Origin of the sequence: Streptomyces albospinus (assembly GCF_014648695.1) — a bacterium.
GTDB classification, from domain to species: Bacteria; Actinomycetota; Actinomycetes; order Streptomycetales; family Streptomycetaceae; genus Streptomyces; species Streptomyces albospinus.
Genome location: NZ_BMRP01000032.1, coordinates 5,991 through 63,661 on the forward strand (window position 1 = coordinate 5,991; position 57,671 = coordinate 63,661).

Here is a 57,671-nt window from a genome sequence, read left to right on the forward strand (position 1 = left end):
CACCCCCGCCCGCCCCGCAATCCCTGGGCGGCGCAGGGTCCGTGGGTCATTGACCGGCCCGTGCTTTCCGGCTATCCGTTTCTCCTTGGAAGTTTCCTTCACGTGTTCGAGGAAGCCCCCCGGAAGGAGCGCAGATGCACTCCAGACGTACCGTCCTGACCACCGCCGCCGCGGCAGCCGCCGCAGCCGCCCTCGGCGACGGGCCCGCGCACGCCGTCGGACCCCGGCCCGCTGCCCCGTCCCCCTCCCCCGCCCGTCCGCCGTCTCCCGCCACCCTGGACCGGCTGCGCCGGATCGTCGCCCGTATGACGCCCGAGGAGAAGGTGGGGCAGCTCTTCGTGATGCGGGTGTACGGGCACTCCGCGACCGCCCCGGATCCGGCCGATGCGGCGGCCAACCGGAAGGAGATCGGGGTCGCCGACGCCGCCGAGCTGATCGCCAGGTACCGGGTCGGCGGCATCATCTACTTCAACTGGGCGCACAACACCCGTGATCCGCACCAGATCGCCGACCTCTCCAACGGAATCCAGGAGGCCGCCGCCGCGCTGCGCGTCCCCGTACCGGTGCTGATCTCCACGGACCAGGAGCACGGCATAGTGGCCCGCATCGGCGCGCCCGCGACGCTGTTCCCCGGGGCGATGGCGCTCGGCGCGTCGGGATCCCGGGAGGACGCCCGTACGGCGGGGCGGATCGCCGGGCAGGAGCTGTTCGCGATGGGCATCCGGCAGGACTACGCGCCGGACGCGGACGTCAATGTCAACCCGGCCAACCCGGTGATCGGCGTACGGTCCTTCGGCGCCGATCCGCAGGCGGTGTCCCGGATGGTCGCCGCGCAGGTGGAGGGCTATCAGGGCGCGGGGGTCGCGGCCTGCGCCAAGCACTTCCCCGGGCACGGCGACACGGACACCGACAGCCATGTCGGGCTGCCGTACATCCACCACTCCGCGCAGGAGTGGGAGCGGCTGGACGCGCCGCCGTTCCGGGCCGCGATCGCCGCCGGGATCGACGCGATCATGACGGCGCACATCGTCGTGCCCGCCTTCGACCCCAGCGGTGACCCGGCCACCCTCTCCCGTCCGATCCTCACCGGCATCCTGCGCGAACGCCTCGGCTTCGACGGGGTGGTGGTGACGGATTCGCTGGGCATGGAGGGCGTACGGGAGAAGTACGGGGACGCCCGGGTGCCGGTGCTGGCGCTGCTGGCCGGCGCCGACCAACTGCTGAACCCGCCGGATCTGCCCGTCGCCTACCGCGCCGTCCTCCAGTCCCTGGCGGACGGCGAGCTGAGCGAACGGGACATCGACGCCAAGCTGCTGCGGATCCTGCTGCTCAAGGAGCGCCGCGGGCTGTTCGCCGACCCGTACACCACCCACCGGGCGGTCGACCGGGTGGTGGGGACCCGCGGCCATCTGGCCGTCGCGGACCGGATCGCGGACCGCACCACCACGCTGCTGCGCAACGACGGCGGGGTGCTGCCGCTGTCCCGGCGGCGGGAGGGCCGGGTGCTGGTGGTGGGCGCGGACGCGGCGGCACCGTCCGGCAGCGGGGGCCCGCCCACGAAGGTCCTGGCACAGGCGCTGAACGGGCTCGGGTTCACGGCCACCGCGCTGCCCACCGGGATGGCGCCGACCCGGGCGCAGATCGACCGGGCGACGGCGGCGCTGGCGGAGCGGGACGCGGTGGTGGTGGCCACGTACAACGTCACCGCGTCGTCGCCGCAGCGGGATCTGGTCGGCGCGCTGCTGGCCACCGGGAAGCCGGTGGTGCAGCTGGCGGTCCGCAATCCGTACGACATCGCGCAGTTGGACGGTGTCGGGGTGGCGCTGGCGAGCTATTCGTGGACGGATGTGGAGCTGCGGGCGGCGGCCCGGGTGATCGCCGGCCGGCGGGATCCGGCGGGCCGGCTGCCGGTGGCGATAATGCGCGCGGACGCGCCGGAGACCGCGCTGTACCAGATCGGCCACGGGCTGAAGTACTGAGCCCGGCAGGGCTGTTGGGGGTCGGCTCTCCGCGACGCCGCAATCCGGGTCGCGGGGAGCCCGTCACCGCGCGGGCGGTGCGGTCACGGCCGCAGGGTCGTCATCCGGTGCAGCTCCGGCCGGTCCAGGTTCTTGTCGTACGGGGCCCGGGCGGTGGCCCGGCCGTTCGCGGGGACCGGGAGGCCCGCCCAGGACAGGAGTTCGGCGGTGGCCTTGGTGCGGTCGGCGTCCTTCAGCTTGGCGATGTCGGCACCGTGGTTGCCCCCGGGGACGGTGAAGACGTACGAGTCCCGGGCGCCCTTGCCGAGTTCGAAGTGCTTGGCGCTCCAGGGGTCGTACTGCCCGTTGACGAACATCATGTGCCGGGCGTGGTGGCGCACCCAGCGGTCGACGTCCGGCATGGCGCGCTTGTCGAACGCCATGGGGATCTCGCGCGGCACGAACGAGCGGGAGTTGTTGATGCCGGGGTAGCGCAGCAGGTCCTGGATGTTGGGGTAGTGGTACGTGGGCTCACCGAGCTGGGTGCCCGCCTGGTAGTAGTACGGCAGGAACTTCTCCATGCCCTGGTCGGTGTAGGAGTCAAAGCCGCCGACCTTGTCGATCCACTGGTACAGCGCGTCGGTCGAGGCACCGGGCGCGGGGATCGCGGCGCAGGCGGTCTCGGCGGGCTGGTACTGCCAGAAGCCGAACACCAGGTCCGTGACGAGGACTTCGTAGGCCCGGTCGGCGTTGCCGATCAGGGTGAAGGTGCGCTTGTTCTCGCCGGCCCACTTCGCGTAGCGGTTGACGATCTCGTCGCGGCGCAGCAGCGCCTCCCGCTCGGCCTTGGCGACGTCGGCGCGGCACCGGGCGCTGCCGACGGTGGCGAAGAAGCGGTCGTAGGGCGCGGCGTCGGCACGGTCGGTGTTGTTCGGGGCGACGTAGGCGACGGTGCCGTTCATGTCGTGCGGGAAGAAGCGGCGGTAGTACGTGGCCGTCATGCCGCCCTTGCTGCCGCCGGTGGCGATCCAGTTCTTGGGGTAGAGGGCGTGCAGCGCCTGGAAGATGCGGTGCTGGTCGGTGGCCGCCTGCCGGATGTCCAGCTTCTTCCAGTCGGTGGGCGTGGGCCGCGACGGGGTGAAGTAGCGGTATTCCAGGGAGACCTGGTTACCGTCGATGATCTTGGTGGGTTCGCTGCGGGACGGTGTGGTGCTGACGTTGTAGCCGGAGGTGAAGAACACCGTCGGGCGGTCCACCGACTTGTGCAGCACGGTCAGCCGCTGCTGGAAGGTGCCCCGCTCCGGGTGCCGGTGGTCGACCGGCTGGGTGTAGTCGAGGACGAAGTAGCGGTAGCCGTCTACCGGCTTCTCCTCGATCAGGCTCATACCGGGGATCGCGAGGATCCGGTCCTTGATGTCCTGGCCGTCGCCGCCTTGTGTGGTGGCACTGCCGGCGTTCCTGACGTCCGAGCGGTTCGGCTCGGCGGCGGTGGCCGCTCCTGCCGGTGTGCTGACGGTTCCTGCCGTGCCTATGAGCACCGCGAGCGACAGCAGCCATCGTCTGGCCTTGCGCATGCACCCTCCCCTTGGGATAGCAAAGGTCGGGCCGAACATATCCGCGAGGAAGGGGCGCCACCAGCCTCCATTGCGGCGAGGGTGACGCCCCGGTGGCCTGATTTCGCCGGGTGCTGCGGGTGCGGGCCGGAGCCTGCCCGGCCCGCACCCATCAGACCGGCCCTATACGGCCAGCGGCTCCTCCTCGCCGGTGAACGTGCGCCACAGCTCCGCATAGCGGCCGTCGCGGGCGAGCAGCTGGGCGTGGGTGCCGTCCTCGATGATCCGGCCGTGGTCCAGCACCACCACCCGGTCGGCCCGGGCGGCGGTGGTCAGCCGGTGGGCGACGATCAGGGTGGTGCGCGCGCCAGAGCTCGATGAGGGGATTGGGGTCTCCCCTGCGCATGGGGGTCCCCCCGCTCGAACGGAGTTGAGAGTGGGGGAGGAGTTGAGGGCTTGGGGAAGGTCGGGCGACGGGTGGGCGGTGCGGCGGCCGGCGAGGCGGTCGGTGGCCTGGTTGACGACGGCTTCGGTGGCCAGGTCCAGGGCGGCGGTCGCCTCGTCGAGCAACAGCACGTCGGGGTCGACGAGTTCGGCGCGGGCCAGGGCGAGCAGCTGGCGCTGGCCGGCGGAGAGGTTCCGGCCGCGCTCGGCGATCTCGTGGAGGTAGCCGCCGTCGAGAGTGGCGACCATGGCGTGGGCGCCGACGGCCCGCGCGGCGGCCTCCACCTCGGCGTCGGTGGCGTCCGGACGGCCGTAGGCGATGGCGTCGCGGACCGTGCCGGCGAAGAGGTAGGACTCCTGGGGGACGATGCCGAGCCGGCGGCGGTAGCCGGTCAGGTCCAGGTCGCGCAGGTCGGTGCCGTCCACCCGGACGGCGCCCGAGGTCGGGTCGTAGAAGCGGGCGACCAGCTTGACGAGGGTGGACTTGCCGGCGCCGGTCTCCCCGACGAAGGCCACCGTCTGGCCCGCGGGGATGGTGAGGTCGATACCGGCCAGCGCCTGTTCGTCGTGTCGGCCGTAGTGGAACTGCACGGCGTCGAAGGCGATCTCGCCGCGCAGCGAGGGAACCGGGCGGGGCTGCTCGGCGGCCGGGGTGGTGGTCCGCTCGCCGAGCAGCTCGCCTATTCGGCCCAGCGAGACGGACGCCTGCTGGTAGCCGTCGAAGACCTGGGAGAGCTGCTGCACGGGCGCGAAGAACAGGTCGATGTACAGCAGATACGCGACCAGGGCGCCGGCGGTGAGGGTGTGCGCGCCCACCCGGTCGGCGCCGACGATCAGTACCAGGGCCGCCGCCACGGACGACAGCAGCTGAACGAAGGGGAAGTAGACGGATATCAGGAACTGGCCGCGCACCCGGGCCCGGCGGTAGGCGTCGCTCCGGGCCGCGTACCGCTCGGAGCCGTGGCCCTCGCGGCGGAACGCCTGGACGATGCGGAGTCCGGCGACGCTCTCCTGGAGGTCGCCGTTGACGACGCTGATCCGCTCGCGGGCGAGTTCGTACGCCTTCACGCTCTGCTTGCGGAAGAAGTACGTGCCGGCGATCAGCGGCGGGAGGGTGGCGAAGACGACCAGGGCGAGCTGGACGTCGATGGCGAGCAGTGCGATGAGGATGCCGAAGAAGGTCAGCATCGAGACCACGGCGGTGACCAGGCCGGTCTGGAGGAAGGTGGACAGCGCGTCCACGTCCGTGGTCATCCTGGTCATGATCTTGCCGGTCAGCTCGCGCTCGTAGTAGTCCAGGCCGAGGCGTTGGAGCTGGGCGAAGATCTTGACGCGGAGGGAGTACAGGACCCGCTCGCCGGTGCGGCCGGTCATGCGGTTGGAGCCGATCTGGGCGGCCCATTGGGCGAGCACGACGATGAGAGCGAGGCTCGCCGCGGTCCAGACGCCGGCCAGTACGCCGCGGCGCACTCCCTCGTCGATGCCCTGCCGGATGAGGACCGGCACCAGCAGGGAGGCGATCGCGTCCACCGCGACCAGGGCGAGGGCGGCGGCGAGCGGTGGGCCGAAGCCGCGCAGCATCCGGCGCAGGCCGTAGGAGGTCTCGGGGCGGACGGCGGCGGCCTCGTCGATGTCCGGGGTGTCGGTGGCCGGGGGCAACGCGGCGACCTGGTCGAGCAGTTCGGGGGTCGCGGGCATGCCGGCCGTCGCGGCGGCCAGGCCGGGCCCTGCGGCGCCGGCGGCCCGGGGCGCCGGGCCGGCCGCGCCCGCCTCGGCCTCCTGCTCGCGGCGGACCCACAGCTCGGGGGTGATCCCGGCGACCGCCGCGGCTTCGGCCTCGCGGTCGGCGGCGCGGTCTTCCGTGTCGCCGGGCGCGCCGTCGACCAGGCCGTCGGGCCGTACGGAGCCGCCGGCCGGCCGGCCGAGCACGCCGCTGGTCCCGGCCGCGGCGAACTCGCCGTCGAAGTTCCCCGAGCTCTCCACATCGTTCGAGGAGGGGAGACCCCATTCGGCCACCGCGCCCGCCGGGTCGTGCTCGATGCCGCCCAGCTCCTCCGGGTCGGTCAGCAGCCTGCGGTAGAGGGCGCAGCGCTCCGCCAGCTCCTCCTGGGTGCCGATGTCCACCAGCCGTCCGCCGTCGAGGACGGCGACCCGGTCGGCGAGCGCCAGGGTGGAGGCGCGGTGGGCGATCAGCAGGGTCGTGCGGCCCGCCATCACACCGCGCAGCGCCCCGTGGATCTCGTGCTCGACGCGGGCGTCGACCGCGGAGGTGGCGTCGTCCAGGACCAGCAGCCGGGGGTCGGTGAGGATGGCGCGGGCCAACGCGACCCGCTGGCGCTGGCCGCCGGACAGGGTCAGGCCCTGCTCGCCGACCTTGGTGTCGTAGCCCTCGGGGAGCTCGGATATGAAGCCGTCGGCCTGGGCGGCGCGGGCGGCGGCCCGGATCTGCTCGTCGGTGGCCTCGGGATGGCCGTAGGCGATGTTGTCGCGGATCGCGTCGGAGAACAGGAAGCTGCTCTCGGGGACGAGGCCGATGGCGGCGCGCAGCGACTCCAGGGTCAGCTCGCGGACGTCGTGGCCGCCGACCAGGACGCGGCCCGCGGAGACGTCGTAGAAGCGGGGCAGCAGCAGCGAGACGGTCGATTTGCCGCTGCCGGAGGTGCCGACGACGGCGACGGTCTCGCCGGCTTCGATGCGCAGCGAGAAGTCCTCCAGGACGGGGCGGAGGGCGGCGGCGCCGCCGTCCTCCCCGGGGGAGGCACCGGGCGGTGCGTAGCCGAACGTGACCTTGTCGAAGACCACGGTCGCCGGGGCGTCGGCGGGCAGTTCGTGGGCGTCGGGGCGCTCCTCGATGGTCGGTTCGGTGTCGATGAGCTCGTAGACCCGCTCCACGCCGGCGCGCGCCTGCTGGCCGACGGTCAGCATCACCGCCAGCATCCGGACCGGCCCGACCAGCTGGGCCAGATACGTGGAGAACGCGACGAACGTGCCGAGGGTGATGTGGCCCTGGGTGGCCATCCAGCCGCCGAGCGCCAGCATCGCGACCTGGCCCAGGGCCGGGACGGCTTGCAGGGCGGGGGTGTACCGGGCGTTGAGGCGGACCGTGCGCAGCCGGCCGGCGAACAGCCGGCGGCTGACCTCGCGCAGCTTGTCGGTCTCCTGCTCCTCCTGTCCGAACCCCTTGACGACCCGGACGCCGGAGACCGCGCCGTCGACGACGGTCGCCACCGCGGCGGCCTGGCCCTGGGCGTACCAGGTGGCCGGGAAGAGCCGGGCGCGGCTGCGCCGGGCGATGAACCAGAGGGCCGGGGCGACGGCCAGCGCGACGACGGTCAGCAGCGGCGACAGCACCGCCATCACGACCAGCGAGATCACGAACAGCAGGACGTTCCCGATCATCATCGGGAGCATGAACAGCAGGCCCTGGATCAGCTGGAGGTCACTGGTGGCGCGGCCGACGACCTGGCCGGTGCTGAGCTCGTCCTGCCGCCGGCCGTCGAGCCGGGCTATCGCGTCGTACATCCGGGTGCGCAGGTCGTGCTGGATGTCCAGGGCGAGCCGGCCGCCGTAGAAGCGGCGGACGTAGGTGAGGGCGTACACGACGACGGCGGCGGCGACCAGGAGGGTGGCCCACGGGGCGAGGGTCCGCTCATGCCGGACGATCACGTCATCGATGATCAGCTTCGGGATGAGCGGGACGAGCGCCATCACGGCCATCCCCGCGAGCGAGGCGCCCAGCGCCAGCAGGACGTCCTTGCGGTACTGCAAGCAGTCCCGCGTCAACCGCCGCGCCCAGCCCCCTCGTGCCGTGTCCGTCCCCGCCACCCGATGCCTCCCATGCGTCGTCCACCGCATGGCACCAACACCGCGGGCGGCGGATTTCATCCCGCCGCAACAAACCAACCCGGCGCTGCACAAGCCCGGGGGCCACCGCGGATCGCCGCGATGGCCCCCGGCCTGTCCGTCTACGGCGTCACTGCGCGCGCTGCACCGTCAGCTCCGTGATCCCCGGACGCGGCTTCGGCTTGCCGTCGGGCCCGGTGCCCGGCACGCCGTGCACCACGACCCGTACGTACCGGGCCTGGCTGCGGCCGGCGTTTCCGGTCCCGGTCCAGTGCTTGCCGTCCCGCGAGATCTGGACGGCGTACGACGTGGGCCTGGTGGCGGTCCAGTGCGGGGTGATCTGCCCGATGGCCGTGGTGCGGCCGAGGTCGACGGTGAGGGTGCCGTCGGCGGCGTCCGGGACCCAGGCGGTGGTGGCGTTGCCGTCCACCGCGGCGCCCGCGTACATGCCCGGCTCCTCGGAGGTCGCGGTGGCGGTGGCGCACCGGGCGGCGTTCAAGGTCGGGGCCAGATCAGGGCGGCGGGTCTTGAGGACGGCCGGGACGCCGCGGCTGACCACCTTGTCGCCCTCGGGCGTCTCGATCCGCATCGGCGCCCCGGAGGTCAGTCGGACCGTCGTCTGGTGCGCGCCGATCGCGATGTCGTACGTCCTGCCCTGCCAGTGCATCCCGCGCAGGGTGACGCCGGCGGACAGCTGCGGCGGCAGCATCGGGTCCAGGTGCACCCGGTCCTCGCGCAGCCGCAGGCCGGTCAGCCCGTTGGTGAAGGTCTGGAGGAAGCCGCCCTTGCCGGTGAGGAAGTCCTGGGCGGGCTTGCCGGCGTGCGGGTCCTCGGCGCCGGCCTTCTCGCCGCGGGCCTCGGAGAACTCCGCGAACGGCCCGCGGACGAACGGCTTGACGGCGCGCAGCAGATAGCTGTACGTGGCGCAGCCGGGCTCGCCGATGGCGGCGGCGTCGATGGCGTGCACCGAGTCCGTCATGGCCGGGCCGTCGGGGTCGGTGCGGGCGGCGTAGTAGTCGAGGGTGCCGGCCGCCTGCTGCCGGCTCATGGGCCAGGCCAGGGGGTACATCAGCAGCACCGTGTCGGCCTGCTTGATGGTCGTCCCCTTGTACCCGGCGTACTGCTCGAAGACCTTCTTGGTGCTGTCGTAGGGGATCCGCAGCTTGTCGGCGATGGTCGTCCAGGAAGCCGGGGCCCGTTCGCCCAGGAGAGTGGCGGTGCGGGCGGCGTTCCGCAGGGCGGTGGCGGCGCCGGCGTTGGTGAAGACCGCGTCGTCGACGCCGTTGCTGTACTCGTCCGGCCCGGCGACGTTCTTGATCGAGTAGCTGCCGTCGGCGTTGCGGGTGGCCCGGGAGGCCCAGAATTCCGCGATGCCCTGGAGGACCGGCCAGCCGCGGGAGCGCAGCCAGGCGGTGTCCTTGGTGGCGAGGTAGTACTGCCAGGTGGCGAGCGAGATATCGCCCATGAGGTGGTTCTGGGTCTTGCAGTGCGGCGGGTCCCAGCTGTGGCACTCGGTCCACAGGTCGCCCTTGCCGCCGCTGGTCCAGGAGTAGAACAGCCCCTGGTAGCCGAGCCGCCGCGCGTTGGCGCGGGCGGCGTCCCGGGTGCGGTAGCGGTAGTCGACGATGGACCGGGCGAGGTCGGGGTGGGCGGCGAGCAGGCCCGGGTACATCCAGGTCTCGGCGTCCCAGAAGATCTCGCCGGCGTAGTTGTCGCTGGTCAGGCCGGTGGGGCCGATGCTGTTGGCGCTGCCGGCGCGGGTGGCGGCCAGCAGTCCGTACTCGGCCGAGCGGACCCAGGACTGGAGCTCGGGCTGCCCGGCCACCTCGATGTCACTGCGCCACAGCTGCTGCCAGGCGGCGCTGTGCCGGGCGAACAGGGCGCGCCAGCCGCCGTCCGCGGCACGGCGCGACGCGGCCTCGGCGGCGGTACGCGGGGCGCGGGAGGTGAGCGCGGTGTCCACCCCGACGTACTTGGTCAGCTCGTACGAGCGGTCGCGGCGGACCGGGAAGGTCAGCTGCTGGCTGCTGCTCAGCTTCGCGGCGGATGCGTTCTGCTGCGGCTGCCCGGTGCGCGGTTGCGGCCGGGGCCGTCCGGCGGCGACGCCGGGGCCGGCCCGCAGGGTGGAGGCCACCGCGCCCTCGGTCCCGGTCCCGTCCGTGCGGAAGCCGACGGCCAGGGTGCCGTCGGGGCCGGCGCCCGGCGTGCCCGAGGGCTGCATCCGCCGTGCGCCGCGGCCGTCGAGGGTGTCGGTGACGGTCGCCCGGCCGCTCCAATGGGGCGTCATCCGCAGCCGTACGGCGCCGGTGTGCGCGTCGGCCCGGTCGGCGAGGACGTCGTAGACCAGGTCGGTGGCCCGGCCGTCGGCGGCGGTCCAGGTCAGCGACGTCCGGACGAAGCCGCAGCGCAGCGACAGCGTCTGGCGGTAGTGGGTGATGCGGCCCGGCCGGGTGGCGGAGGAGAAGGTCTCACCGTGTGCGCCCCCGGTGGTGACGTCGAGCGTCGTCCAGGTGGGGAGCGCGGCGATGGCCTGGCGACCCTGGAGGTCCTGGGGGCCCTTGGCGTAGAGCCCGGAGGCGAAGGACCCGTCGTATTCGGGGGTCTTGAGGGGCCAGCCGGTGGTTCCTCCGGGGGCGGCGTATCCGGTGCCGTTGGGCGGGACCCGCTGCCCCAGGTAGCCGTTGCCCACGTAGGCGTGGTGGCTGTCCTTGGGGTCGATGGCGGTGGCGGTGGCGGCCCAGCCGTCGCCCGTACAGGACGGCTGGTGGTCCCCGGCCGGCGCCGGGGCCGCGGAGGCGGCGGGCGCCAGGGCCGCGACCAGCGTGCCCGCGAGCAGCGCGGCGAGCGCTCCCCGGGAGCGGCCGGCGGCGGGGCGATCCGCACTGTCCGTGCGATCCGTGTTATCCGAGCGATCCGAGCGATCCGAGCGATCTGCGCAACCCGTGCGGTGAGCGCTCCCCCCGCTGCCTATGTCCCCCTCCTGGCCTGCGCGGTCCTCGTTGCCCGCGTGGCCCGTGTGGCTTGTGTGGCCTTTACGGCCGCACTGATCCCTGTGGTCCGTGTGTTCCATGGTTCTCCGTCGTTGCCGTCACACGCAGTACCGCGCGTGACGGCACAAACTCAGCGTCGACCCCCGCCAACCTCTGCGCACCCTATGGCGCCGGGCCTCCCGAGGTCACCCGTTCCGGACCGACCGTTTTCAGCCACCTTGGCGCCGAAGGCCCCCCGATTGGTCAATACGGCCACACATGCGGCACACTTTTAGACTGACCAGTCAGAACAAAGGAGGGGTTGTGGACACCACCCGCCAGGGGGCGGCCGTCAACGCCAGGGGAATCGGAGTGGAGGGCCCACGGGGATGGGCCTTCAGAGGTGTCGACATCACCGCGGAACCCGGCGCGCTGATCGCGATCCAGGGCCCGTCCGGCTCCGGACGCACCTGCCTGCTGCTCGCGCTCACCGGCCGGATGCGGATCACCGAAGGCCACGCCACGGTCGCCGGACTCCCGCTGCCCAAGCGGATGGGCACGGTCCGCGGCCGTACCGCCCTCGCACACGTACCGGGCGTCGCCGACCTCGAACCGGCCCTCACCGTCGCCGAACACCTCCATGAACAGGCCCTGTTGGGCCCCCGTCTCCAGGGCTCACCGGCCGGCGCGCTCCCCTGGGGCCGCCGCCACAAGGAAGCCACCCGGGCCCGGATCGACGCCGCACTGGCGGCTGCCCGGCTCGACCCCGACACCCTGCCCAAGGGTCTCGGGACCTGCGTACGCGACCTCGAACGGCTCGAAGCGCTGCGGCTGTCCATCGCACTCGCGGTCATGCACCGGCCGCGGCTGCTGGCCGTCGACGACGTCGACCTCAAGCTGTCTCCCGAAGAGCGCGCCCTGGCCTGGCAGTCGCTCCGGGACGTCGCGCTGGAGGGCACCACCGTGGTGGCCGCCGGCAGCGACGCCCCCGCGGACGCACTGATCGTCTCCACCGCCCCGGCCACCACCACACCCGACACCCACAAGGAGGAAGCGGCGCATGCGTTCGCCGAGACTGGCCGCGCTTGAGCTCCGGCGGTTCGGCAGGGGGAAGCTCCCCCGGCTGGGCCTGGTCGCCCTGATGCTCATCCCGCTGCTGTACGGAGCGCTCTACCTCTGCTCCTTCTGGGACCCGTACAGCCGCCTGGACAAGATCCCGGTGGCGCTGGTCAACGAGGACCAGGGCGCCACCGCCGACGGCAAGAAGCTGACCGCCGGCGCCGATCTGGCCAGGAACGTCAAGGACAGCAAGACCTTCGACTGGAAGGAGGTCAGCGCCAAGGACGCCGCCAAGGGCCTGGAGGAGGGCAAGTACTACCTCTCGCTGACCGTCCCGGAGAACTTCAGCCGGCGGATCGCCTCCAGCGCCGGTGACGACCCGCAGACCGGCGCCCTCCAGGTCCGCACCAACGACGCCAACAACTACATCGTCGGCTCGATCTCCAAGACGGTGTTCTCGGAGATCCGCGCCAAGACCTCGGCGAAGTCCTCCCGGGCCTTCCTCGACAAGATCTTCGTGTCGTTCTCGGACCTGCACGACCAGACCGCCAAGGCCGCCGACGGCGCCGGCAAGGTCGACGACGGCCTCGGCACCGCCAAGGAGAAGACCGGCGAACTGGCCGACGGGCTGGGCAAGTTGAACCAGGGCGCGGGGGATCTGAGCAAGGGGGCCGGGGACGTCAGCACGGGCGCGGCCCAGGCCGCCTCGAAAGCCCGGCAGCTCAGCCAGGGCGCCGGCCGGGTCGCGGACGGCACCCAGCAGCTCGCCGAGAAGGTGCAGGGCATCGCCCGGAAGGACCTTCCCTTCCTGCGGGAGCACGGCAAGGAGATCGGCGAGAAGGCACAGATCGTCGCCGACCTCAGCCAGAAGCTCGACGACGACCTGAGCAAGCTCCCGGGCGACTCCGCGAAGGCCGCCCAGCAGGCCCGCAAGAACGCCGACAACGCCTCGGACCTGTACCAGCAGCGCTGCGGCGGGCTCGTCTCCACCGACCTCGACTGCGCCAAGCTGAAGGGGATCGCGGACGGTACCGCCATCGCCGCCGACGCGGCGGAGAAGGTCAACGACACCATCGCGCACACGGACTTCGGCCAGTGGCACACCAAGCTGCGCGAGCTGCACCAGGGCGCCGTGATGGTCGCCCAGCAGGCCCCGGGCATCGCCGAGCGGGCGGACACCGCCATCGGCCAGATCAACGCGCTCAACGCCGGTGCCCACAAGGTCTCCCAGGGCGCCGGGCAGTTCGCCGACGGCATCGGCGCGCTCTCCGACGGCGCGGGCAAGGTCGCCGACGGCGCCGGCCAGCTCCACAACGGCCTCGGCACCGCCCACGACGGCGCCGAGAAGCTCAGCGGCGGTCTCTACAAGCTCAAGGACGGCGCCAACCAGCTGGCCACCGGCCTGCACGACGGCGTCGCCAAGATTCCCGACTACGACAAGAAGGACCGCGACACCCGCACCGGCGTGATGTCCGACCCGGTGGCACTCGCCGCCAAGTCGATGCACAAGGCGCCCAACTACGGCACCGGACTGGCCCCGTACTTCATCCCGCTCTCCCTCTGGGTCGGCGCGATGGTCGCGTACATGCTGCTCCAGCCGCTGGGCAAGCGGGCACTGGCCGCGGGCGCGCCCGGCTGGCGGATCGCCCTCGGCTCGTGGCTGCCGGCCTTCGCCATCGGCGTCATCCAGGTGCTGGCCCTGATGGCCGTACTGCACTGGGCCCTCGGCCTGGAGATGGCCCGCGCGGGCGCCACCATCGGCTTCCTGCTGCTGGCCACCGCCTGCTTCACCGCCGTCATCCAGCTGCTGAGCGCCTTCTTCGGACCGGCCGGCCGGGTGCTGACGCTGGTCATCCTGATGCTCCAGCTGACCTCGGCGGGCGGCACCTACCCGGTGCAGACCAGCCCCGGCTTCTTCTCGGCCATCCACCCGTTCCTGCCGATGAGTTACGTCGTCGACGGCCTGCGCCGGCTGATCACCGGCGGCGACCTGGCCATCGTCTGGCAGGGCAGCGCGGTGCTCGCCGCGTTCACGCTGGGCGCGCTGGCCCTCACCTCCCTCGCGGCCCGCAGCCGGCAGGTCGTACGGATGAAGGACCTGCACCCGGAGCTCAGCCTGTGAGCACCCGCTCCGGCAACGGGGGCGGCGCCGGCGACGGCGCCGCCCCCCGCCGCACCTCGACCCGGCGCCGGCTCTTCGAGGCCGCCGTCACGCTCATCGCCGAACAGGGCTTCTCCGCCACCACGGTGGACGAGATCGCCGAACGGGCCGGTGTCGCCAAGGGCACCGTCTACTACAACTTCACCAGCAAGAACGTCCTCTACGAGGAACTCCTCCGGGACGGCATCGACCTCCTCGCGGCCTCCCTGCGGACCGCAGCCGACGAGGTCACCTCCCGGGGCGGCACCCGGATCGACGCCCTGGACGCGATGATCCGCGCCGGCCTGGACTTCATCGCCGGCGCCCCCGCCCTCACCCAGCTCTACGTCGCCGAACTGTGGCGCACCAACCGCACCTGGCGCGCGACCCTGACGTCCGTACGGGGCCGCGCCCTGACCGTCGTCGAATCGGTCCTGCACGACGCCGTACGGGTCGGCGAGCTCAGCGACGAACTCGACGTCCCGCTCACCGCCTCCGCGCTGCTCGGCATGGTGCTGGTCGCGGCCCTGGACTGGCAGTCCTTCCAGCCGGAGCGCTCGGTGGAGGAGGTCCACGCGGCGCTCTCCCAGCTGGTGCAGGGGAGGGTGGGGACGGCCGCCGCCTAGGGCACATGGGAAGCACCCGGGCAGGTACCCAGGGGAAGTCCCCGCGGGTGCCCGGGCGTTCGCCGCCCCGAGCGCGCCGGACCTTCCACGCACCTGGCTGACGTACCGTCAACCAGCTGCGTGGCGGCGAACATCCGCAGCCGGGCCGGGAGGACGACGGCCGGGAGGACGACGGCCGAGGGGCCGGGAGCGACCAAGGCCGCCGCCAGGTCCGCGGTGAGGCGCTCCTGGGCCGTACGGACCGCGGGGACGCCGAACGACTCGGCCGGCGCGACGACGTCCGGGCGGGTCGGCTCGGTGGCGGCGGCCGTGGTCTCCCCGAACGCGTCGGTCATGTACGCGCGGAGGATGCCGTACCCGCCGTCGTCCACGATGAGCCAGGTCACCGGCAGGTCGTACTGGCTGTTCCTGCCCGGGAGTTGGGACCGTACGGCGACTTCCCTGGGCATCCACCGCAACACCGTCCGCCGGCGCATCACCCGTATCGGCACCCTCGTCGACACCGACCTGGACGACCCGGACGTCCGTATGGAACTCTGGTTCGCCCTCCGGTCGCTGGACCGCGACCCACCACCGGCGTGAGCGTCGCGCCCCGATACGAGCGCCCCCGGCAACAGGAGGTGCCCCCACCAGGAATCGCGCCGCACCACCACCCTCGCAACCGCGTCCACGTACGTGTCCACGCCCACGTACGTGTCCACGCCCACGTACGTGTCCGCACCCCGCCCCCTCGACGCATCAACGACAAACCGCATATCCACGGCAAGCGGGGCGCATGTCGGCAGCAAACGGCACATCCACCATAAGCAGCGCATCCGAGGCAAACAATGCGCCCTGGACTCAAGGTCCATGAAGCCCGGGTGCCGACTGCGGCAGCGAACCGCCCACGCCTCCGCAACGTCAGTTAAGTTGACCTGGATCCATAAGAACCGGACGTCAGGTTTGATCGCGGATCGGGTCGGCTCGCCGTACCCCCGGCCCCGACACGATCTTGACTCCGGTTTGACCACACGTCATGACAGCCGACAAGACCGAGCAACAGGGGAGGGACCTCCATGACGGACTCCGCATCCGGCGGCCCCGGCGGCGCCACGGGCGACACCACCGGGGCGAGCCCGCAGGCGAACACCGGAGGCCCCGGGGCGAACCCGCAGGGAACCACGGGGGGCGCCGCCACGGGCAACCCGGGGGGTGCCACCACGGGCAACACGGCGGGCAATGCGGCTGACAATCCGACGGGCAATGCGGCTGGCAATGCAGCTGGCGATCCGGCGGAGGCCGCACCCGCCCAGCCGCCGCTCCCGCCGCCCTTCCCGCCCAGCACCGCACCGGGTCAGCAGCCCGCCGGCGGCCCCGCGCCCCAGGTGATCCCGACCTCCGCCGAACACGCCCGGGACATCGGCCGCGCGTACTTCCCGCCGGTCGGCTCCCCGGACGGCCCGGTCTCGCTCCTGGTCCACGAATTCGACGAGGGCTACCTCGTCCAGGCCGGCTGGCCGGCCCCCGAGGACCCGACCGCCCTGCCCTCCAGTCCGGGCGGCGCCAACATCGTCATCGCCAAGAGCGACGGCGAAGTGACCTACGTGCCGAACTTCCCGCCGGAAACGGCCATCGCGCTCTACCGCCGAACCCGCCGCCAGGGGACGTCGTGACCGATCGGACCGATCGGACCGATCAGGTCGCGATGCGTCCGCGGACGATGATCCGGCTCGCATCGGTGACAGCCCTGTGACAGCAGGCGTCTTGATGAGTTGTCGGTACGCGCGACTAAACTTTGTTGAACGCTGTGCAGTATGCGACGAGAGCCCTGAACGGGGGAAGCAATGGCCGGAGATGGACTGCAAGCAGACGTACCGTCGCTGAAGTCCGGGGGCAGCGCCTTCACCAACGTCGGGGAGCGCTACCAGTCCGCGGTCGAGAAGCTGCAGAACGGGCTGACCGACCTGGAGGGCAATGGCACCCCGCCCTGGGGCGACGACAACATCGGCCAGAAGTTCGGTGTCGTCTACGAAGGCCTGCGTGACGGTATGTACGAGTCGATGGGGCATCTCGCCGCCAAGCTCCAGGAAATCGGCGGCGCGCTGACCACCATGGCCAACAACCACGAGAGCAACGAGGACTTCAACCACTCCTTGATGCAGCAGCACGTCGCCAACGCCGAGGCCGAGAGCGAGATGATCAGCAAGGTCAAGGCGCCCAACGTCTCAGCCTGATCACCACGCGGCAGGCGCCTGCCCGCCCGCCGCCTCAAGGGGCCGGCCTCCCGGCCCCTGAACCCGGAGTCCGCACCCGCGGGCTCCCCCACCCCTCCCCATCTCCGCCGCTTTCCCGCCTTCTCCGCCTACGTCTCCGTCTCCGTCTCCGTCTCCGTCTTCTCCATCGTCGCTTCGCTGTCCTACGGGGGATTACCGCTATGTCACTCATGCTGCCGGGCTGGCTGGAGTGGGTCCTTCAGATGCTCGGCTACGACTGGCCGACGGGCGACGAGGACAAGATGAACGAGTCCGCCAGCCACTGGCGGGAGTTCGCGAACGCCGTCGAACAGCTCCAGTCCGAGGGCGCCACCGCCGCCGGCAACGTCCTGTCGGCGAACAAGGGCGACAGCATCGACGGCTTCCAGAAGAACTGGGAGAAGTTCTCCGCCAACGGCGGCAACGGGTACATGAACGACGCCCGTGAGGCCGCCGAGCTCATCGCCTTCGCGATGGACGCGGGATCCGTGGTGATCGTCGGCATGAAAGTCGCGGTGATCGCCCAGTTGGCGATCCTCGCAGCGGAGATCATCGCGGCCCAGGCGGCGGCCCCGTTCACACTCGGGCTATCCGAGATAGGGGCGGCGGGCGCTACACAAGCAACCCGCCTCATCGTGCGCCGCATCCTCAAGGAGGCGGCCAAGTCGCTCGTCGACGCGGCCTTGAACACCGCCAAGCAGCCCGCCATGGACGCGCTGCAAAAGATGATCTCCGACGCCATCACCCAGGGCGTCAACATGGAGTTCGGGGCCCAGAGCGGCTTCGACGTCAACCGCAGCCTCAAGGCCGGCGCCAAGGCTGCCGAGGACTCGCTCAAGAACACCGGCCAGAACTTCGCCACGAACTTCCGCGACTCCCTGGGCGGCAAGGCAGGCCACCACGCCAAGGGCGGGCTGGACCGTGCGGCCGGCCATGGCGGTGAGCACGGCGGCGGCGAACACGGCAGCGAGCACGGAAGCGAGGGCGGCAGCTCCGGCGAACACGGCGGTTCCGGAAGCGGCTCCGGCGAACACGGTGGGTCGGGGAGCGGCTCCGGCGAGCACGGTGGGTCGGGGAGCGGCTCCGGCGAGCACGGCGGTTCGGGGAGCGGCTCCGGCGAACACGGCGGTTCGGGTTCCGGCTCCGGATCGGGTTCCGGCGAGCACAGTGGGTCGGGCTCCGGCTCCGGCTCGGGCAGCGGCTCCGAGGGACACTCCGGCAGCGGTTCGGGGTCAGGTTCCGGTTCGGGATCGGGTTCCGGATCGGGTTCCGGATCGGGCGGTTCCTCCCACACCCCGCGCCCCGGCGAGAACAGCGGCAGCAGCCCGTCCACCACCCCCGAGCACACCAACTCGGGCTCCGGCACGAGCCACCCCACCCCGACCGCTCAGCCCCTCCCGCCCCCGGAGCACCGCTCTCCCTTCGACGAGGGCTACCAGGGCGGCCACAACAACCCTTACGGGGACACTCACACCCCGGAGTCGGGGCCGTCGCCCGAATCGAGCCACGCCCCGAACTCCCCGCACCCGGATTCGATCAGCACTCAGCCGACCCCCGAGCACACTCCCAACTCTGTCAGCACGCACCCCACGCCGGAGTCGGCTCCGGCCGAGCCCGTCAGCACGCACCCCACCCAGGGGCACACGCCGGACCCGGTCAGCACCCAGCCCACCCCGGAGCACGCCGCTCCGCCCACCCCGGAGCACGCCGCTCCGCCCACCCCGGAGCACGCCGCTCCGCCCGCCCCGGAGCATGCCGCCCCGCCGTCCAACTCCCCCTCCTCCGAGGGCACTTCACACAGCGAGCAGGCATCCGCCCCGCAGCCGTCGCCGTCGCCGTCCCATGACTCCGGCGCCGGCAACCCGCCTTCCAACACCGACCACTCCAGTTATGGCAGCGGCGGGGGCGACGGTTCCAGCGGGGGCGCGCGTCCCGCCACGCCGCAGGTGAGCATGCCCACCCAGGGCGCCCCCGTGCAGCACTCCTCGGGCCAGCCGTTCCAGCCGCGTGACTCCTCTTCGGGCGGCCCGGTCCACCACGACGGCGACGCGAACGACACCACCGTTCGCACCCAGTCCGCCGACACCATGACCGCGCCCCAGCCCACCCAGCACACCGCGGACACCGCCCCCAACTCCCCCACCCCGCAGCAGAGTCCGCAGCAGGGCGGCCCCCAGGGCGGCACCCCGATGACGGGCATGCCCACCACCATGCCGACCCACGGCGCACCCACCACCTCGGCCCCGAGCACGCCGACCACCAGCGCGCCCTCGACCAGCGCGCCGCGCCCGACCAGTGACACCCCCTCGCAGCCCCACCGCCGCCCGGACGCCGCCTCGCCCACCCGCGACGTCCCCCAGCAGCGCGCCCAGGACCGCCAGCCGTCCACGCCGCGCCCCACCACCGCACCCACCAACCCGGGCCCCACCCGCCGGCCCGAAACCCCCGCCCCCAGCCAGTCCACGCAGCCCACCCGGCCTCAGCCGAGCCAGCAGCCCCGGTCCCCCCAACACCCGGACCAGACCCAGCCGGTCCACCCGAACACCACCCGCCCCGAGCAGACCCAGCCCGTACGGCCGGAGAACACGCGCCCCGAACAGACCCAGCCCGTACGGCCGGAGAACACGCGCCCCGAACAGACCCAGCCCGTACGGCCCGAGAACACGCGCCCCGAACAGACCCAGCCCGTACGGCCCGAGAACACGCGCCCCGAACAGACCCAGCCCGTACGGCCCGAGAACACGCGCCCCGAGCAGACCCAGCCCGTACGCCCCGAGCAGCAGGGCCCGCACAACCAGCGTCCGGAGACCAACCAGCCGCACCCGGACACCGCTCCCACTCAGCCGCGCCCCGAGAACACCCGACCGGACATTCCCCGCCCCGAGAACGCCCAGCCGCGCCCCGAGAACACCCAGCCGCGCCCGGAAACCGCCCACCCGGACGCCCAGCACCCCAACACCCCGCGTCCGGAGAACACCCGCCCGGACATGCCGCGTCCGGACACGCCGCGCCCCGAGAACGCGCACCCCGAGACCCCCCGGCCGGACACCACCCACCCCCAGAACGCCCGGCCGGACACGACGCACCCGGACAACGCGCGCCCGAACACCCCGCGCCCCGACACCACGCACCCGGACACTCCGCGTCCCCGCCCGGACGCCACGCATCCGGACGACCCGCGCAACCACCCGCAGAACGGGCGCCCCGACCCACGTCAGCCGCACCCTGACCAGGCCCAGCCCCGCCCGGACGCGCCGCGCCCCGAGAACACCCGGCCGAACGTTCCCCGCCCGGAGAACACCCGCCCGGACGCCCAGCACCCCAACACCCCGCGCCCGGAGAACACCCGCCCGGACACGCGTCGCCCCGACGCGACCCGTCCGGAGACGCCGCGCCCCCGCCCGGAAGCTCAGCAGCCGCGCCCGCAGGAGCAGCGTCCGCACGACCCCAACCAGCAACACCCGCAGCAGCAGCCGCACCCCAACCAGAACCAGCCCCAGCCCCACCACCCGGACCCGCGCCAGCAGCAGCCGCAGCCGCAGCACCAGCCGACGCCGCAGCAGCCGCACCACCCGGACCCCCGTCAGCAGCCCACGCCCCAGAGTCAGCACCAGCAGCCGACGAACCAACAGCACAACCCCCAGCACAACCCTCAGCAGCACCCCCAGAACCAGCAACACCCCCAGAACCAGCAGCAGCACCCGCAAAACCAGCAGCCCCAGCACCAGAACCCGAACCAGCAGCACGCCCAGAACCAGCAACAGCACCACAACCAGCAGCAGCCCCAGGACCACCAGCAGCCGGAGCACCAACAGCAGCACCACGAGCAGCAGCCCAACCACCCCCCGCGGCCGAACCTCCACGACATCCGGGCGAGCCTCAACCACCAGCCCAACGGCCTGTATTCGCCGTTCCCGCACGACCAGCAGGCGCTGGAGCACCACTTCCCGCGCAACCCGGACGGCACCCCGCAGGTCCACGCCGACCCGTTCCAGCCCTGGGCCCGCTACCAGAACGACGGCGGTCCGGCCGTCCCCGGCCGCTCCAACAACTGCGCCGACTGCACCCGCTCGTTCATCGAGTCCTGGTACGGCAACCCCCAGGTCTCCGCGGTCCGTACGTACGACAACGACGGGCACGGCGGCCTGGACCGCGTCAGCGGTGAGCGTGAAGGCACCAACAACATCCAGAAGTGGGCCGGCACCGAATTCCGGCACTCCGGCCAGAATTCGCACGAGGCGTACCAGAACATCGCCCACGAACTCCAGCAGTCCGGGCACGGTTCCGCGTCGGCCGTCCTCGTCACCTGGCCGAAGAACCCCGACGGCAGCGGCGGCGGTGCGCACGTCTTCAACGCGGTCAACCACAACGGCCGCGTCGTATGGGTGGACAGCCAGACCGGCGAGATCAGCCACCAGCCCATCCACACCAACGCCGAGGGCGTCTGGCACCTGACCCTCGACGGCAACCGCAACCCGTACGACCCCACGGCCCACCAGAACCAGCAGCCGAACCAGGCCCAGCACCAGGCCCAGGCCCAACACCAGCAGCAGGCCCAGGCCCAGAGCCCCCAGCAGAACCAGCACCAGAACCCTCAGCAGAACCAACCCCAGCACCAGACCCAGCAGCCCCAGCCCCAGCCCCAGCCCCAGCCCCAGCCCCAGCCCCAGCCCCAAAACCAGCAGCAGCACCAGCCGCAGCAGCAACCCCAGACCCACCAGCCTCAGCAACAGCCGCAGCACGACCCGAACCAGCAGCACCCCCAGAACAACCAGCAGCACCAGCCGCAGCAGCAGACACCGCAGCCGCAGCAGCACCAGCCGCAGAACGGTCAGCCGCAGCCTCAGCACGGGCAGCCCCAGCAGCCGCACCCCGACCAGAGCCAGCACCAGGCCCAGCCCCAGAACCACCAGCAGACACCGCAGCCGCAGCACCAGCAGCAGCACCAGGGCCAGGGTCAGACCCAGCAGCCCCAGCACGGCCAGCCGCAGCAGCAGCACAACCCCTACCAACAGCACCAGGCCCAGCCGCAACACCCCCAGAACCCGTACCAGCAACACCAGCCGCAGAACCCGTACCAGCAACACCAGCAACACCAGCCGCAGAACCCCTACCAGCAGCACCAGGGCCAGCAACCTCACAACCCGTACCAGCAGCCGCACCAGGGCCAGCCGCAGCACCCGCAGCAGCAACCCCACGTGCCGCAACAGCAACACCCCCAGCAGCCGCAGGTACAGCACCCGCAGCAGCAGGCACCCGTACCGCACCAGCAGCACACCCCCAACCAGCAGCACGGTGGCGGCACCCAGCACCCGGCGGGTACGCCCGACACGCACCACACCCCCGCCGGCAAGAACGACACCCACCACACCGAAACGCCGCACGACACCCCGAACACGCACCACGACGCACCGAGCACCCACAGCGCTCACGACGGTGACGGCGCGCACAGCACTCACGACGGCAACAGCACCCACCACAGCAACGGCACTCACGAGGGCAACGGGGCACACCACCCCAAGGACCCCGCGCAGGAGCCCGCCCCGCACCACTCCGACCCGACGCACCCGGATCACCACGCCAACCCGGACCATCACACGGACTCGGAGCACCACACCACCCCGGAGCACGCGAACGCCGAGCACCACCCGAACGCGGAGCATGCACCGGCGCACGGCAACTCCGGGCATCCGCACGAGGCTCCGGTGCCCCGCAAGCCCGGTGCGCTGCCGCCGCCCGATCCGTCCGGTCCGCAGCACGCGGGGCAGAAGCACTCGCTCTCCCCGGAGCCCATGGAGATCGACGGGGAAGGGTCGCCGCACAAGCAGCCCAAGCTGGACCACCACGGCGATCACGACGAGCACATGCCGGACGCCGAGCACGACCACGACCGGCGCCCGCTGCCGGACAAGGAAGCTGCGGACGCGAAGCAGCACGGCATCGAACCGGACGCGGAGCAGCACTCCCTGCGCGAGGAGTCGCCCGTTCACCGCATCGAGCTGGACCATGTCCACGAGCAGATGCACAAGTGGGCGGAGGACGGACGGCTCTCCGGTCTCCTGGAGGAGTCGCACCGTCGTCTGGAGGCAGAGCGCAAGGCGCTCAAGGAGGGTGAGGAAGTCCCGCCGACCGCTTTCAGTCACCAGGAGTTGGAGCACCACCTCGGCGACGAATTCCGGCGGATGAACGACGGCGAGCGGATGGCCGTCGTCGCCACGCTCGCCCGCGTCAGCAGCGACTACCACGAGAGTCAGGGCGTCGGCCACAACCCCCACCACGACTCCCAGCCGTACGCCAACGCCGGCAACCGCGCCGACGGAACCCCGGACCCGGCCAAGGCGTACGACCGGTCCGTGAGTGCCGAGGCCCGCGAGGACGCCAATTCCAACTTCCCGACCAAGTACCGCCGGGACGCCGATACCCGAAAAGACATCGCGTCCCTGCACGAGCAGCTCACCGGCAGCAAGAAGGCCCGGCCGAACGCGGACGAGGTCAATGCGATCGTCGATTCCGTCGACCGGCACAAGCCCGACTTCTCCGGGAAGAATTACGCGGTGGTCGAGGTGAAGGACCACGAGGGCAAAACCACGTACATCGTGGATTCCTCCGTCCCCGCCGGTTCCCAGGCCGTGACGCCCAGGCACTCCGAAAAGCACCTGCTGGACTGGGTGGACCGGCAGAATTCGCTACAGCCCGACGGGAAGAAGTACACGGTCGCCAGCCTGTACACGGAACGCGAGCCCTGCGGTACGGGACAGGGGCATGCGCACTGCTCCAGGCTGCTCGAAGGCCACGAAGCGATGCACGGCAAGCCGGTGTACTACAGCACGACGTACCGCACCGACCCGGCCGGTGTGGAGGCCCGTAAGCAGGAGCGCGAGAAGCTGCATCAGCAGTACGCCGCCGAGATCGACAAGGCGAAGCAGATTCCTGACGAAAAGCAACGCCGCGAGGCGCTGAAGTCGATCAGCAAGACGATCAACACCCAGGTGGGCAAGGTAAGGTCGCAGCCGGAGAAGAAGATGGAAGCCGAGATGGACAGGCATCTGTCGGCCGTGGGCGCGATCTGGGCCAAGTCGATGCTGCACATCGTTCAGCCGCAAGCGAGTGACGCGTGACCGAACCATCCCCCGACCACCCCCGCCACACCACCGAACAGGCCGTCGCCCGCATCCTCGACTGGTGGGAGCACGGCCGCGACGACGCGGGCCGGGTGCAGCTCGCCGTGGAGCGGGACGGCCCGGCGGTCGACGCCGTGGTGCGGCAGGTGCACCACGGCGTTCCGGGCAGCGTGCTGCTCGACGCCACCGGCAGGACGGCGGAGGAGCTGCTCCAGGAGCTGCTGGAGGGCATCGGTGTCCCGGAGTCCGCCCGCTCTCCGTGGGATTGGGACGAAGCCGTCGAAGACCTGGACGAGGACCACCTGGTCCTGATCGGCCACGCCCGGTCCGCCGGTCCCACCCGCCGTTCCGCCCAGCCCGAGCAGCTGGTGAGTCAGCTGGCCGCACGGCTGGGCATCACCGACGGCCTCGGTGTGGTCCTCGCCGTGTCCGCCGACCACGTGCAGCGGACCGGAAGCGTCACCCTGCGCCTCGACGACTCGGCCGAGGCGGGCTCCGGAGCGCCCGCGCCGGCGGACTTGCCGCTCCCCGTCCAGGCCCTCGCGTTCTCGGAACCCCGGCAGGTCCCGCTCGCCGTATGGCGCGAGCTGATCATGGCGGCCACCGCCGCCGGCCTCACCGCACCCGCCCCGGTATCCGACGCCGGGCCGCCTGCCGACGACGCGGAACTCTCCTCCCTGGCCCAGCAGTTCACCGGCCACCTCCGGTGCGCGGACGGCCAGGTCGGCTTCCTCGACGAGGGGACGGCCGACGCGATCCGCCGGGCGCACGGCCCGGAGCTCCAGGCAGCCGTCGGCCGCCACATGGTCGCCTGGCTGCGGGAGCGCGCGGCCGACTTCCGCCACCCGGACGGCTGGGCCGCCTCGGGCGGCATCGGCCGCTACGCCGCCGAGGGCATCGCCATGCACGCGGTCCAGGCCGGCCTCTTCGACGAACTGCTCGCCGACGGCACCGTCATCGCCCAGATCCCCCAGCGCTCCCTCCTCGACGCCGCACACTGCGCCCACAACGGCTCGCTCCCCGGCAACAACGCCGCCGCCGACGCCGTCCATCTCCAGATGTACGGCCTCGCCCGCACCGACCAGCCCACCTGGGCGGCCTGGCTCCACCTCATGGCCACCGCCCGCAGGGACACCGCTTTCGCCGGCGCCATCGAGCGCTCAGGCATCCGACTCCCGTGGCAGACCCTCTGGACCCACTGGCGCCCCCCGGGCGGCTACCACCACACCTACCTCCGCCCGGGCTCGATCGGCAATCTGTTCTCCGTACGGTGGCAGGGCCGCCCCGCCGTGCTCTCCGACGGCGGACGCAGCAACGGCATCCGCGTATGGGACCCGGCCTCGGGCGAACTCCTCGCCGGCCCCTGGGCATCGGGCGAGGGCTTCCCCGCCGAGGCCCGGCCCGCCCTCACCTGGGCCACCGGCGGTCACGACACCCCCGGGCCGACCGCACTCCGCGAACTCCGTGGCGCCGCACCTGCCGCGGACGACTGGGAAGGCGCCCTTGAGGAGCTCCTCTTCGTCTCCCTGACCGCCGACGCCCTCGACCCCACCATCGTCGTGGCCGGCGCCGGCGGCCTCTTCGCCGTACGGCCACAGCCGGGTGCGGATGCCGCCGGACTCCGCCGCCCCGACGCGACTCCCCTCCTCGGCGCCACCACGGCCGCCGGCCCGGCCACGCCCGCCGACGCCCCCGACCCCTCGCCGCAGGACCTTGCCGATCTCCACGGCGCCGAGGCGTGGGTCGCCACAGCCCCCGGAAACCTCCCCGAGGGCCTCACCGACCCGACCGCCCGCCGCATCCTCACCGGGACCGGACTCCCCGACATCACCGAACGGGGACTGCGCCTCGAACCGTCCTACGAGCGCTTCCTGTGGGAAATCCCCTGGCCGGAAGAGCACCCGCAACAGCCGGACGAGACAGGCCCGTTCTTCCAGATCGGCCTCTGGATGGGCGGCGAAATCCTCGTCGACGGACCGACCGGCCGCATCCTGCGCCGCCCGGGCGGCATCGACGATCCCACCGCGGAGGGCGGCGTCCTGGTCGCCACGGACCTGGACAACTTCCTCACCATGGCCGCCCTCTGGCTCACCGGCCGCCGCATCCTCGCCGACATCGACAACAGCGACGAGTCCCACCTCCTGCGCCAGCACATCGAAGACGCCCTGTGGACCGTGGACTGGGACGGTGCCGGCGCCGGCGCCTGGACGTACCCGCTGCACAACGAGTGACCGCGGCAGCCCCGAACGACAAAACCGCCGGCCGGCCCTTGCTGGGCCCACCGGCGGTTCCGGGCTGTCTGCGGCCCGTCAGCCCCGTGCGTCCGCGATCTGCCGCGACATGATCGTGGTCAGCTCGTACGCGGTGTGCGAGGCGGCGACGGCGGTGATCTCGGCGTGGTCGTAGGCGGGGGCGACCTCGACGACGTCGGCGGAGACGAGGTTGCAGGACGCCAGTCCGCGCAAGATCTCCAGGAGTTCGCGGGAGGTCATGCCGCCCGCCTCCGGCGTGCCGGTGCCCGGGGCGTGGGCCGGGTCGAGGCAGTCGATGTCGATGGAGATGTACAGGGGACGGTCGCCGATGCGCTGGCGGAGCTGGTCGGCGACCTCGTCGGCGCCACGGCGGTAGATGTCCGCCGAGGTGACGATGCCGAAGCCCATCTTCTCGTCGTCGGTGAGGTCCTTCTTGCCGTAGAGCGGACCGCGGGTGCCGACGTGGGAGAGCGCGGAGGTGTCGAGGATGCCCTCCTCGACGGCCCGGCGGAACGGGGTGCCGTGGGTGTACTCGGCGCCGAAGTAGGTGTCCCAGGTGTCCAGGTGCGCGTCGAAGTGGAGCAGGGCGACCGGGCCGTGCTTCTTGGCGACGGAGCGGAGGAGGGGCAGGGCGATGGTGTGGTCGCCGCCGAGGGTCATCATGCGGGCGCCGGTGCCGAGGATGTCGTCGGCGGCGGCCTCGACCGTCTCGACGGCCTCGTTGATGTTGAACGGGTTGGCGGCGATGTCGCCGGCGTCCGCGACCTGGGCGAGCGCGAAGGGGGACGCGTCCTGCGCCGGGTTGTACGGGCGCAGCAGGCGCGACGCCTCGCGGATGGCGTTGCCGCCGAAGCGGGCGCCGGGGCGGTAGGAGACGCCGGAGTCGAAGGGGACACCGACGACGGCGACGTCGGCCCGCCCGCCGACCTCGTCGAGGCGGGGCAGCCGGGCGAAGGTCGCCGGCCCGGCGTAGCGCGGGATGCGGGAGGAGTCGACGGGGCCCACGGGCTCGTGCGATGCGGTGGTCATGAGGGTGAGGGTAGGGTCGGCCGGCTTCCGGGCACATGGACATTTGCGCCGCGCCGGCAGGTGCCGTTCGACGTTCCGTCCAAGCGGTGCGGGCCCGTGACCACTCTGCGGAAGCCCCCGCCGCCGGAGAGTCGTCCGGGCACAATGGCGCTATGCCGATAGCCGCTACGGCCCCCTCGCGTGCCGCACTCATCGACCAGCTCGTCCGGACCCGGATCGCGGGGGACGTCGCCACCCCCCGCGAGAACAACCTCCTCCACTACCGCCGGCTCGCGAACGGCGACCGCCACTACTGGTTCGGCCTGGAGCTGGGCGAGCGGTGGACGGACGAGCAGGACGTACTGGCCGTGATGGCGGAGCGCTGCGGCGTCGGCGACGATCCGCACCACCGGCAGGGCCAGGACACCATCGACCCCCAGCTCACGGTGGACGCGCTGGACCGCGCCGCCGTGGTGCTGCGCAAGGCAGCCGCGGACCGCCAGCGGGTGCTGTTCGCCACCGGCCACCCCGGCGGCCTGCTGGACGTGCACCGAGCCACCGCCCAGGCGCTGCGCGAACGGGACTGCGAGATCGTGGTCGTCCCGGACGGGCTCCAGGCCGATGACGGCATGGTCTTCCAGTTCGGCGACGTGGCGATGCTGGAGCGCGGTGCGACGCTGTGGCACACCCACTCCCCCGCGCCGATGGCCGCCGTCCTGGAGGGCCTGGAGCGGGCCGGCCGTCCGCTGCCGGACCTGGTCATGGCCGACCACGGCTGGGCCGGCTGCGCGGGGCAGCGCGGGATCCCCACGATCGGCTTCGCCGACTGCAACGACCCGGCGCTCTTCCTCGCCGAGGCGGAGGGCACGCTCCAGGTGACCGTGCCGCTGGACGACCATGTCGCGAGCCCGCGCCACTACGACCCGCTGACCGCCTATCTGCTGGACGCGGCCGACCTGCTCTGACCCCGCCGGGCCGGGGCAGCCGGTGTCAGCCGTCCCACGGCACCCGTACGACCCCCTCCTGGATCACCGACACCACCAACTGCCCGTCGGCGGTGAAGATGCGGCCCTGGCCCAGGCCCCGGCCGCCCTGGGCGGTGGGCGACTCCTGGTCGTAGAGCAGCCATTCGTCGGCGCGCAGCGGGCGGTGGAACCACATCGCGTGGTCCAGGCTCGCGCCGACCACGTCGCCGACCGCCCAGCCGCCGCGGCCGTGCGCCAGCAGGATCGAGTCCAGCAGCGTCATGTCGGAGACGTAGGTGACCAGGCAGACGTCGAGCAGCGGGCGGGGGATCTCGCCGGCGCCGTCGAGCGTGCCGTGGGTGCGGAACCAGACCTGGGAGCGCGGGTCGCGCGGCCGGCCGACGGTGGCGTAGGGCGGCTCGTCGACGTACCGCAGGTCGATCGCGGCCCGGGCCTCCAGCAGCCGCTCGGCGACGTCCGGGGTGAGGTACCGCTCGGCGTGGCGGGGCAGCACCTCGGCGGCGGTGGGCAGCCCCAGCGGATCCGGCGCGGCCGGCATCGGCTCCTGGTGCTCCAGCGCCGCCTCCTCGTACGCGTGGAAGGACGCGGTGAGGTGGAAGATCGGCTTGCCGTGCTGGACGGCGACCACCCGCCGGGTGGTGAACGACCGCCCGTCGCGGATCCGGTCGACGGTGTAGACGATGGGCGCGCCGGGGTCGCCGGGGCGCAGGAAGTAGGCGTGCAGGGAATGGGGTGGGCGGTCGGCGGGGACCGTGCGGCCGGCCGCGACCAGCGCCTGTGCGGCGACCTGGCCGCCGAAGACCCGGGGCACGACCGAGGCACGGCTCAGGCCGCGGAAGATGTCCTGCTCGATCCGCTCCAGGTCCAGCAGATCGAGCAGCGACTTCAGTGCGTCGTTCACGTGCGTGCGGCCCTTACGCCCTTCACAGGCCCATGGACTTGGCGATGATGGACTTCATGACCTCGCTGGTGCCGCCGTAGATGCGGTTGACGCGGTTGTCGGCGTAGAGGCGGGCGATCGGGTACTCGTTCATGAAGCCGTAGCCGCCGTGCAGTTGGAGGCAGCGGTCGATGACGCGGTGGGCGACCTCGGTGCAGAAGAGCTTCGCCGAGGCGGCCTCGGCCGCGGTCAGCTCGCCGGCGTCCAGGGCCTCCAGTGCGCGGTCGGCGACGGCCTCGGCGGCGTCCACCTCGGCCTGGCAGGCGGCCAGTTCGAACTTGGTGTTCTGGAAGGCCGCGACGGCCTTGCCGAAGACGGTGCGCTCCTGCACGTACTGCTGCGCGAACCGGACGGCGGCCTTGGCCTGCGCGTAGGCGCCGAAGGCGATGCCCCAGCGCTCGGAGGGCAGGTTCCGGCCGAGGTAGGAGAAGCCCTTGTTCTCCTCGCCGAGCAGGTCCTCGACGGGCACCTTGACGTCGACGAACGCCAGCTCGGCGGTGTCGGAGACCTTCAGGCCGAGCTTGTCGAGCTTGCGGCCGATCGAGTAGCCCTCGGACTTCGTGTCGACGGCGAAGAGGGAGATGCCGTGGCGGCGGTCGTCCTCGCGCGGCGCGGAGGTGCGGGCGCAGACGATGACGCGGTCGGCGTGCACGCCGCCGGTGATGAAGGTCTTGGAGCCGTTGAGGACGTAGTGGGTGCCGTCGGCGGAGAGCTTGGCGGTGGTCTTCATGCCGGCGAGGTCGGAGCCGGTGCCCGGCTCGGTCATCGCCAGGGCCCACATCTCCTCGCCGGAGACGAACTTGGGCAGGTAGCGCTTCTTCTGCTCCTCGGTGGCCAGCATCTCGATGTACGGCAGGCCGAGCAGCACATGGACGCCGGAGCCGCCGAAGGTGACGCCGGCGCGGGCCGTCTCCTCGTACATGACGGCCTCGAACTTGTGCGAGTCGATGCCGGCGCCGCCGTACTCCTCAGGGACGCGGATGCCGAATATGCCCAGCTCGGCGAGCTTGTAGTAGAAGTCGCGGGGCACCTCGCCGGCGGCGTACCAGTCGTCGTAGACGGGTACGACCTCGCCCTCGATGAAGGCGCGTACGGTCTCCCGGAACGCCTCGTGATCCTCGTTGAACACCGTCCGGCGCATGCCCTCGGCCTCCTTCACCACCATGCTCGGCTAAGCGTTTGCTCAGCGAAAGCTACCCGCCGGTCACCAAGCTGTCCAGAGGTGGAACGGGCCCGCGGCCGGCCTCGGAAGGAGCCGGCGACGGACCCGGCGGCGAGCCGCTCAGCCCGCCCGGCGGGACGCCGCGACGCCCTCCACGACCGCCCCCTCGACCTCGGCGTCCACCGCGCCGAACGCCCCGAGCGCCAGCCGGTGCAGCAGCTCCGCCATCTCCGTGCGGCCGGGCAGCGACCCCGGCCGGCCGAGGTGCGGCGTGGAGTTCAGCAGGCCGAAGACCGCGTGCACCGCCGCCCGGGCCCGGGATTCCGACGGCCCGGGATGGACCCGGCGCACGACCTCCACCCACAGCTCCACGTACTGCCGCTGGAGCTGCCGCACCCGCTTGCGGTCGGCCTCCCGCAGCCGGTCCAGCTCCCGGTCGTGCAGGGTGATCAGCGGCCGGTCGTCCAGGGCGAAGTCGATGTGCCCGTCGATCAGCGCGTCCAGCACCGCTGCGGGGCTGTCACCGCCCTCCTCGACCCGCATCCGGCCGCCCGCCAGCAGCCGCTCACTGATCCCCACCAGCAGCTCGGCGAGCATCGCGTCCTTGCCCGCGAAGTGCCGGTAGAGGCCGGGCCCCGAGATGCCCACGGCCGCCCCTATCTCGTCCACGCCGACGCCGTGGAACCCGCGCTCCGCGAAGAGCCGGGCGGCCTCCTTGAGGATCTGCTCGCGGCGGCTGGTGGGGGCGGGGACGTGCGCATCACTCATGCCGTCGATTGTAGACAGCCGGGTTAGTGCTCGTTAACCTGAAGGAAATGAGGTTAACGCCCATTAACCCGCCTGGCCCCGGCGCACACCCCGCGGGCGCCCGGCGGGCAGCTGACCGAGCAAGGGGGCTCATGGGAATGGACGGCATCGAGCAGGCACCGGTGCTGGGGAGTGCCGCCGATCCGGCGTCCGACTCCTGGCGGGCCAATGAGGCCGCGCACCGCGAGCTGGCCGGCCGGTTGCGCGAGAAGCTCGCCGCGGCCCGCCTGGGCGGCGGCGAGAAGGCCAGGGCGCGGCACACCGCACGCGGCAAGCTGCTGCCCCGCGAGCGGGTGGACGCCCTGCTGGACCCCGGATCGCCGTTCCTGGAGCTGGCGCCGCTGGCCGCCGACGGGATGTACGACGGGGCCGCGCCGGCCGCCGGGGTGATCGCCGGGATCGGCCGGGTGAGCGGCCGGGAGACCGTCGTCGTCGCCAACGACGCGACGGTCAAGGGCGGTACGTACTACCCGATGACGGTCAAGAAGCATCTGCGCGCCCAGGAGGTCGCGCTGGAGAACCGCCTCCCGTGCCTCTACCTCGTCGACTCCGGCGGCGCCTTCCTGCCCAAGCAGGACGAGGTCTTCCCCGACCGCGAGCACTTCGGGCGGATCTTCTACAACCAGGCGCGGATGTCCGGCGCGGGGATCCCGCAGATCGCCGCGGTCCTCGGCTCCTGCACGGCGGGCGGCGCCTACGTCCCCGCCATGAGCGACGAGGCGGTGATCGTCCGCAACCAGGGCACGATCTTCCTGGGCGGCCCGCCGCTGGTGAAGGCGGCCACCGGCGAGGTGGTCACCGCCGAGGAGCTGGGCGGCGGCGAGGTGCACGCCCGGACCTCCGGGGTCACCGACCACCTCGCCGAGGACGACGCGCACGCGCTGCGCATCGTGCGCACCATCGTGTCCACCCTCGGCGAGCGCACCCCGCTCCCCTGGTCCGTACGGCCCGTCGAGGAGCCCAAGGTGGACCCGGCCGGGCTCTACGGCGCGGTGCCCGCGGACTCCCGTACGCCCTACGACGTCCGCGAGGTGATCGCCCGGCTCGTCGACGGCTCCCGCTTCGCCGAGTTCAAGGCGGAGTACGGCACGACCCTGGTCACCGGCTTCGCGCACCTGCACGGCCACCCGGTCGGCGTGATCGCCAACAACGGCATCCTGTTCTCCGAATCCGCCCAGAAGGGCGCCCACTTCATCGAGCTGTGCGACCAGCGCGGCATCCCGCTGCTCTTCCTCCAGAACATCTCCGGCTTCATGGTCGGCCGCGACTACGAGGCGGGCGGCATCGCCAAGCACGGCGCCAAGATGGTCACGGCCGTGGCCTGCGCCCGGGTACCCAAGCTGACCGTCGTCATCGGCGGCTCCTACGGGGCGGGCAACTACTCGATGTGCGGCCGGGCCTACTCCCCCCGCTTCCTGTGGATGTGGCCCAACGCCAAGATCTCCGTGATGGGCGGCGAGCAGGCCGCCTCCGTCCTCGCGACCGTCAAGCGCGACCAGCTGGAGGCGCACGGCGAGGAGTGGAGCGCCGAGGACGAGGACGCCTTCAAGGCGCCGATCCGCGAGCAGTACGAAACCCAGGGCAACGCCTACTACGCGACCGCGCGGCTGTGGGACGACGGGGTCATCGACCCGCTGGAGACCCGCCAGGTCCTGGGCCTGGCGCTGACCGCCTGCGCCAACGCCCCACTGGGCGAGCCGAGTTTCGGCGTCTTCCGGATGTGAGAGGACCTATGACCACCTTCGACACCGGCCGCTTCGACACCGTCCTGGTCGCCAACCGCGGGGAGATCGCGGTCCGCGTCATCCGCACGCTGCGCGCCCTGGGCATCCGCTCGGTGGCCGTCTACAGCGACGCGGACGCCGACGCCCGGCACGTCCGCGAGGCCGACACGGCGGTACGGATCGGCCCGGCCCCCGCCGCCGAGAGCTATCTGTCGGTGGACCGGCTGCTGGACGCCGCCGTCCGCACCGGCGCCCAGGCGGTCCACCCCGGCTACGGCTTCCTCGCCGAGAACGCCGCCTTCGCGCGGGCCTGCGCCGCCGCCGGGCTGGTCTTCATCGGGCCGCCCGCCGACGCCATCGCCCTCATGGGCGACAAGATCCGCGCCAAGGAGACGGTGCGCACGGCCGGCGTCCCGGTCGTCCCCGGATCCTCCGGCAGCGGCCTGGACGACGGTCAACTGGCCGCCGCCGCACGGGAGATCGGCACCCCGGTGCTCCTCAAGCCGTCCGCCGGTGGCGGCGGCAAGGGCATGCGGCTGGTCCGGGACGCGGCCCTGCTGGCCGACGAGATCGCCGCCGCCCGCCGCGAGGCCCGCTCCTCCTTCGGCGACGACACCCTGCTCGTGGAGCGCTGGATCGACCGCCCCCGGCACATCGAGATCCAGATCCTGGCCGACGGCCACGGCACCGTCCTGCACCTCGGCGAGCGCGAGTGCTCCCTCCAGCGGCGCCACCAGAAGATCATCGAGGAGGCCCCGTCGGTCCTCCTGGACGACGCCACCCGCGCCGCGATGGGCGCCGCGGCCGTCCAGGCGGCCCGCTCCTGCGGCTACCGGGGCGCCGGCACGGTCGAGTTCATCGTCCCCGGCAAGGACCCGTCCTCGTACTTCTTCATGGAGATGAACACCCGCCTCCAGGTGGAGCACCCGGTCACCGAACTGGTCACCGGAATCGACCTGGTGGAGTGGCAGGTGCGGATCGCCGCCGGCGAGCGCCTGCCGTTCGCCCAGGAGGACATCACGCTCACCGGGCACGCCGTGGAGGCCCGGATCTGCGCCGAGGACCCGTCCCGCGACTTCCTCCCGACCGGCGGCACGGTGCTCGCACTGCACGAGGTCAACGGCGCATGGGACTCCCCCCTGGCCGAGCGGGGCCGGGGACCCGGCGCGGTCCGCACCGACTCCGGCCTCTCGCAGGGCGCGGAGGTCGGCAGCCGCTACGACCCGATGCTCTCCAAGGTCATCGCCCACGGCCCGGACCGCGCCAGTGCCCTGCGCACGCTGCGGGCCGCGCTGGCCGCCACCGTCACGCTCGGGGTGACCACCAACGCCGGGTTCCTGCGCCGCCTGCTGGCCCACCCGGACGTGGTCTCCGGCGACCTGGACACCGGGCTGGTGGAGCGCGCCGCGGCCGGCCTGGTCGACGGCACGGTGCCGGACGCGGTGTACGCGGCGGCCGGCGCGGTCCGGCAGGCCGCGCTGGAGCCGGCGGTCCCCGAGGGCGGCTGGCGCGACCCGTTCGCCGCCCCCAGCGGCTTCCGGCTCGGCGGCGAGCCCGCACCGGTACGCCACTGGCTGCGCGTCCCGGGCCACGACCCGGTGGCGTACGACGTCCGGCCCGGCGCCGCCGAGGACATCCGGGAGGTCACCGCGGACCGGGTCCGGATCACCGTGGACGGTGTGCTGCACACCTTCCACCGCAGCGGCGACTGGCTGGGCCGGGACGGCGAATCCTGGCACGTCGCCCCGTACGACCCGGTGGCCGAGGCGCTGCGCGGTGCCGCCGGGGCGCACGGCGCGGACACCCTCGCCGCCCCGATGCCGGGCACCGTCACCGTCGTCAAGGTGGCCGTCGGCGACGACGTGGTCGCGGGCCAGGGGCTGCTGGTGGTGGAGGCGATGAAGATGGAGCACGTCATCTCCGCGCCGCACGCCGGGACCGTCACCGAGCTGGACGTCACCGCGGGCGCCACCGTCGCCATGGACCAGATCCTGGCGGTGGTCGCCCCGCACGAGAGCGCCACGGACGCCGGGGACGCCTCCCCGCGCACGGACGAGGAGGACGCGTCATGACCGCGGCCGGACTGCCGATGGCGGTGCAGGCGGAGGGCCTGCCCACCCGCGTACGGATCCACGAGGTCGGTGCGCGGGACGGGTTGCAGAACGAGTCGGCGGTGATCCCCACCGAGATCAAGGCCGAGTTCATCCACCGGCTGGCCGCCGCCGGACTGCCCCTGGTCGAGGCGACCAGCTTCGTCCACCCCAAGTGGGTGCCCCAACTCGCCGACGCCGAGCAGCTGTTCCCGCTGCTGGGCGATCTCGACCCGCACCGGCTCCCGGTGCTGGTGCCCAACGAGCGGGGCCTGGAACGGGCGCTGGCGCTGGGCGCCCGCCGGATCGCGGTGTTCGGCAGCGCCACCGAGTCGTTCGCCAAGGCCAACCTCAACCGCACGGTCGACGAGGCGCTGGCGATGTTCGCCCCGGTCGTCCAGCGCGCCCGGGACGAGAAGGTCCACGTCCGCGGCTACCTCTCCATGTGCTTCGGCGACCCCTGGGAGGGCCCGGTGCCCATCGCCCAGGTCGTCCGGGTCTGCCGCGCGCTGCTCGACCTGGGCTGCGACGAGCTGAGCCTGGGCGACACCATCGGCGTCGCCACCCCCGGCCACGTCCAGCACCTGCTCGCCGCCCTCAACGAGGCGGGCGTGCCCACCTCCCGCCTGGGTGTCCACTTCCACGACACCTACGGGCAGGCCCTCGCCAACACCTTCGCCGCGCTCCAGCACGGCGTCACCACCGTCGACGCCTCGGCGGGCGGCCTCGGCGGCTGCCCCTACGCCAAGAGCGCCACCGGCAACCTCGCCACCGAAGACCTCGTGTGGATGCTGCACGGCCTCGGCATCGAGACCGGCGTCGACCTGGACCGGCTGACCGAGACCAGCGTCTGGCTGGCCGGAGTCCTGGGCCGCCCCAGCCCCTCGCGCACCGTCCGCGCACGCGTGCAGCCCGCACAGTCCCCCAAGGAGTGACCATGTCCCTGGACCACCGCCTGCCCGCCGAGCTGGAGGAACTCCGGCGTACGGTCGAGGCGTTCGCGCACGACGTCGTCGCCCCGGAGATCGGCACGTACTACGAGCAGCACGCCTTCCCGTACGACATCGTCCGCCAGATGGGCCAGATGGGCCTGTTCGGCCTGCCGTTCCCCGAGGAGTACGGCGGGATGGGCGGCGACTACCTGGCGCTCGGGATCGCCCTGGAGGAGCTGGCCCGGGTCGACTCCTCCGTGGCCATCACCCTGGAGGCCGGCGTCTCCCTGGGGGCGATGCCGATCTACCGCTTCGGCACCGAGGAGCAGAAGCGCGCCTGGCTGCCGAAGCTGTGCTCCGGCGAGCTGCTGGGCGCGTTCGGCCTCACCGAGCCGGACGGCGGCTCGGACGCCGGCGCCACCCGCACCACCGCGGTCCGCGACGGCGACACCTGGGTGATCAACGGCAGCAAGTGCTTCATCACCAACTCCGGTACGGACATCACCGGCCTGGTGACGGTCACCGCGGTCACCGGCCGCACCCCGGACGGCGCCCCGCAGATCTCCTCGATCATCATCCCGTCCGGCACCCCCGGCTTCACGGTCGCCGCCCCGTACTCCAAGGTCGGCTGGAACGCCTCGGACACCCGCGAACTGTCCTTCTCCGACGTCCGCGTCCCGGCCGCCAACCTCCTGGGCGAGGAGGGCCGCGGCTACGCCCAGTTCCTGCGCATCCTCGACGAGGGCCGGATCGCCATCGCGGCGCTGGCCACCGGCCTCGCCCAGGGCTGCGTCGACGAGTCGGTGCGGTACGCCAAGGAGCGGCACGCCTTCGGCCGCCCCATCGGCGCCAACCAGGCCATCCAGTTCAAGCTCGCCGACATGGAGATGCGCGCCCACACCGCCCGGCTGGCCTGGCGCGACGCCGCCTCCCGCCTCGTCCTGGGCGAGCCGTTCAAGAAGGAGGCCGCGCTCGCCAAGCTCTACTCGTCCGAGATCGCGGTGGACAATGCCCGCGAGGCCACCCAGATCCACGGCGGCTACGGCTTCATGAACGAGTACCCGGTCGCCCGGATGTGGCGGGACGCCAAGATCCTGGAAATCGGCGAGGGCACCAGCGAGGTCCAGCGGATGCTTATTGCACGGGAGTTGGGCTTCTAGGAGCGACCCCCGCCCCCGCGGCAAACCCCTCAGGGGCGGGCGAACAGATCCCTTAGGGGGTGGCAACGCCCCCTGTGGGCCACAACGCGGCGGGCCCGGGAGGGTATTCCCGGGCCCGCCGCGTCGCTTTCTAGGCGGAGAGCGAGGCCGGCGTCACGAGCCGAGCGCGTTCATAGAGGTCCCGTGCGGCATGATTCTTGAGATGGGGTCGGATGAGCTTGAACATCGTTTGCATGCGTTGATCCGCCCGTCCTGACTGGATCAAAGGGTAGTCATCCAGAGCGAGATGCCATGTCGCGCAGGCGGCTTCCAGGTGGCCGACTTCCAGTAGACGCTCGGCCAGGGTAGCGCGGTGGCGTACGCGGGCGCGCCGATAGACGCTGTAGCGCACCCTGTCCGATTCCTGCATGGCTTTGATGGAGCCGGGAACATCGCCGAGTTCGTACCGCACCTGGCTGATGTGGTAATTCAGGGCTGACGGATCGTACGAGCCGAACGCCTTGCCCCTGGATTCCGCCTTGTCCATGGCCACTTCGGCCTCTCGTAGGTACGTCAGCGCACTGTTGCTCCCGCCGATCTGCGCGTACGCGTGTGCCTGCTGCCCGGCAAGGAAGGCCCGCATCCGTGGACCGGCTTGGGGAGACGCGGCAGCGGCAGCATCGGCGAGCCGTCGCGCCTCCCTGCCGTGCCCTAGATCAACAGCCTGAACGCTCATCCCGCGCAGCGTCGTGCAGTACGTCAGGTGGTCCTCTGCCGCTCCGGCAAGTTCCAACGCCTTCAGGTAATACTGTTGCGCAAGGCCGTGGACACCTTCATCCACCGCCATATATCCGGTGAGGTAGCTCAAGTCCGCAGCAGCCGACAACATGGCTTTCCGTACGGATTCAGAGGCATCCGCCCGCAGATACGGGGCTACCGTGTTCACCAGGAAAGCCGCGGCCATCGGCCGGGCATGGCGCCCACCGAATTGGTCATCCAGCTCTGATACTTTCTCAGTCATAGCAATGACCATGTCGACCTCTGGCATACCGATGCGCCGAGTCTGACCCGCTTGGGAAGCTTCCATTCGCCCCACCACGTCTGGCCAATTGGGCACGGTCAGCGCAACGGAAAAAAGACTTATACCGAGGATGCTGCGGCGGGAGGGGTCCATATCTCCGCTACCTAGGTCAATCAGCCCTTCGACCGTGCTCGGAGCGGCGTCCGAGCCTCTGGCAGGGGCCGGGAACCCGGCCTCGGCATGGGTGACCGGACGTCCCAGCTTCCGCGCCAGCGCCTCCAAGACCAGCGGCCTGACCGTCTCCTTGGGCATCTGCCCCTGACGCCACTGGTGGGCCGACGGCTCGCGGTACCGGAGCGGGGTTCCTCTCTCGGTACCGATGCGGTTCACGGCCTGGACGAACTGCCGCAGCGTCCAGCCGGTCTCCCGATAGAGGCGTTCAAGGCGCCGGTTCGGCTCCCGTGTACCCACCGACCTCAACTCCTCATTCCGTAGGAGTGCTTAAAGCTCTTAAAAGCCGCTGCCAGTCCAACGGTACCGCCGGCTGTAGCGGACCGGTTGCCTAGAGCGAGGACGCGCCCTCCTCTCGCGACAGCCGCTGCGAGGTTGGCGAGACAACGAGAGGACCCCCGCGACCGTGGTGGACGGCCCGGGAGCATGGCCATCAACTACAAGGGAGTTGACAACATGACTCACGCTACAGCGCGGTTCTTAATCCCGCTGCTGCGGCCGGCGTTTCCCGCGCGGGGGCGACGGCGGGCGTTGTGGTGCGCGGTGCACGGGGTCGGTGCCGGGCCGCGCCGGATTCACGGCGTGGAGGTGGTGGGCTGATGCCCCGCAGGTGCCGCACCGTTCACCTGATGGACCCGGTTCCGGCGCAGGATCCCGAGTCGGTTGCCGGCTGCGACGTGCGCGGGGCTCTGGCCCGGCAGCGTGCACAAGCGCGTGCCATCAGAGACCTGACGAAGGTGATCGACTGCAACATCGAGATCCATCGCCACCCCCATGCGAAGCGGGAGGGCCGATGACGACCGCGGCACGCCCGGAGGGCCCCGCCGCCATGGTCGCCTACCGGGATCTTCAACTCGCCCTGGCAGAAACGAAGCTGACGTTCCCGGAGTCGACGTTCAGCGACACCGCCGGCGGGGAGCTCCGGACCGACCTGGGGCGCGTCGGAATCCGTACGGCCGCGATGCCGGCCCGCGTACGGAAGGCGGCACGCTGACGTGCCCAGGCCCCCATCTCCAGTGCCGGGGGTGCTACGGGCGCGGTTGGGCAGCAGCGGAGTTGTTCCGCGTGGAGCCGAGCCTCCGGGGTGTCACCGCGGTGGCACCTCAGGGGTGCCGGGCGTGCCGACGGAGGGGGTTCTTCTGCAAGGCCCACCCACCATGCGAAGGGTTTCACGAGCCGGGCACACCCACGGTTCTCGCCCATGCGCTGCCCCCAGTATGAACTCCCGGCCCCTGGCCCCTGGGTGACACCACGCCAGGGACCGGAGCACCAAGGCCCTCTGCCGCGGGCGAGAAGTTGACGCCAAGCTGAGCCCCGGCAGGGTCCTGCAAGTCCGAACAAGCCGAAGAAGGGAATCGGATGTTTGCCCACTCCAACCGGCTCCCGACCGGGACGCCGCTCCCGTCGGGTCATGTCGCTCCCATCCCGTGGGGCCTGCGCCGTATGGCTCCGTACCCGGCGTTCGCCCCCGGTTACGCCCGTGTCGAACTCGACCCCGTCACTCAGACCGGTCGCTACTTCGACGCTGCCGGGCAGCCGATGATGATGCCGGGGCATGGGACGAGCACTGGTACCAACCCGCCCACCAACACCGGTAATCCGTCCGATGGTTCGGGCCCCGGTGGCGCCGGTGGCGGTGACCAGGACACCGGAAACGACAGCGATCAGTGATGCATCCGGGTCCGGTTCTGGTCGTCACCAATCTGGACGACCCCACAACCGACCTGGTGATTGACGAGCTGCACGACCGGGGCGTCCCGGTCGTGCGGTTCGACTCCGGGGACTTCCCCGCCACCTTGTCGGTCGCGGCCACCCTCACCAGCGACGGCCTCACAGGCACCCTGACCACGCCGTCGCGCACCGCCGACCTCGGGCACGTGCGGTCGCTGTACTACCGCCGCCCCTCCGGCTTCACCTTCCCGCATCTGGACGAGCAGACCGCGCGGTTCGCCGTTGCCCAAGCCCGCTACGGCCTCGGCGGCGTAATCGCCGCCCTGCCCGGCTGCCTGTACGTCAACCACCCCCACCGCATCGGCGACGCGGAGTTCAAGCCGTCCGGTCTAGCCACCGCCGTGGCAGCCGGGTTCCAGCTCCCGCCCACCCTGATCACCTCGGCCCCTGACGCGGCCAAGAGCTTCATCAAGCGGTACGGGCCGGTGATCTACAAACCGCTCTCCGCGCCCCTCTACCGCGACGAGAACGGCGTTTCCTGCACGGTGAAGGTCGCCGAAGTCACCGCGGACGAGATCAACGGCGCCGTCAGCGGCACCGCCCACCTGTTTCAACAGCGCATCGACAAGGCCACCGACATCCGCGTGACCGTCATCGGCGACCAGGTTTTCGCTGTGCGCATCGACTCGGACCTGTTGGACTGGCGCACTGACTACAGCCGGATCACCTACTCCGTCGTCAAGCCGCCCCCGGGCATCGCCAAGGCTCTGCGCACCTACCTCGCACACTTCCGGCTCGTCTTCGGCGCTTTCGACTTCGCCGTGGACCGCGAAGGGCAATGGTGGTTCCTGGAGTGCAACCCGTCCGGACAGTGGGCGTGGCTGGAGCCGGAGACCGGCTTGCCGATGGTTGCGGCCATGGCCGATCTGCTCGAAAGGAAGTCCGCGTGACCGACGACGACAAGGCCCTCCGCGTGGCCCTCGCCAGCCGGCTGGCCTCCGGCGGATACCTTCGCACCGCCCCATGGCAGGCCGCCGTCGATTGGGTACCCCGCCACGCGTTCCTCCGCGGCGGATTCTTCGACCAGGTGGCCGGCTCGGCACCGACGGCATGGCGGCCGGTCATGCCGGACGATCCACGCTGGCTGACGCGCTGCTACGACGACGACTCCCTCGTCACCCAGATCGCCGGGACGATCGCCCCTCGGGACATCCGCGGCGAGATCCGGCGCGCCCCCACCTCATCAAGCACCATGCCCGGCTTGGTGGTGCGGATGCTCGAAGACCTTCAAGTGGAGGACGGTCACCGGGTACTGGAGATCGGAACTGGCACCGGCTACTCCACCGGGCTCCTGTGCCACCGACTCGGCGACGACTGTGTGACCTCCGTGGAGGTCGACGAGGACGTAGCCGGCCACGCCCGGGTCGCTCTCGGCGACATCGGTTACCACCCACGCACCCTCGTGGGCGACGGCCTTCTCGGCGCCGCCGACGGCGCGCCCTACGACCGTCTGATCGCCATGTGCGGAGTGGTCGATCTGCCCTACGCCTGGGTCGAGCAGACCCGACCCGGCGGAATCATCCTCGCCACCCTGTGCGGCTGGCTGTACTCCTCCGAACTCGCCCGGCTCACCGTGGGCGAGGACGGGACAGCCCGCGGCCGGTTCCTCGGCGGACAGATCTCCTTCATGCTCGCCCGCCCCCAACTACCCCCACCGCTCGGAATGCTGCCCGATCTCGATGACGGCGACGAACGTCCCACCTCGCTCTCAGCCGATGTACTGGACGACTGGAACACCCGCTTCGTCGCCCAGCTCGCCACACCCGGGGCGCAGCGCATCAGACTGGAGCGCAACGGGCACACCGAGCACGTTCTTATCGACGTATCCGCCGGTGCGTGGGCGGCACTTGCCCAGGACGGAGGAAAGTGGACCGTTCGGCAGGGTGGACCGGCCCGCCTCTGGGACGCGGTAGAGGAGCACATCAGCCGCTGGCGCGCCGATGGCGCCCCCGATCTCGAACGATTCGAGGTCACCGTCACCCCCGAGGGGCAGACCGTCACTTGGCCCAAGGTCTGATCGCGACGAGAACCAGGAGGGTGGGGACGATGGGCGACTCGGCAGATGAACCGCTGGACCACTGGGCGGCCCGCAGACAACAGCACTTGCGGCCGATCGGTGAGCGGAAGGCCGTCAGTCTCGGCGCCGGCCCTCATCAAGGCGCACACGTCGATCCCCAAGCCCGTCGGATGGTGGTGGAATGGGACGGCTTCCAGTGGATTCCGGTGACTGTGGTGGAGAACTACGCGGCTGCCTGTCGCATGCTCAACCCGGTGCCGGAGCCCACGAAAACGGAGGAGCGGTCGGCTACGTGGTCACCCATGACCCCAGGGACCGGTCGCCACCGCAAGCCCTGATCCGGCGCACTATGACGGCGAGGACACCAGCGAGGTCCAATGGACCCTGTTTGCAAGGGAGTTGGAGTTCTAGGGGCGAACCCCTCGGGGGCGGGCGAACAGATCCCGTAGGGGGCCACGACGCCCCCTACGGGCCACAACGCGGCGGTCCCGGAAGGTTATTCCCGGGCCCGCGGCGTGTGCTTCACCGCCCCAGCCGCGGCTCCACAGGACTCACCGCCCCTCAGGCCACGGCACCTCCGCCGCCCGGTGGTAGCCGATGCCCTGCGCGTCCCAGCGGGGCCCCTGGGCGGCCAGCCGCACCTTGTAGGCGTCCCAGTCGTGCGTACGGGACGGGGACCAGCCCAGTTCGGCGATGCCGGGGAGCCGGGGGAAGGCCATGTACTCGATGTCCGCCGAGGTGGTGAGCGTCTCCGACCACAGGGCCCCCTCGACGCCGAGTACCGAGGCCGGCGGCGCGTCCTTCAGGTAGCTGCCGGGGTCCCAGTCGTAGGCGCGCCGGACGTTCACATAGCCGGCCCAGTTCAGGCCGAGCGGGGTGTCCTTGTCGTACTTCATGTCGAGGTAGGCGCGGTCGGCGGGCGAGAGGACCAGCCGGGTGCCCTTCCGGGCGGCGTCGGTGACCTGCTTGCGCTCGGCGGGGCCGGTGGCGTCATAGCCCCAGTACTGGGCGACGGCGCCCTTGGCGGGGTGCGCCCCGGTCAGCTGGTGCCAGCCGATCGCGATCTTGCCGTACTTGGCGACCACCGGCTGCACCCGGTCCATGAAGGCGACGTAGTCCGCGTGGCTGGTGGCGTGCGCCTCGTCGCCGCCGATGTGGAGGTAGCGGCCGGGGGTCAGCGCCGCGATCTCCCGGACGACGTCGTCGACGAAGTCGTACGTCACCTTCTTCGGCACACACAGCGAGCTGAAGCCGACGTTGGTGCCGGTGTAGAGGGGCGGTGCCACGCCGTTGCAGTTGAGCTCGGCGTACGAGGCCAGCGCGGCGTTGCTGTGGCCCGGCATGTCGAGCTCCGGGACCACCGTCAGGTAGCGGCTCGCGGCATAGCGGACGATCTCGCGGTAGTCGTCCTTGGTGTAGTAGCCGCCGCGCCCGCCGCCGACCTGGGTGCTGCCGCCGTAGGTCGCCAGCCGCGGCCAGGACGCGAGGGCGATCCGCCAGCCCTGGTCGTCGGAGAGGTGCAGATGCAGCGTGTTGATCTTGTAGGCGGCCAGCTGGTCGATGTAGCGCTTGACCTGGCCGACGGTGAAGAAGTGCCGCGACACGTCCAGCATCGCGCCGCGGTAGGCATACCGCGGGGTGTCCGCGATCGTGCCGCCGGCGATCCGCCAGGGGCCGGGCTGCGGGGTGTGCTTCTCCACCGCGGCGGGCAGCAGCTGGCGGAGGGTCTGGACGCCGTGGAAGAGGCCGGCGGGGTGGGCCGCGCTGATGGTGAGCGCCCGGCCGCCGGAGGCCAGCCGGTAGCCCTCCGCGCCGAGCCCCCGGGCGTCCCGGCCGCCGAGGCTGAGGACGATGCCGTCCCGGCCGCCCTCGGAGGTGACCGGCAGCCTGAAGCCGGTGGCGGGCCGCAGCAGCCCGGCCAGATAGCCGGCGATCCGCCGGGCCTCGCCGGAGCCGCCGGGCACCCGGATCCGGGTCCGCTCGCCGATCGTGTACGGGTCCCCGGCCGGGCGTACGGTGGCCGGCGCGGGGATCACCCGGTCCAGCGGGACGGCGGCCGGGGCGTGGGCGCCGGCCGGCGGGACGGCTGCGGTCACCGTCCCGGCCGCCGCGACCAGCAGCAGCGAGAACAGAAGTCTGCGTCGTCTCATGGACGATCCCTTCGGCGAGCTTCGTCAGCGGCACGTTCTGCACAGCGGCACATCGGCACGGCATGGAGCGACCGAACGGTGACCATGCGTACCGCGCACCCCGGACGCGGTCAAGGTGTAGACCAGTTTCCGCCCGCAATGTCGGCGACCTGCCCGATATCGGGCAGATTTCTTGCGAATCTCCGCGCTTCCCCTCAGTATCGACGGGTGCTCGAACGCCGTCCGTCCCACGAGGACCTCATCGACCACCTGGTACGCAGCACGCCGCTACAGCGCGGCGAGGCGGCCCGGGTGGTACTGGACGTGCTCGCGTACTTCGACGAGACCACGGAGGGGTTCGTCCGCCGCAGACACCGCGAACTTCAGTCCCAGGGGCTGCGGAACGAGGCGATCTTCGAGCGGATCTCCCACGAGCTGCCGCACCGCGCCGTGTCCCCTCCGCCCCTGTCGACACGCCAGCTGCGCCGCCTCGTCTACGGCTGAGCGGCGGGCCCACAAGGCCCCGTGGACGGCGGGCGGGCACCCATGAACGATCAACGAGACGCTCAACAAGAAGGGTCACTGCATGTGCGGGATCGTCGGATACATCGGCAAGCGCGACGTCGCTCCGCTGCTCCTTGAGGGCCTCCAGCGCCTGGAGTACCGCGGCTACGACTCGGCCGGCATCGCCATCCACGCCAAGGGCACCGGCAAGGCCGCGGGCGGCCTGAAGACCGCCAAGGCCAAGGGCCGGGTCCGGGAGCTGGAGTCCCGGCTGCCGAAGCGCTTCGCGGGCTCCACCGGCATCGCGCACACCCGCTGGGCCACCCACGGCGCCCCCACCGACGAGAACGCCCACCCGCACCTCGACACCGAGGGCAAGGTCGCGCTCGTCCACAACGGCATCATCGACAACGCCGCCGACCTGCGCGCCCGGCTGACCGCCGAGGGCGTCGTGTTCGCCTCCGAGACCGACACCGAGGTGCTGACCCACCTCATCGGCCGCTCCACCGCCCCGACGCTGGAGGAGAAGGTCCGCGAGGCGCTCCGCCACGTCGAGGGCACCTACGGCATCGCCGTCCTGCACGCCGACTTCGCCGACCGCATCGTCGTCGCCCGCAACGGCTCCCCGGTCGTCCTGGGCATCGGCGAGCACGAGATGTTCGTCTCCTCCGACGTCGCCGCGCTGGTCTCGCACACCCGCCAGGTCGTCACCCTGGACGACGGCGAGATGGCCACCCTCAAGGCCGACGACTACCGCACGTACACCACCGAGGGCTCCCGTACGACGGCGACGCCGGAGACCGTCGAGTACGCGGCCGAGTCGTACGACCTGGGCGGCCACGACACGTACATGCACAAGGAGATCTCCGAGCAGGCGGAGGCGGTGGACCGGGCGCTGCGCGGCCGGATCGACGACCGCTTCTCCACCGTCCACCTCGGCGGCCTGAACCTCGACGCCCGCGAGGCGCGCGGGGTGCGCCGGGTCAAGATCCTGGGCTGCGGCACCTCGTACCACGCGGGCCAGATCGGCGCCCAGATGATCGAGGAGCTGGCCCGTATCCCCTCGGACGCCGAGCCGGCCTCCGAGTTCCGCTACCGCAACCCGGTCGTGGACCCCGACACCCTCTACGTCGCCGTCTCCCAGTCCGGTGAGACCTACGACGTGCTGGCCGCCGTCCAGGAGCTCAAGCGCAAGGGCGCGCGGGTGCTGGGCCTGGTCAACGTGGTCGGCTCGGCGATCGCCCGGGAGACCGACGGCGGCATCTACGTGCACGCCGGCCCCGAGGTCTGCGTCGTCTCCACCAAGTGCTTCACCAACATGGTGGTCTCCTTCGCGCTGCTCGCCCTGCACCTGGGCCGGATCCGCGACCTGTCCGTCGCGGACGGCAAGCGGATCATCGAGGGCCTGCGCAAGCTGCCCGGCCAGATCGACGAGATCCTCAAGGGCGAGGAGGAGATCAAGAAGCTGTCGGCGCAGTACGCGGACGCCAAGTCGATGATGTTCGTCGGCCGGGTCCGCGGCTACCCGGTGGCCCGCGAGGCGTCCCTCAAGCTCAAGGAGGTCTCGTACATCCACGCCGAGGCGTACCCGGCCTCGGAGCTCAAGCACGGCCCGCTGGCCCTCATCGAGCCCGCGATGCCGACCGTGGCGATCGTGCCGAGCGACGAGCTGCTGGAGAAGAACCGCGCCGCGATGGAGGAGATCAAGGCCCGCAGCGGCCGGATCCTCGCCGTCGCCCACGAGGAGCAGGAGAAGGCCGACCACACCATCGTCGTGCCGAAGAACGAGCCCGAGCTGGACCCGATCCTGATGGGCATCCCGCTCCAACTCCTCGCCTACCACACGGCGTTGGCCCTCGGACGGGACATCGACAAGCCGCGCAACCTCGCGAAGTCGGTCACGGTGGAGTAAGTCCCCCCTTCGGAAATCCACCCTCTTCCGTCGAACGAGGCCCTTTTCTCCGAAGCGACAATTGCGCAACCCTCACGGCGAGAAACCCCCTCCGCGAAAGCGGGCGGCGGTTCAGCCGCAAAGGCGGGCGGCGGCTTCGCGCGAGCCACCATTCGCGCGAAGCCGCCGCCTCCCCTTTGCCGGCGTCGCCCATTACGCCGGCAGGATGCCGCCGCCCCGGGATCCGTCACTTCCCGGCCGGCAGCACGCAGTTGTGACCGTTTTCTACCCATCACAAGCGCACAACCAACCTCGGATGACCGGCCGGACTTCACACTGCCCACAATCGCCATGACGCCCCCTCAACTGTGGCGACACCGAGGAGAACCGATCACACGGCAGGCCCCGCAAGGGAGTTCACACAGCGGCAGGTACCGGATCCGCGTCAGGGAATGACCATCACGGGCCGCTGCGCGCGCCGCGCCAGCCGGCCGGCGACCGAGCCGAAGATCCGGCCCACGATGCCGTGCGTCGAGCCCACCACGATGGCGTCGGCCTCGTACTCCCGGCCGACCTCCTCCAACTCGTGGCAGATGTCGCCGCCGCGCTCGACGAGGATCCAGGGGACCTCGGAGAGATGGTCGGCGCAGGCGAGCTCCAGCCCGAGCACTTCGGTGCGGTGGTCGGGTACGTCCACGAAGACCGGCGGCTCGCAGCCCGCCCAGACCGTCGTCGGCAGCCGGTTGGCCACATGGACGATGATCAGCCCGGAGCCGAGGCGCCGGGCCATACCGATTGCATACGCCAACGCGCGTTCGCTCGACATGGAACCGTCGAAGCCCACCACGACGCCGTGCCGGAAGGCGGGATCGCAGGAATGGCGCTTCTGTTCCGCCGCTTCGAGGTCCGCCATCGGATCGGCGACCTGCTTGCGGTCCGCGGGTTCAGGGGTTTCGTGACCGGCCATGGGTGTCTCGGCGAGAACGTCCTCTAGCGGAGGGGCGAACGGGGAACGGCGATTGACTTGATCCGGCAGTTGACTGGGCGGCTCGATCAAGGAGCAGGAGCCATAGTTCAAAGGGGAACGATACGACTGGGAATCATCTTTCCAAGCCGATACCCCAAGAGTACGGCGCTACTCCTCCACTGCCCAGGGCACGATCAGGCCGCCGGGAGCCCGCACGGCGGTCCGGTGCCTCGAACGTTCCCCGGAGCATGCCGGAGCGTGGCGCGGATGGCAATGCCCCGCCCTGCCCCCGTACGTACCCCCCGGTGGTGACCCAAGATCGACGACGGCGTTGTAGTAGCTGCCCGTCCGAGGGGAGCCAGCGGTGCCCGTGCCGTCCCGTAGATCACCCGACCCAGTGAGCGATGTCGCGCGCTGGGGTGCGTTCAGTTGCGCCCTGGTGCCCGTCGTCCTGATCGTGAGCGGCGCCTCCTGGGCCGGTGCGGCCGGCACCGCGGGCGGCCTCGCGGCGATCACCTGCGTCTGCCGCGCACTGCTGCGGCGATCCGAACGCACCGCGGCCGGAGCCCGTTCCGACGGTGGCGGACGCCGCAGGGACAGAAGAGGACGTAACGGGGCAGGAGCGCATGGGGGCGGACGGCACTCCGAAAGGCGTACGCCGGTCGATTGAGGCGCCCGCAAGTCCGCACACGACCGTTTTCAGCCAACTTCCGTCCCGGACCCACCCCTTGCTCCCGACCCCCCTCAACCCTGGTGTGAGCAGGGCGGAAAGGACCGCTGGGCATGGTTGTGCCCTACTGCGAACGGGCAGAGCCGAGACGCGTACTTCCCATGCAGGCCCGACGAGTGGAACGCTTCGTGATCGAATGCTTCGCGCCAAGTTGCCATATCGACATACCAGTGGGTGGTGAACTTGGCCATCCATCCTCACGGGACACAGTAGATTCGATCTTGGTAGCTACGGCGGGGGAACTGTGCAGGACCGAGAGGGCGAGACGACCGAGGGGGGCTTAAGTGCCATGAGCCAGGACTCCGCTGCCGTACCAGATGCCGCACGCAAGCTCGCCGCCCGACGACGCCGCGAAATAGTCGCGGTGCTCCTCTTCAGTGGCGGCCCCATTTTCGAGAGCTCCATTCCGCTCTCGGTCTTCGGCATCGACCGCCAAGACGCAGGCGTTCCGAGGTACCGGCTTCTTGTGTGCGCGGGCGAAGATGCGCCTTTGCGCACGACCGGGGGGCTCGAACTGTCAGCCCCCTACGGGCTGGAGGCGATCTCCCGTGCCGGGACGGTCGTCGTGCCGGCCTGGCGTTCCATCACCCAGGCCCCACCGCCCGCGGCGCTCGACGCGCTGCGCCGCGCGCATGAAGAGGGGGCCCGGATCGTCGGGCTGTGCACGGGGGCGTTCGTCCTCGCCGCGGCCGGACTGCTCGACGGCCGGCCGGCCACGACCCACTGGATGTACGCGCCGACGCTCGCCAAGCGTTATCCGTCCGTCCATGTGGACCCGCGCGAGCTCTTCGTCGACGACGGCGATGTGCTCACCTCCGCGGGGACGGCCGCCGGGATCGACCTGTGCCTGCACATCGTGCGCACCGACCACGGCGCCGACGCGGCCAACGCGCTGGCCCGCCGGCTGGTCGTACCGCCGCGCCGGACCGCCTCGGACATGGGGCACCAGCGCTACCTGGACAGGTCGTTACCAGAAGAGATCGGCGCCGACCCGCTCGCCGAGGTCGTCGCCTGGGCACTGGAGCACCTCCACGAGCAGTTCGACGTGGAGACGCTGGCGGCCCGCGCGTACATGAGCCGGCGCACCTTCGACCGGCGCTTCCGTTCCCTTACGGGGAGCGCTCCGCTCCAGTGGCTGATCACCCAGCGGGTCCTCCAGGCCCAGCGGCTGCTGGAGACCTCCGACTATTCGGTGGACGAGGTCGCCGGGCGCTGCGGGTTCCGCTCGCCGGTCGCGCTGCGCGGCCACTTCCGGCGGCAGCTGGGCGCCTCGCCCGCGGCCTACCGCGCGGCCTACCGCGCGCGCCGGCCGCAGAACGGCGCCCCGGAGCCCGCACTGCGGCCGGAGCGCCCGGAGCGGGCCGAGCGGCTGGAGCGTGAGCGGACGTCGCTGGCGGCCGGGGGTGCGGAGCGGTTCGCCGCCGCCGCGCTGGCCGGGCACGGGCTCACCGCCGAGGCGGCGGACCCGGGCAAGCCGCAGCCGGACGCGTATGCCGCGCGGCTGCCGGAGACCCCGGTCGGCCGAGGGGCCGGCCGCCCCGTGCTCCCCGGCCAGCGGGAGCGCCCCGTAGGGTGAGACGTATGAACGATCGCATGGTGTGGATCGACTGCGAGATGACCGGACTCTCGCTGGCGAGTGACGCGCTTATCGAGGTGGCCGCCCTGGTCACCGACTCGGAACTGAACGTGCTGGGTGACGGGGTGGATGTGGTGATCCGCCCCCCGGCCGAGGCGCTGACCACCATGCCGGAGGTGGTGCGCCAGATGCACACCACCTCCGGGCTGCTGGCCGAGCTGGACGGCGGCACGACGCTGGAAGCAGCCGAGGCACAGGTGCTGGATTACATCAAGCAGCATGTGCCGGAGCCGGGGAAGGCGCCGCTGTGCGGAAACTCCGTCGGTACGGACCGCGGCTTCCTGCTGCGCGACATGCCGACGCTGGAGAGCTATCTGCACTACCGGATCGTCGATGTCTCGTCCGTGAAGGAACTGGCCCGGCGCTGGTTCCCGCGGGCGTACTTCAACAGTCCGGACAAGAACGGCAATCACCGGGCACTGGCGGACATCCGCGAATCCATCGCGGAACTGCGCTACTACCGGGAGGCCGTCTTCGTGCCGCAGCCCGGGCCCGACTCGGAGACCGCAAAGGCCATCGCGGCCAAGCACAAGCCGTCCGCCGATCCGGAGTCGGCGGGAGCGTGATCCAGCTCGCTCCCGGGGACACCAAACCTGGGAGCGAGCACCCCTCCGGAGCCTGTACACTTTTTCTCAGCCGGTGGGGAAAAGGAACCACACAGCACCGGTCTTGGTGGGTATAGCTCAGCTGGTAGAGCACCTGGTTGTGGTCCAGGATGTCGCGGGTTCGAGTCCCGTTACTCACCCCAGCATCGAGGCCCCCGATCTTCGGATCGGGGGCCTCGAATGTTTTCCGGGGGCCTTCGCCGGGCCGGGCGCGGGCGTTGGCGCTGCGCAGCCGACGGGCTCAGTAGCCGACGGTGAAGCGCTCGCCGATGTGGCGGGGCTGCTCGACCTCGTCGAGCAGGGCGACGGCGTAGTCCTCGGCGGAGATGCGGCTGCTGCCGTCGGCGGCGAGGACCAGGTCGTCGGCGGCCGTGCGGTAGCCGCCGGTGCGCTCGCCGGGCTCGATGGACGAGGCCGGGCTGATGTTGGTCCAGCGGACGTCGGAGACGGTGCGGTAGTAGTCGAGCGCGTCGCCGTGCGCGTGCATGATCTGGAGCAGGGGGACCGGCAGGCCCTCGGTGTCCCAGACCTGGCTGCCGTCGGGCTTGCGGAGCGAGCCGGCGCCGCCTACGGCGATCAGCCGGGGTGCGTCGCCGCCCAGCCTCCGCACCCCCTCGACCAGCGCCTCGGCGGAGGGCCGGATGGTGGCGATGTGGCCCGGGCCGTCGCCGCCGCCGACCGCGCTGACCACCACGTCCTGGCTCTTGGCGACCTCGGTGACGGACTCCGAATCGAGCACGTCGCCGTAGATCACGGTGAGGGCCGGGTGGGTCGCGGTGACCTTCGCGGGGTCGCGGACGACCGCGGTGACCTGGTGGCCGCGGCGCAGCGCCTCGTCGAGGATGCGGCTGCCGATGGTGCCGGTGGCCCCGAAGAGAGCGATCTTGGACATGGTGGGTTCTCCCGGTGGTTCGGTGGGGGGCGAGGTGTGCCCATGCGGACCGCGGTGTTCCGGCCTCCGCGGTGCGGCTGCCGTTTTCCGCCATCAGTCGTGCTGACGTCTCCTACGCTAGGGGTATCAACGGGAGATTCCGGGGTAGCGAGGCGACGGGTCATGGTGAAAAAGCGACAGGACCCCCGAGAGGACGCAGGGGAGATCCGCGAAGTGGCGTTCTCAGCACCGGCCGGGCGGCCCGCCGGGGTGGAGGTGATCACGCTCGCCGAGCTGCGCGAGCGGGCCGACGCGTGCCGGCTGTCGACCCCGCACCGGCCCGGCTTCCACCATCTGCTGACCGTCGGCAGCGGGCGGTTGGTGCACAGCGTCGACTTCCGGGAGCACGTCCTTGCGCCGGGGGACCTGCTGTGGTCGCGCCCCGGGCAGGTGCAGCACTTCGGGGACCTGACGGGCGCCGAGGGGCGGCTGGTGCTCTTCGAGTCCGGCTTCCTGGACCCGGCGACCGCCGCCGCGGCCCGGATCGAGGACTGGTACGGGCCCGCCGTACGGCATCCGGAAGGCGCGGCGGCGCGGGCGCTGGACGAGGCGATGGGGCAGCTGCACCGGGAGTTCGGGGCGCTGGGCGGGCTGCCGCTGGAGGTGCACATAGAGGTGCTGCGGCACCTGCTGGCCGTCCTGGTGCTGCGGGCCGCGCATCCGGACGGGCCGGCGGACGGGGCGGACGGCGCGGCGGACTGCGAGGCGAGCGAGACGTATCTGCGGTTCCGGGACGCGGTGGAGCGGGACTTCGCCCGCAGCCGCCGGGTCGGCGACTACGCCCGCTCGCTGGGCTATGCGCCGCGTACCCTCTCCCGGGCCACCGAGGCGGCGGCCGGGGTCGGGGCGAAGGAGTTCATCGACCGCCGGGTGGTCCTGGAGGCAAAGCGGCTGCTGGCACACGGCGATCAGTCGGCGGCGCGGATCGCGGACCGGCTGGGGTTCGCGGACGCCACCAACTTCAGCAAGTTCTTCCAGCGGCAGGCCGGGACGACGCCGATCGCGTTCCGGGCCGCCGTACGGGGCGGGAGCTGACCGGCTCCGGCCGGGCGGGCCCGTGGTGGCGGGGCGCAGCGGGTGGGGGGAACCGCCGCGCCCCGCCGGGGCGGTCCGAGGCGGGGGCCCGGACCGGTGTGGGGGGTCGGAATCAGCCGGTGTAGGCGCCGAGCGCCTTGGTGAAGTCCAGCGGCGACTGGGCGATGGAACTGCACGTCGGCTGAGCGGAGTTGGTGGAGCCGCCGGGGCACGGCTTGTCGCGGGTGGCGGACCACATGGACAGCCAGGCCAGGTGCTTGCTCCGGGCGAACGTGACCAGCGCGGCGGCGTCGGCGGGCTTGAAGACCTCGTTCTGGACGTCGTTGACGCCGATCATCGGGGTCACCGCGACGCTCCTCCAGGCGTCCGCGTCGCTCAGCCCGAGGGCCTTCTTGAGCTGGGCCTGGGTGGCGGTGGCGGCCTGGGTGGCGTAGCCGCCCATGCTGCCGCTGTAGGAGGAGCCGTAGTCCATCGCCATGATGTTGACGGCGGAGATCTTGACGCCGCCCTTCTTGGCGCCGGTGAGCAGGTTGACGCCGTCCTGGGTGAGGCCCTCCGGCATGACCGGGAGGGTGAAGGAGACGTCCAGGCCGGGGTGCTGCTTCTGGAGCTGGGCGACGGCCTGGGCGCGGCGGGTGTTGGCGGCGCTGTCGGGCAGCGCCCCGCCCTCGATGTCGAAGTCGACCTTGGTGAGCTTGTACTGGTCGACGACCTTGCCGTACGCGGCGGCCAGGTCCGCGGCGGAGGAGCAGGCGGCGCCCAGCTCGGTGCCGTTGGCGCCGCCGAAGGAGACCCGGACGTCGCCGCCGGCCTTGCGCAGGTCCGGTATCTGCTTGGCCACCGCGTCGCTGCCGAGGTCGCCGGAGCCGCCCCACTTGGGGGTGCAGCCGCCGCCGGAGGTGATGAAGGCGAGGTTGAAGTTCTTCACCCCGGTCTTCTCGGCGGTGTCGGCGAGGTCGTAGGCGGGAGTGAGGGAGGTGTCGACGAACGGGGCGAAGCCGGCCTTCGCGGCGGCGGCCGGCCGCGGTGCCTTGCTGGCCATCGCGGAGCCGGCGACGGCGAACGCGCCGCCGGCCGCCAGCGTGCCGGCCACCGCCGTCCCGATCAGCTTGGCCGTGCGGCTCGAACGCCGGCGGTGTGCCGAGGAACTCATCTCGTGCCTGCCTGTCTCACGTGGGGGGGAGCTGGAGGGGGGTGCACCGTGGTGCGTCCCGCACGCTAGCGGCAGCGAAACGGACAAATGCCGGGATCCGTACGGCGGTTGGCGGAATTATGGCCGCCTTAAGGAAGCGGAAGGGGGTGGTTAAGAGCCGTGCCCCGGCGGCCCGTTGCGCGCCGCCCGCCGTCACCCGCCGGCGTCGGGTGCGCCGTTGCCCCGCGTGCCGGTGCGCGCGGCCCGCCGCCCCCGGGAGCCGAAGCCCCGGCCGCCGAGCCTGCGGCGCAGCCGGTGGCCGCGGCGCACGCCGTGGTGGGCGCGCCGGCCGTCCAGCGCCAGCCAGACCCGTACCTCGGTGCCGCCCAGGACGGAGCGGCCGATCCGGACGTCGCCGCCGGTGGACTCGGCCAGCCGGCGCACGATGTCCAGGCCGAGGCCGGTGGAACCTCCCCCGGCTACCGCTGGGCGGTGCCCCCATTCCCCGCCCCCCGACCAGCCGCGGCGCAGTGCCGCGGCCGGGTCGGCGATGCCGGGGCCGGCGTCCGAGACCAGCACGATGACCGCCTCGTCGGCATTGTGCACGTCCACCGCGAAGGCGGTGCCCTCGGGGGTGTGCCGGAAGACGTTGCCGAGCATCGCGTCCAGGGCCGCGGCGAGTTCTGGCCGGGCGACCGGGACCCGTACGGGGCGGTCCGCGCCGGCGACCCGGGCCGTGCGGCCCTCGTCCTCGGCGAGCGCCGACCAGAAGTCCATCCGGTCACGGATCACCTCGGCGGCGTCGCAGCCGGCCGCGGCGACCGCCTGCTGGGTGTGCGCCTTCTGCGCGCGGGCGGTGCGGATGATCTGGTCGACCTCGCGCTCCAGCTGCTCGACGGCCTCCCGGGTCTGCTCGGCGGCCGGGCCGTCGCCGAGCGAGGCGGCGTTCAGCCGCAGCACGGTCAGCGGGGTGCGCAGCCGGTGCGAGAGGTCGGCGGCCAGCTCGCGCTCATTGGCCAGCAGCTGGGCGACCTGGTCGGCCATGGAGTTGAACGCGCTGGCCGCGGACCGCAGTTCCTTGGGGCCGTCCTCCTGGACGCGGACGCCGAGCCGGCCCCTGCCGAGGTCGTGGGCGGCGGCGGCCAGCCGTTCGGCGGGGCGGACCATGCGGGTGCCGAGCCGGTCGGCGACCGCGACGGAGCCGATGACCAGCGCCAGGCCGACGCCGGCCAGCACCATCCAGGAGGTGGTCACGCCGTTGGTGAGCGCGTCGTCGGGCACGTACACCTCGACGACCGCGATGCCGGAGGCGACGGCGGTGGGCTGGAGCAGGGAGGTGCCGCCGGGGACCGGTGCGATGGAGGCCCGGCCGAGCTCGACGGCGGCGGCCACGTCCGCCGGGGCGGCCCGGCAGGTGCCGATCTCGGCGGGCGCGCCGCCCTTGGCGGCGGCCGGGACGTGGACCCCGATCCGGCCGCCGGGCCCGGTCTCGGCGCTGGCGACGGCCCGCTCCAGCTGGGTGCGGGCGGTGGTGATGGCGAGCACCGGGCCGATGGTGGCGGCCTGCCGCTCGGCGTTGGAGTACGCGCGGTCGCTGGCCATCTCCTTGACGACCAGCCCGAGCGGCACCGCGAACGCCACCACGACCATCGCGGTGACCGCCAGCGCCACCTTGACCAGGGCCCATCTCACGGCGTCTCATCCTTCGCTGCGCCGCCCACCAGGCACAGCGGTGTGGCTGTCGCTGTCGTCCCCGGCCGAGCGGCCTCGCGCGCTCCCCCGGCCACCGCTGGGTGGGAGTGCCCCCAGCTCACGGTGTCTCATCCTTCGCTGCGCCGCCCACCAGGCGCAGAGGCGCGGCTGTCACTGCCGTCTGCGGCCGAGCGGCCTCGCCCGGGTCGCTCACCGTGGTGGCTCCAGCTTCACGCCGACGCCGCGCAGGGTGTGCAGATACCGCGGCCGGGCGGCGGTTTCGCCCAGTTTGCGGCGGAGCCAGGACAGATGGACGTCAATGGTCTGGTCGTCCCCGTAGGACTGCTGCCAGACCTCGGCGAGCAGTTCCTTGCGGGGGACGACGACGCCGGGGCGCCCGGCGAGGAAGGCCAGCAGGTCGAACTCCCGGCGGGTGAGGTCGAGCGCGGTGCCGTCCAACTCGGCCTGGCGGCGCAGCGGGTCGATGGACAGGCCGCCGACCCGGATCACTCGTGAGGGCGGTTCCGCACCGGGCGCACTGGCACGGGAGCGGCGCAGTACGGCCGACATCCGGGCGGAGAGGTGTTCGACCGAGAAGGGTTTGGTGAGGTAGTCGTCGGCGCCGTCGTTCAGCAACCGTACGATTTCGGCCTCGTCGTCCCGCGCGGTGGCGATGATCACGGGCACGTCGGTGATCCCGCGCAGCATCTTCAGCGCCTCGCCCCCGTCCAGATCGGGCAGACCGAGGTCGAGGATGACGACGTCGAAGCCGACGTGCGCCACCTCGCGCAGCGCTTCCAGGGCGGTCCCGACGCTGCGCACCGTGTGGCCGGCCTCGGTCAGATGCCGGATGAGGGCCGAGCGTACGAACTGGTCGTCCTCGACCACGAGCACACTTGCCATGGGCGGCACCGTACGCCATTCGGACGGGTTTCCCGGTCCGCGGTTGACGGGTGGACGGTGGTGACCCCCGCCACGGGAGGGCTGCGACCGGGCGGGCGGGTGGTGCAGTATGAGCCAAATGCAACGAGGTCTGGTTCATGCGGCGGCCTGGACGCTGGCGACCGGCGCCGCGGTCACCCTGTCGTGGTTCGGCGTGCACACGGTGCTGTCCGGCACCGCGTACGACCCGCCGCGCGCGCTGCCGCTGTCCGAGCAGGCGACCTCCTCGGCCACGCCTCAGGTCTCCTCCACCCACCGCCCCAGACCGTCGGTTTCGGCCACCGCGAGCCCCTCCCCCTCCGACACCGGTTCGCCGCGGACCGCCGGCCCGTCCCGTACCGGCGGCGGTACGTCGTACTCCCCTTCGGCCAACGCGGGCGGCGGCTCCGCACCGGCCGCCGGCAGCCGGATCCGGAGCTACGCCGCCTCCGGCGGCCGGGTCGTCTTCGACCTGCACTCCTCCTACGCCGAGTTGGTCTCGGCCACCCCCAACGCGGGCTGGGAGATGCAGGTGTGGAAGCAGGATGGGTGGATCCGCGTCGACTTCACCGGCGGCGGTGCGCACACCTCGGTCATCTGCACCTGGAACGGCCATCCGCCGACCGTGGTGACCAGCAACAACGCCACATAGCAGGGGAGTTGGCGGCACCGCTCCGCCACGCCGGCGGAACCGTCAGTCGAAGGCCCCGTCGGGCGGGGCCGGCGAGGCGACGGCGGTGGCGTCGGTGACCGGGGACGCGCCGCCGGTGAAGTCCAGCAGGCCGCGGCCGTGTTCGACCCGGCCGGCGTGCGGGTCGCCGGCCGCCCGCCGGGTCAGCTCGGCGACCGGCAGCTCCCGGTCGGCGGCGAGCAGCACGGCGTTGCCGAAGCGCTTGCCGCGCAGCACGGCCGGGTCGGCGGTCAGCGCGAGCTCGGGGAAGACCGTGCGGACGGTGGCTATCTGGCCGCGCAGGAACCGCAGCGGCGGCCCGTCCGCGAGGTTGGCCGCGTAGCAGCCCCCGGGGCGCAGCGCCCGGCGCACCTCCGCCACGAATTCCGTACTGGTCAGATGCGCGGGCGTACGGGCCCCGCCGAAGACATCGGCGATGATCAGGTCCGCCCAGCCGTCCGGGATCCGCGCCAGCCCCGCGCGGGCGTCCGCGCCGCGCACCCGGATCCGCCAGCCGCTCTCCAACGGCAGCCGGCTGCGGACGAGTTGGACCAGCGGGGTGTCGATCTCCACGACCTGCTGGGTGGACCGCGGGCGGGTGGCGGCGATGTAGCGCGCCAACGTCAGCGCGCCGCCGCCCAGATGGACCGCCCGCAGCGGTGCGCCGGGCGGGGCGGCCAGGTCGGCGATGTGGCCGAGCCGCCGCTGGTAGGAGAACTCCAGGTACGCCGGGTCGTCCAGGTCCACATGCGACTGCGGGGCGCCGTCGATGAGCAGCGTCCAGCCGCGCGGCCGGTCCCGGTCGGGCCGCAACTCCGCGACACCGCCGCCGACCGTCTCGGTC

General features: G+C 71.8%; 40 protein-coding genes, 1 tRNA gene and 2 pseudogenes (1 of these 43 only partly in view). 27 read left to right on the forward strand and 16 right to left on the reverse strand.

The window, feature by feature from the left end:
• Positions 1 to 134 precede the first annotated feature (134 nt).
• Entirely contained in the window at positions 135 to 1,979 is a 1,845-nt protein-coding gene (locus tag IEZ17_RS30730; protein ID WP_189305872.1) for a glycoside hydrolase family 3 protein, read from the forward strand.
• 83 nt (positions 1,980 to 2,062) lie between these two features.
• Here the strand turns inward: IEZ17_RS30730 and IEZ17_RS30735 are convergent, their stop codons facing one another.
• From IEZ17_RS30735 to IEZ17_RS30745, 3 genes are all read right to left on the reverse strand, one after another.
• Entirely contained in the window at positions 2,063 to 3,532 is a 1,470-nt protein-coding gene (locus IEZ17_RS30735; RefSeq protein ID WP_189305874.1) for a S28 family serine protease, read from the reverse strand.
• Positions 3,533 to 3,694: 162 nt separating this feature from the next.
• Entirely contained in the window at positions 3,695 to 7,810 is a 4,116-nt protein-coding gene (locus tag IEZ17_RS30740) for an ABC transporter ATP-binding protein (RefSeq protein ID WP_189305876.1), read from the reverse strand.
• Between the two features lie 118 nt (positions 7,811 to 7,928).
• Positions 7,929 to 10,868, reverse strand: coding sequence for a discoidin domain-containing protein (locus tag IEZ17_RS30745; protein ID WP_229852817.1), 2,940 nt, complete (start codon positions 10,866 to 10,868; stop codon positions 7,929 to 7,931).
• 223 nt (positions 10,869 to 11,091) lie between these two features.
• On the opposite strand from IEZ17_RS30745, the gene IEZ17_RS30750 reads away from it, so the two are divergent.
• Genes IEZ17_RS30750 through IEZ17_RS30760 form a run of 3 tightly spaced genes read left to right on the forward strand, consistent with a single transcriptional unit; the run spans position 11,092 to position 14,592 of the window.
• Entirely contained in the window at positions 11,092 to 11,856 is a 765-nt protein-coding gene (locus IEZ17_RS30750) for an ATP-binding cassette domain-containing protein (protein WP_229852818.1), read from the forward strand.
• A complete protein-coding gene (locus IEZ17_RS30755; protein ID WP_189305881.1) occupies positions 11,828 to 13,948 on the forward strand; it encodes a YhgE/Pip domain-containing protein in 2,121 nt (706 codons plus the stop codon). Before IEZ17_RS30750 ends, IEZ17_RS30755 begins: the two co-directional genes overlap by 29 nt.
• On the forward strand, positions 13,945 to 14,592 hold the full coding sequence (locus IEZ17_RS30760; RefSeq protein ID WP_189305883.1) for a TetR/AcrR family transcriptional regulator: 648 nt from the start codon (positions 13,945 to 13,947) through the stop codon (positions 14,590 to 14,592). The genes IEZ17_RS30755 and IEZ17_RS30760 overlap by 4 nt, the downstream gene beginning before the upstream one ends.
• A gap of 113 nt (positions 14,593 to 14,705) precedes the next feature.
• On the opposite strand, the pseudogene IEZ17_RS30765 reads toward IEZ17_RS30760, so the two are convergent.
• Positions 14,706 to 14,993, reverse strand: a pseudogene (locus tag IEZ17_RS30765) (thiamine pyrophosphate-dependent enzyme); the annotation flags it as partial.
• Between IEZ17_RS30765 and IEZ17_RS30770 the strand changes: the two are divergent.
• The 5 genes from IEZ17_RS30770 (at position 14,965) to IEZ17_RS30790 (ending at position 26,175) form a co-directional block, all read left to right on the forward strand.
• Complete coding sequence (locus tag IEZ17_RS30770; RefSeq protein WP_308427727.1) at positions 14,965 to 15,174, forward strand: helix-turn-helix domain-containing protein; 210 nt, start codon at positions 14,965 to 14,967, stop codon at positions 15,172 to 15,174. The pseudogene IEZ17_RS30765 and the gene IEZ17_RS30770 overlap by 29 nt on opposite strands.
• Before the next feature lie 473 nt (positions 15,175 to 15,647).
• Entirely contained in the window at positions 15,648 to 16,244 is a 597-nt protein-coding gene (locus tag IEZ17_RS43125; RefSeq protein ID WP_229852819.1) for an SUKH-4 family immunity protein, read from the forward strand.
• Between the two features lie 171 nt (positions 16,245 to 16,415).
• The gene (locus IEZ17_RS30780) at positions 16,416 to 16,805 is read left to right on the forward strand and encodes a hypothetical protein (RefSeq protein WP_189305887.1); all 390 of its coding nucleotides are present in this window, start codon (positions 16,416 to 16,418) and stop codon (positions 16,803 to 16,805) included.
• 200 nt (positions 16,806 to 17,005) lie between these two features.
• On the forward strand, positions 17,006 to 23,941 hold the full coding sequence (locus IEZ17_RS43950) for a toxin glutamine deamidase domain-containing protein (protein ID WP_189305889.1): 6,936 nt from the start codon (positions 17,006 to 17,008) through the stop codon (positions 23,939 to 23,941).
• Positions 23,938 to 26,175 carry an SUKH-4 family immunity protein gene (locus IEZ17_RS30790; protein WP_189305891.1) on the forward strand — a complete coding sequence of 746 codons (2,238 nt, stop codon included), beginning with the start codon at positions 23,938 to 23,940 and terminating at the stop codon, positions 26,173 to 26,175. The genes IEZ17_RS43950 and IEZ17_RS30790 overlap by 4 nt, the downstream gene beginning before the upstream one ends.
• Before the next feature lie 78 nt (positions 26,176 to 26,253).
• Here IEZ17_RS30790 and speB read toward each other — a convergent pair whose 3' ends face one another.
• Positions 26,254 to 27,225, reverse strand: coding sequence for an agmatinase (speB, locus tag IEZ17_RS30795; protein WP_189305893.1), 972 nt, complete (start codon positions 27,223 to 27,225; stop codon positions 26,254 to 26,256).
• A gap of 152 nt (positions 27,226 to 27,377) precedes the next feature.
• Between speB and IEZ17_RS30800 the strand changes: the two genes are divergently transcribed.
• Positions 27,378 to 28,169 carry a phosphatase gene (locus IEZ17_RS30800; RefSeq protein WP_189305895.1) on the forward strand — a complete coding sequence of 264 codons (792 nt, stop codon included), beginning with the start codon at positions 27,378 to 27,380 and terminating at the stop codon, positions 28,167 to 28,169.
• Between the two features lie 25 nt (positions 28,170 to 28,194).
• On the opposite strand, the gene IEZ17_RS30805 is transcribed toward IEZ17_RS30800, so the two are convergent.
• The 3 genes from IEZ17_RS30805 to IEZ17_RS30815 form a co-directional block, all read right to left on the reverse strand.
• Positions 28,195 to 29,091: an acyl-CoA thioesterase gene (locus IEZ17_RS30805; RefSeq protein ID WP_189305897.1), complete on the reverse strand. Its 897-nt coding sequence runs from the start codon at positions 29,089 to 29,091 to the stop codon at positions 28,195 to 28,197.
• A 22-nt stretch (positions 29,092 to 29,113) separates the two neighbouring features.
• Positions 29,114 to 30,271: an acyl-CoA dehydrogenase family protein gene (locus IEZ17_RS30810; RefSeq protein ID WP_189305967.1), complete on the reverse strand. Its 1,158-nt coding sequence runs from the start codon at positions 30,269 to 30,271 to the stop codon at positions 29,114 to 29,116.
• Positions 30,272 to 30,412: 141 nt separating this feature from the next.
• On the reverse strand, positions 30,413 to 31,060 hold the full coding sequence (locus tag IEZ17_RS30815) for an SACE_7040 family transcriptional regulator (RefSeq protein ID WP_189305899.1): 648 nt from the start codon (positions 31,058 to 31,060) through the stop codon (positions 30,413 to 30,415).
• Between the two features lie 146 nt (positions 31,061 to 31,206).
• Here IEZ17_RS30815 and IEZ17_RS30820 point away from each other — a divergent pair, with 146 nt between their 5' ends.
• The 4 genes from IEZ17_RS30820 to IEZ17_RS30835 are packed head-to-tail and all read left to right on the forward strand — an operon-like array spanning position 31,207 to position 37,005.
• Entirely contained in the window at positions 31,207 to 32,823 is a 1,617-nt protein-coding gene (locus tag IEZ17_RS30820; protein ID WP_189305969.1) for a carboxyl transferase domain-containing protein, read from the forward strand.
• Between the two features lie 8 nt (positions 32,824 to 32,831).
• Positions 32,832 to 34,895: an acetyl/propionyl/methylcrotonyl-CoA carboxylase subunit alpha gene (locus tag IEZ17_RS30825; protein ID WP_189305901.1), complete on the forward strand. Its 2,064-nt coding sequence runs from the start codon at positions 32,832 to 32,834 to the stop codon at positions 34,893 to 34,895.
• Positions 34,892 to 35,848: a hydroxymethylglutaryl-CoA lyase gene (locus IEZ17_RS30830; RefSeq protein ID WP_189305903.1), complete on the forward strand. Its 957-nt coding sequence runs from the start codon at positions 34,892 to 34,894 to the stop codon at positions 35,846 to 35,848. Before IEZ17_RS30825 ends, IEZ17_RS30830 begins: the two co-directional genes overlap by 4 nt.
• Positions 35,849 to 35,850: 2 nt before the next feature.
• Positions 35,851 to 37,005 (forward strand): acyl-CoA dehydrogenase family protein, encoded by a 1,155-nt coding sequence (locus IEZ17_RS30835; protein WP_189305905.1) that lies wholly within the window; start codon positions 35,851 to 35,853, stop codon positions 37,003 to 37,005.
• 130 nt (positions 37,006 to 37,135) lie between these two features.
• Here the strand turns inward: IEZ17_RS30835 and IEZ17_RS30840 are convergent, their stop codons facing one another.
• The gene (locus tag IEZ17_RS30840) at positions 37,136 to 38,476 is read right to left on the reverse strand and encodes an NsdA family TPR-like regulatory protein (protein WP_189305907.1); all 1,341 of its coding nucleotides are present in this window, start codon (positions 38,474 to 38,476) and stop codon (positions 37,136 to 37,138) included.
• A gap of 389 nt (positions 38,477 to 38,865) precedes the next feature.
• Here IEZ17_RS30840 and IEZ17_RS30845 point away from each other — a divergent pair, with 389 nt between their 5' ends.
• The 6 genes from IEZ17_RS30845 (at position 38,866) to IEZ17_RS44650 (ending at position 42,322) form a co-directional block, all read left to right on the forward strand.
• Entirely contained in the window at positions 38,866 to 39,033 is a 168-nt protein-coding gene (locus tag IEZ17_RS30845) for a hypothetical protein (RefSeq protein WP_229852820.1), read from the forward strand.
• A complete protein-coding gene (locus IEZ17_RS30850; RefSeq protein WP_189305911.1) occupies positions 39,030 to 39,230 on the forward strand; it encodes a hypothetical protein in 201 nt (66 codons plus the stop codon). Before IEZ17_RS30845 ends, IEZ17_RS30850 begins: the two co-directional genes overlap by 4 nt.
• 365 nt (positions 39,231 to 39,595) lie before the next feature.
• Entirely contained in the window at positions 39,596 to 39,907 is a 312-nt protein-coding gene (gene tgmA, locus IEZ17_RS30855) for a putative ATP-grasp-modified RiPP (protein WP_189305912.1), read from the forward strand.
• A complete protein-coding gene (gene tgmB / locus IEZ17_RS30860; protein WP_189305915.1) occupies positions 39,907 to 40,857 on the forward strand; it encodes an ATP-grasp ribosomal peptide maturase in 951 nt (316 codons plus the stop codon). Before tgmA ends, tgmB begins: the two co-directional genes overlap by 1 nt.
• On the forward strand, positions 40,854 to 41,984 hold the full coding sequence (tgmC, locus tag IEZ17_RS30865; RefSeq protein ID WP_229852821.1) for an ATP-grasp peptide maturase system methyltransferase: 1,131 nt from the start codon (positions 40,854 to 40,856) through the stop codon (positions 41,982 to 41,984). Before tgmB ends, tgmC begins: the two co-directional genes overlap by 4 nt.
• 29 nt (positions 41,985 to 42,013) lie before the next feature.
• On the forward strand, positions 42,014 to 42,322 hold the full coding sequence (locus tag IEZ17_RS44650; RefSeq protein ID WP_373300003.1) for a DUF6087 family protein: 309 nt from the start codon (positions 42,014 to 42,016) through the stop codon (positions 42,320 to 42,322).
• A 213-nt stretch (positions 42,323 to 42,535) separates the two neighbouring features.
• Here the strand turns inward: IEZ17_RS44650 and IEZ17_RS30870 are convergent, their stop codons facing one another.
• Positions 42,536 to 44,134 (reverse strand): beta-N-acetylhexosaminidase, encoded by a 1,599-nt coding sequence (locus IEZ17_RS30870; RefSeq protein ID WP_189305919.1) that lies wholly within the window; start codon positions 44,132 to 44,134, stop codon positions 42,536 to 42,538.
• Between the two features lie 207 nt (positions 44,135 to 44,341).
• Here IEZ17_RS30870 and IEZ17_RS30875 point away from each other — a divergent pair, with 207 nt between their 5' ends.
• Both IEZ17_RS30875 and glmS read left to right on the forward strand, forming a co-directional pair.
• Complete coding sequence (locus tag IEZ17_RS30875; RefSeq protein ID WP_189305921.1) at positions 44,342 to 44,617, forward strand: hypothetical protein; 276 nt, start codon at positions 44,342 to 44,344, stop codon at positions 44,615 to 44,617.
• A gap of 82 nt (positions 44,618 to 44,699) precedes the next feature.
• Entirely contained in the window at positions 44,700 to 46,529 is a 1,830-nt protein-coding gene (gene glmS / locus IEZ17_RS30880; RefSeq protein ID WP_189305923.1) for a glutamine--fructose-6-phosphate transaminase (isomerizing), read from the forward strand.
• A gap of 424 nt (positions 46,530 to 46,953) precedes the next feature.
• Here the strand turns inward: glmS and IEZ17_RS30885 are convergent, their stop codons facing one another.
• A complete protein-coding gene (locus IEZ17_RS30885) occupies positions 46,954 to 47,475 on the reverse strand; it encodes a universal stress protein (RefSeq protein WP_159503646.1) in 522 nt (173 codons plus the stop codon).
• Between the two features lie 1,019 nt (positions 47,476 to 48,494).
• Here IEZ17_RS30885 and IEZ17_RS30890 point away from each other — a divergent pair.
• From IEZ17_RS30890 to IEZ17_RS30900, 3 genes are all read left to right on the forward strand, one after another.
• Positions 48,495 to 49,781: a GlxA family transcriptional regulator gene (locus IEZ17_RS30890; RefSeq protein ID WP_189305925.1), complete on the forward strand. Its 1,287-nt coding sequence runs from the start codon at positions 48,495 to 48,497 to the stop codon at positions 49,779 to 49,781.
• 5 nt (positions 49,782 to 49,786) lie between these two features.
• Complete coding sequence (gene orn / locus IEZ17_RS30895) at positions 49,787 to 50,407, forward strand: oligoribonuclease (protein WP_189305927.1); 621 nt, start codon at positions 49,787 to 49,789, stop codon at positions 50,405 to 50,407.
• Between the two features lie 106 nt (positions 50,408 to 50,513).
• Positions 50,514 to 50,589, forward strand: a tRNA-His gene (locus tag IEZ17_RS30900).
• Between the two features lie 98 nt (positions 50,590 to 50,687).
• On the opposite strand, the gene IEZ17_RS30905 is transcribed toward IEZ17_RS30900, so the two are convergent.
• A complete protein-coding gene (locus IEZ17_RS30905; RefSeq protein ID WP_189305929.1) occupies positions 50,688 to 51,338 on the reverse strand; it encodes an NAD(P)-dependent oxidoreductase in 651 nt (216 codons plus the stop codon).
• Between the two features lie 213 nt (positions 51,339 to 51,551).
• Between IEZ17_RS30905 and IEZ17_RS30910 the strand changes: the two genes are divergently transcribed.
• Positions 51,552 to 52,412: a helix-turn-helix domain-containing protein gene (locus tag IEZ17_RS30910; RefSeq protein WP_189305931.1), complete on the forward strand. Its 861-nt coding sequence runs from the start codon at positions 51,552 to 51,554 to the stop codon at positions 52,410 to 52,412.
• 112 nt (positions 52,413 to 52,524) lie between these two features.
• On the opposite strand, the pseudogene IEZ17_RS30915 reads toward IEZ17_RS30910, so the two are convergent.
• The 3 genes and pseudogenes from IEZ17_RS30915 to IEZ17_RS30925 form a co-directional block, all read right to left on the reverse strand.
• Positions 52,525 to 53,418, reverse strand: a pseudogene (locus IEZ17_RS30915) (chitinase); the annotation flags it as partial.
• 339 nt (positions 53,419 to 53,757) lie between these two features.
• Positions 53,758 to 55,236: a sensor histidine kinase gene (locus IEZ17_RS30920; protein WP_189305935.1), complete on the reverse strand. Its 1,479-nt coding sequence runs from the start codon at positions 55,234 to 55,236 to the stop codon at positions 53,758 to 53,760.
• Between the two features lie 210 nt (positions 55,237 to 55,446).
• Positions 55,447 to 56,139 carry a response regulator transcription factor gene (locus tag IEZ17_RS30925; protein WP_189305937.1) on the reverse strand — a complete coding sequence of 231 codons (693 nt, stop codon included), beginning with the start codon at positions 56,137 to 56,139 and terminating at the stop codon, positions 55,447 to 55,449.
• 118 nt (positions 56,140 to 56,257) lie between these two features.
• On the opposite strand from IEZ17_RS30925, the gene IEZ17_RS30930 reads away from it, so the two are divergent.
• Entirely contained in the window at positions 56,258 to 56,809 is a 552-nt protein-coding gene (locus IEZ17_RS30930; protein ID WP_189305939.1) for a hypothetical protein, read from the forward strand.
• A gap of 42 nt (positions 56,810 to 56,851) precedes the next feature.
• Here IEZ17_RS30930 and IEZ17_RS30935 read toward each other — a convergent pair whose 3' ends face one another.
• A protein-coding gene (locus IEZ17_RS30935; protein ID WP_189305942.1) for a spermidine synthase crosses the window boundary here: on the reverse strand, positions 56,852 to 57,671 show its 3' portion. The gene runs 41 nt beyond the window's last position; the window shows 820 of its 861 coding nt (coding positions 42-861); its start codon lies off the right edge, out of view; the stop codon is at positions 56,852 to 56,854.

Excerpts from the sequence above, each read along its gene's own strand:
- IEZ17_RS30730 (WP_189305872.1), top strand. The coding sequence starts at position 135 with ATGCACTCCAGACGTACCGTCCTGACCACCGCCGCCGCGGCAGCCGCC.
- IEZ17_RS30735 (WP_189305874.1), bottom strand. The coding sequence starts at position 3,532 with ATGCGCAAGGCCAGACGATGGCTGCTGTCGCTCGCGGTGCTCATAGGC.
- IEZ17_RS30740 (WP_189305876.1), bottom strand. The coding sequence starts at position 7,810 with ATGCGGTGGACGACGCATGGGAGGCATCGGGTGGCGGGGACGGACACG.
- IEZ17_RS30745 (WP_229852817.1), bottom strand. The coding sequence starts at position 10,868 with ATGGAACACACGGACCACAGGGATCAGTGCGGCCGTAAAGGCCACACA.
- IEZ17_RS30755 (WP_189305881.1), top strand. The coding sequence starts at position 11,828 with ATGCGTTCGCCGAGACTGGCCGCGCTTGAGCTCCGGCGGTTCGGCAGG.
- IEZ17_RS30770 (WP_308427727.1), top strand. The coding sequence starts at position 14,965 with ATGAGCCAGGTCACCGGCAGGTCGTACTGGCTGTTCCTGCCCGGGAGT.
- IEZ17_RS43125 (WP_229852819.1), top strand. The coding sequence starts at position 15,648 with ATGACGGACTCCGCATCCGGCGGCCCCGGCGGCGCCACGGGCGACACC.
- IEZ17_RS30780 (WP_189305887.1), top strand. The coding sequence starts at position 16,416 with ATGGCCGGAGATGGACTGCAAGCAGACGTACCGTCGCTGAAGTCCGGG.
- IEZ17_RS43950 (WP_189305889.1), top strand. The coding sequence starts at position 17,006 with ATGTCACTCATGCTGCCGGGCTGGCTGGAGTGGGTCCTTCAGATGCTC.
- speB (WP_189305893.1), bottom strand. The coding sequence starts at position 27,225 with ATGACCACCGCATCGCACGAGCCCGTGGGCCCCGTCGACTCCTCCCGC.
- IEZ17_RS30800 (WP_189305895.1), top strand. The coding sequence starts at position 27,378 with ATGCCGATAGCCGCTACGGCCCCCTCGCGTGCCGCACTCATCGACCAG.
- IEZ17_RS30810 (WP_189305967.1), bottom strand. The coding sequence starts at position 30,271 with ATGCGCCGGACGGTGTTCAACGAGGATCACGAGGCGTTCCGGGAGACC.
- IEZ17_RS30815 (WP_189305899.1), bottom strand. The coding sequence starts at position 31,060 with ATGAGTGATGCGCACGTCCCCGCCCCCACCAGCCGCCGCGAGCAGATC.
- IEZ17_RS30825 (WP_189305901.1), top strand. The coding sequence starts at position 32,832 with ATGACCACCTTCGACACCGGCCGCTTCGACACCGTCCTGGTCGCCAAC.
- IEZ17_RS30830 (WP_189305903.1), top strand. The coding sequence starts at position 34,892 with ATGACCGCGGCCGGACTGCCGATGGCGGTGCAGGCGGAGGGCCTGCCC.
- IEZ17_RS30835 (WP_189305905.1), top strand. The coding sequence starts at position 35,851 with ATGTCCCTGGACCACCGCCTGCCCGCCGAGCTGGAGGAACTCCGGCGT.
- IEZ17_RS30845 (WP_229852820.1), top strand. The coding sequence starts at position 38,866 with ATGGACCCGGTTCCGGCGCAGGATCCCGAGTCGGTTGCCGGCTGCGAC.
- IEZ17_RS30850 (WP_189305911.1), top strand. The coding sequence starts at position 39,030 with ATGACGACCGCGGCACGCCCGGAGGGCCCCGCCGCCATGGTCGCCTAC.
- tgmA (WP_189305912.1), top strand. The coding sequence starts at position 39,596 with ATGTTTGCCCACTCCAACCGGCTCCCGACCGGGACGCCGCTCCCGTCG.
- tgmB (WP_189305915.1), top strand. The coding sequence starts at position 39,907 with ATGCATCCGGGTCCGGTTCTGGTCGTCACCAATCTGGACGACCCCACA.
- IEZ17_RS44650 (WP_373300003.1), top strand. The coding sequence starts at position 42,014 with ATGGGCGACTCGGCAGATGAACCGCTGGACCACTGGGCGGCCCGCAGA.
- IEZ17_RS30870 (WP_189305919.1), bottom strand. The coding sequence starts at position 44,134 with ATGAGACGACGCAGACTTCTGTTCTCGCTGCTGCTGGTCGCGGCGGCC.
- glmS (WP_189305923.1), top strand. The coding sequence starts at position 44,700 with ATGTGCGGGATCGTCGGATACATCGGCAAGCGCGACGTCGCTCCGCTG.
- IEZ17_RS30885 (WP_159503646.1), bottom strand. The coding sequence starts at position 47,475 with ATGGCCGGTCACGAAACCCCTGAACCCGCGGACCGCAAGCAGGTCGCC.
- IEZ17_RS30890 (WP_189305925.1), top strand. The coding sequence starts at position 48,495 with ATGAGCCAGGACTCCGCTGCCGTACCAGATGCCGCACGCAAGCTCGCC.
- orn (WP_189305927.1), top strand. The coding sequence starts at position 49,787 with ATGAACGATCGCATGGTGTGGATCGACTGCGAGATGACCGGACTCTCG.
- IEZ17_RS30905 (WP_189305929.1), bottom strand. The coding sequence starts at position 51,338 with ATGTCCAAGATCGCTCTCTTCGGGGCCACCGGCACCATCGGCAGCCGC.
- IEZ17_RS30925 (WP_189305937.1), bottom strand. The coding sequence starts at position 56,139 with ATGGCAAGTGTGCTCGTGGTCGAGGACGACCAGTTCGTACGCTCGGCC.
- IEZ17_RS30930 (WP_189305939.1), top strand. The coding sequence starts at position 56,258 with ATGCAACGAGGTCTGGTTCATGCGGCGGCCTGGACGCTGGCGACCGGC.